Source organism: Methylobacterium sp. 1030 (assembly GCF_040544715.1).
GTDB lineage: Bacteria > Pseudomonadota > Alphaproteobacteria > Rhizobiales > Beijerinckiaceae > Methylobacterium.
In genome coordinates this window covers 1-53,585 of record NZ_JBEPKM010000007.1, presented here as the reverse complement: position 1 = coordinate 53,585, position 53,585 = coordinate 1, and the positions used below count along the sequence as shown (strand labels likewise).

Below are 53,585 nucleotides of genomic sequence, written 5' to 3'. Positions count from 1 at the left end.
CGCGGATGCCCTTCGTCAGGCAGAACCGGTAGAGGCGGTTGGCGATCTCGGCATTGCCGGTCAGCAGGTCGCTCTGCGCCGTCTCGAACTTGTCGGCGTCGTAGCGCTGCGCGGCGACGTTGATGACGATGGCGTCGGCGGGAACCGACAGCGCCTCCAGGGCATCGAAGCGCGCGGCCTCATGCGCCCCCGGCACCGCGCGGCCGGAGGGGCTGACCGCGATCAGCCGCGGCACGCGGTCGGCGAGATGCGCGACGAGGTTGCGGCCGACGAACCCGGTCGCACCGACGACGACGACGGTCTCGGGCAAGGAGGATCGGGAGACGGCAGCCACGCTCAGACCGCCTTCGGCAGGTCGGCGGCGGTGATCACCTTGAGTTCCGGCACCGGGACGATGAAGGCGCCGCCGTTCTCGAGGTAGCGGCGCTCGCGCGCCAGGAACTCGTCGATGAAGTTCCAGGCGAGCACCAGGTAGGCGTCGGGCGCGGGCACGCTGCCCTCCTCGACGATCGGGATGCGGGCACCGGGGATCAAGCGGCCGAACTTCAGCGGATTCTTCTCGGCCGCGTACTGGACCAGCCGCGGGCCGATGCCGAAGGCGTTGAGCAGGGTCGCGCCCTTGGCCGGGGCACCGTAGGCGTGGACCGTCTTCCCCTCGGCGTGCATGCGCTCCAGCAGGTCGAGCAGCGCCGCCTGCAGGCGCCGGACGTTCTCGGCGAAGCCGACATAGGTCTCGAACTTGCCGTAGCCGCGGGTCTCCTCGTCGGGGCGCATGCGCTTGACCGCGTCGCTGACCGGATGGGCGCCGGGGAAGCCGACATGCGCCTCGAGGGAGCCACCGTGGACCGGGACGACGCTGACGTCGAAGACTTCCAGGCCGTGGCGCGCGAACAGCTGCTCCAGGGAGCGGAGCGTGTAGTAGCACAGGTGCTCGTGGTAGATCTGATCGAAGGCGGTGTTCTCGATCATGCCGCCCAGGTAGATCGCCTGCACGACGAAGACGCCGTCCGGCTTGAGCAGCGCGACGATGCCTTTCACGACGCTGTGCAGTTCCTCCAGGTGGAAGAAGACGCCGGCGGCGGTGATCAGGCTCGCCGGCCCGTCCTGCGCGCGGACGATCTCGGCGGTCTCCGCGTTGAAGAAGCGGTTCAGCGTCGGCACGCCGGCGGCGCGGGCGAGTTCCACGACGTTGGAGGCGGGCTCGACGCCGCAGCGGCGCAGGCCGAAGGGCTCGTACTGCCGCAGCCACGTGCCGTCGTTGCTGCCGATATCGACGACGAGGTCCTGCGGTCCGAGGTCGTACCGCTCCACGAGTCGGGCCGCCGTCTGGCGGAAATGCTCCACCAGCGTCTTCGTCGTGCCCGAGACGTAGGGGTAGTCGCTGAACATGCTCTCCTTCGGGATCGTGTGATCGATCTGGACGAGCGTGCAGTCGTGGCAGAAGCCGGCGCGCAGGGGGAAATGCGGCTCGCGCCGGTCGGCGAGCTCCGGCGGGATCAGACGGTTGCAGTGCGGCTGATCGGTCAGGTCGAGGAACAGCTCGACATCGCGTCCATCGCAGACGCGGCATGCCATGGCGAGTTTCGTTCCCGTCATCGTAACCCCTATGGCGGCCTGCACTGAGGCACTTCCGACGGGGGGACGCTTACCGGTTGGGGTCCTGGGACGCAATCGAAGCCGCGCGGCCGGGCCGAAAAAGCGCCCGTCGGCGTCGAAGCGGGAGCCCCGCCGCACCCCGCGCGGCGGACGCTTGCCGACGCCGCGCCGGCGTTGGATGAAGCGCGCAGTTCCGAGCCCTGGAGACGCGCATGTCGGCACGCGAATGGACGGTCCGCGGATCCCGGCAGGTCCTGAAGGACCGATGGCTCGGGCTGCGCGCCGACGACTGCGTGACGCGGTCCGGCCACGCGGTCACGCCCTACTACGTCCTGGAAGCGCCCGACATCGCCCTCGTGCTGGCGGTCGACGCGGACGATCACGTCATCCTCGTGCGGCACTACCGGCACGCCTACGGCGGCATGAGCCTCGAGCTGCCGGGCGGCGTCATCGATGCCACCGACGCCGACATCCTGTCGGCCGCGGACCGCGAACTGCGCGAGGAAACCGGCTACCGCTGCGCCGATGCCCAACTCGTCGTCACCCTCAACGCGGATCCGGCCCGCTACGCCAACCGCATGCATCTCGTGCGCGGGCGGGCGGTGGCCGCCGGTCCGGCGCGCCCGGATCCCGGCGAGGATATCGAGGTCCTGCGCGTCTCGCGGGCCGAGGCCCTGCGACTGGCGCGATCGGGCGCCGTGATCGGCGCCGCCCACGCGGCCATGATCCTGATCGGTCTATCGGGCGCCGATTGATCGGGCTCGATTGAGATTCCTGTGCCGGCCCTGAACCGAAACTGTCTTTCCGCGTTGCCTTCGGCAGAGCGGGAGATGGTTTCGAGATGGCGAACTACGACATTAAACTTGTCGAACCGCGCGATCAGAAGGCGGCCGGACGCAAGGATGCGGCGACGCGGGAGCGCAAGCTGGACTGGGAGCGCGCGATGCGCGAGGCCGCGCAGGCCGAGCAGCTCGTCAAATCCGCCGACTGAGCGCGTCGACCGGACGTCACGAAGCCTCCACCGCACGCCGTTGCAGCGATTACGACCGTGCCCGGGCCGGGCGCGTCGCGGCTCGCCGTCGATCCGAGTTCCGGCGTCGTGTCAGGAGCGCGTCAGGTCAGGAGTCCGGCGTCGCGGACGAAGTCGAGGAGGTTCCCGGCGGAGAACCGGTGGGCCGGCAGGCCGGCCGCCTGTCCGGCCGCGATGTCGGTCTCCTGATCGCCGATGAGGAAGCTGCGATCCCGATCGACCGGCCACTTGTCCAGGAGGTCGAGGATCATGCCGGGCTTCGGCTTACGCCAGTCGTGGACCCTCCTGTAGGCCTCGACCGTCCCGTCCGGATGATAGGGACAGTAGCGCAGATCGTCGAAATGCGCCCCGACCCGGCGCAGATCCTCCTGCATCCAGGCCGTCAGGTGCGCGACGTCCGCCTCGGTGTAGAAGCCGCGCGCGACGCCGGCCTGATTCGTGATGACGAACACGAGAAATCCGGCCTCGTTCAGCGCGCGCACCGTCTCGCGCGCGCCGTCGACCCAGTCGAACCGGTCGACGGACCCGACATAGCCGTGATCGTGGTTGAGGACCCCATCGCGATCGAGGAAGGCGGCGGGCCTCCGGCACTGGGCCGGGATCTCGGTCTGGGCCCGGGCATAGCTCTCGGGCACGCCGATATCGAGGAAATAGCCCTCGTGCGCCACGCCCGCCACGCGCCCCTCGGCGACGAGGGCGGGCAGGACGTCCCGCTCGAGCGAGCAGGTCGCCGGCAGGCCTGCCAACGCGGCGCGGCGCACCAGATAGACGCCCGCATTGACGAGACCCGGGCCGGGCCCGGGCGGCCGCTCGAGGAACGCCGTGATCCGCGCGCCGTCGAGGATCGCGACGCCGTAGCGCGCGGCGTCCGGCACCCGCCGGAGCGACAGGACCATGGCGGCCTCCGGATGGCGCGCGGCCATCTCGGCGAGTGACAGCAGGTTGAAGTCGAACCAGGAATCGCCGTTCAGGAGCAGGAAGGTCTCGTCCGCCTCCGCGAGGGCGTGCACGACGGCGCCACCGGTCCCAGCCTGCTCGGGCTCGATCGAGACCCGCAGTTTCATGCCAAAACGGCGGGCGACCGGGTTGTCGGTCGCGTAGGCGCGGATCTTCTCGCTGACGAAAGAGGCCAGCAGCACCACGTCCGTGAAGCCGTGGCGGCCGAGCTCGAACAGCAGCACGTCCAGGAACGGCTCCTCGGCGACCGCCAGAAGCGGCTTCGGGGTTTCCGCCGTCAGCGCCCCGAGCCGGGTGCCGAAGCCCCCGCACAGGATCATGGCCTGCCGGACGGTGCCCCCGCCCGCCGCGCCGCTCACCGGACGGTCCTCAAGAGGCCGTCCCGCGCGGGAACAGGTTCTCCTCGACGAGGCCGCACACGATATGCGCGGCGGTGATGTGGACCTGCTGGATCAGCGGCGTGGCGTCCGACGGCGCGTGCAGGCAGACATCCGCCCGCTCGGGCATCGCCCCGCCCGTGGCGCCAGTGAAGGCGACGACCCGCAGACCCAGGCCGCGGGCCGCGTCCATCGCCTTCAGCACGCTCGGCGACCGCCCCGACGTGGAGAGGGCGAGCAGGACATCGCCCGGCCGCCCGAGGGCCAGAACCTGTCGCTCGAACACGTGCTCGTAGCCGTAATCGTTGCCGATCGCGGTGATCACCGAGGTGTCGGTGGTCAGCGCCACGGCCGCGGCCGGCGGGCGGTCGTAGTTGAGCCGCGAGACGAACTCGCCCGCGATGTGCTGCGCGTCGCCGGCGCTTCCGCCGTTGCCGATCGTCAGGAGCTTGCCACCGTCGCGCAGGGACGCGGTGACGAGATCGGCGATCTCGGCGAGGGTCGCGTGGAAGCCGGAATCGTCGAGGGCGGCCTGGAAGGTGTCGCGGGTCTGCGTGAGAAAATCGACGATCGCGCTCATGGTCACCTCGGTCCGTTCCCGCGCCGGCCGGCCTGTCGGGCCGCCCGGCGGGGCGATCGCTGCTGGGCCCTGGACATCCGGATCAGACGTTGGCGAACCGCGAGTTGCGGATCATCCGGAAGCCCTTGATCAGCTCCTTGATGCCCCGGTCGAGGTCGAAATCGGGGAACCAGCCGGTCGCCTCCAGCTTCTCGTTGGACACGATGTAGTCGCGCTTGTCGGGATCCTCGCCGATCGGGGCCTCGACGTAGACGAAGTTCGGAACGTGCGCCTTGATGCGCGCGCAGAGTTCCAGCTTCGACAGGTTGGCGCTCGACAGGCCGAGATTGTACGCCTCGCCGCGCATCCGGTCGAAATTGTCCATCGCGTGGATGAACCCTTTGGCGACGTCGCGGATGTGGATGTAGTTGCGCTTGAAGTGGCCCTCGAAGACCAGGAGCGCCCGGTCGGTCACGGCCCGGTGCGTGAAGTCGTTGACGAGGAGGTCGAGCCGCATGCGCGGCGCCATGCCGAACACCGTCGCGAGCCGCAGGCTGACGCCGCGCCCGGTGTCGAGCACGGCCTTCTCGGCCTCCACCTTGGTGGTGCCGTAGAGCGAGATCGGCCGCAGGGGCGATTCCTCGGTGCAGAACTTGCCGGCCTCGCCGACGCCGTAGCCCGAGTTGGTCGTCGGGTAGACGATTCTCTGCTCACCGCTCGCGCGCTGCGCCAGCGCGACCACGGCGTCGCGGTTCAGCGTCGTGGCGCCGATCGCATCCTCCTTGCACAGGGGCGCGCCGACCAGGGCCGCGAGGGGGATGAGCACGTCGTGCTTCGGGATCAGCTCGTCCAGGATGCGCGTGTCGCGCGCGTCGCCCTTGATGGGCTCGAACGTGTCGTACTGGCAGGCCGAGGAGAGGTCCGGCGTTCCGGACTTGAACGTGTCGAGCACCGTGACGTGGTGCCCGCGCTCCAGCAGCATCGGCACCAGAATCGTCCCGATGTAGCCCGCGCCGCCGGTGATCAGAATTCGCATGCCTGCATCTCGTCCAGGTGAGCCGGCGGCCTCGTAACAGCCGCGCCGGTCTGTGTGAAGCTACCGCTCAGCGGGTCTGGCGGTAGATGAGCGTCGAGCCGTCGACGTCGATGCCGATCGGGACGACCGAGAGGGGTGCGACCCGCTCGGTCAGGGCCGGGATCTTCTCCGGATCGATCAGCGCGAGGAAGAAGCCACCGCCGCCCGCGCCGCAGAGCTTCGCCCCGTAGGCCCCCGACGCCACGATGGTCTCGAACAGCTCGTCGAGCACGGTGTTGGAGACGTCGCGCGAGAGCGTGCGCTTGATCTTCCACGAGGCCGACAGCATCTCGCCGAGTTGCGTGAGCCAGCCCGTGGTGCCGCCCTCCAGCAGGGAGACGCACTCTTCCACGAGGCGGTAGAGTTCGGACAACTCCTTGTCGATCGCCCTGGCCCGCGTGACGGCGATCTGCGCGGCGACCGTCGTGGTCGCGCGGCGGGCGATGCCGGTATGAACGAGCACCATCGACGCGTTGAGCTGCTGCATCGCGGTGGAGCTCATCTGCAGCGGCGAGATCCGGATGGCCGAGCCGCTGAAATCGAAGCGGTTGATCCCCCCGAACGCCGCGTGGAGCTGGTCCTGGACGCCGACATTCTCGCGCAGGATCTCGCGCTCGACCTCGATGGCTTTCTTCGACAGCTCGATCTTGGTGGGCTTCTGCTCGCGCAGGGCATAGACCGTGCGCAGGAACCCGACCGTGAAGGCCGACGACGAGCCGAGACCGCTGCCCGCGGCCGGTAGGTCGGAGATGATGCTGATGTCCAGCCGGCGGTCAATCTCGAAATGCTTCAGCACTTCGCGCACCACCGGATGCTCGATCTCGGCGACGTTGTCACAGTGCTCAAGCTTCGAGTAGCTCAACCTATAATTATAATCCTGGCAGCCGATCAGGTCGAGGGCGGCGATGATGATATACTTATCGATCGCCATCCCGACCACGGCGCCAGGCGCGCGCTCGAAATATTCAGGATAATCCGTACCACCGCCAAACAGGCTGACCCGCAGCGGCGTCCGTGTAACCGTCAGCATTCAGTTGGTTCCAGATCTCGCATCTTCGCATTTCGATTGCAAAATATCGACCCGTACGCAACCGATGCATAGGGCTAAAGGTGCCGACATCGCGTCTTTAGCAGCCCACGAATGGATAAGCCAGTCGCGGCAGCAATGTGGCGCGCGAAGGTGCCTGGATCTGGACACCGACGAACGGGGTGATCACAATCGGAGTAGCTCGGCCTCCTCAGGGCGACAGCAAAATCCAGGGCCGAAAGAGCCGGCGGCCCGTCACAGAGCAGCGCCGACAGGATCTTACGCAACGCTCAGCGAGGCCCGGAACTCATCTGAAGTTATAACGGTGCCCAGCAGCTGCTTCCGTGTGATCTTGCCGGAATTCAGCTGCGCCGACCAGTGCCGCACGGCATCCTCTTCGGCCTCCCGCCCGAGAACGATACGGTAGAGGTCCATAACGAAGGGCATCGTGAGCTTTCCTGACTGTTGCTGGTCGAATGCACCAGACTGAATGTACTCGATCAGCAACAGTGAGCGGTCCCGTCCCTTCGGAGAGTTTGTGATCACGTTGCAGATCGCGCGACTCAGTTGCGGAGGCCACTCGGAAAGATGCAGGCGCAGGAACGAGGCAACATTACCGATCGTCTCGACTTCAGTATCAGCTACGGAACGCCCCTGACGCCACGTTTCGGCAACACGCTCCGACAAAGCTATAGTGAGGTTCACGACGTCGGAAAAATTGACATTGTGCCCATGCATGCTGGCTGCAGCCACGACTTGGAGACCAGGATCCTTACCACTTCCACTTGCATAAAGTATGGTTAACGGAGTGTAAACGACGGTGATTTAAGCAACCCTGACTGCGCAGCGGGCGCGTCGACAGAGCCGCATCAAAACGCATCCCGCGATCGCCGGCTGCCCACGTCTGCCCACGTCTGCCCACGTTTGCCGAGACGCTAGCCCGAACCGCATCGGTGATCCAGAACCGGCCACCGCGATCGGTCAAGATCGGCCAGGGCGCGAGCGCCCACTGAGCCTACGAACGTTCGACAATCAGGCAGCGTTGGCCGGGAACTGCCACTCCACTGCACCACGCGGCCCGCCGAACAGCGCGCGCAGCCGAAATGGACGGTCGGGTGCGGCCGGCCATCAGCACTTCGAAGGCCGCTCAGTCTGAGAGACTGCCGAGAGACGCCACCGATACGGGCCGCCGAGGGCGCGGGAAGAGAGCGAGGCAGGGCGCGCGAAACCCGATCGTTCGAGTTGGGCAACACCGGGGCACGCGATGCGGCGCGCACGAACAACCCCGGGATACTGTGATGCCTCGCACCTGCATAGCCGCCCAGCGTAGGCGGCAGGGACGAGACGCGTTGTGGCCGCCGTGCGCGGGCCGGAGGGGCGCGGGCCCGCTGAAGGGTGAAGGTCGTCGCAGGAATGTCGTCGCGGCTCGCGCGCCCGTCGAATGGCAGATTGTTACCGGGGCCAGTAGCCAACCACAGGTAGTCGAGTGTAAGCCAGGATCAAACCGCGGGTAGTTCGGCGAGCGTGCATGTCGGACTGCAGACCCAACAGCGGCCCGGATGCCGCCTCGGACAATCGACGCCGACCGAACAATCCCAGATGGCCCACGGGTCGCATGAGCTTAAAGCCGCAAATATCCTCTCACTCACCACATCGATCAATACCGAGAAAATCCAGATCCGTTAATCTGAGTCCTTCAAATGAGAAAAATTCGGCTGGCATTTGTCGGACATCACGGTCATTTTGTCGGTAATTGCAAATATCTGTTCCTATCGTCACTCAAAGACGATCGTTTTTCTTCTACATACATAACCAGTCGAGCAGATACTTTTAACGATTTATCTCGTAACGGATTACCTGTTAAAACTATAGACGACGCCCTCATAGACGATTTTTCGCTCGCTGATTTTATCGTCCTCGATGATGGAGTTACTGAAGACATAAAAGCCCGCTTCGGCACACGCCCACTGGTCCAGCTATGGCACGGCATAGGCCCCAAGATGGCCGGCCTCGCGCAAATCAGTGCCGGACACATAGATTTATCTACATGGCATGAAAATTTGATAAATACCATCTATACTGGGTACAATATGGTCTGCTCGACCAGCCAGCTGGGTCAATTTCTTTTCAAGAATTACTTTGACGCGATCGAGTTTCCGATCGTCGGCATGTGCCGGAATGATGTGCTCTTTCGCAACAACACCGAGCACGACCTGATTGGATCAGCCGACATAAATGTTGCCAAAAACAAGCTAACTACTTTATTCGCGCCCACATTCCGGGAGCATGGATCGGCCATGCACGATTTTCTCGGCGCGGACCTGCCGTCGATCCTGGGCCATGAAGGTATCGAACTAATCGTCAAACCTCATCCTTACGACAGAGCCGGCTCGGATCTCAGGAAAATCTCGACCGTAATCGATCCTTTATTGGACATTTATCCAATTCTCAAAGATATTGATCTTCTGATAACGGATTATTCTTCTCTCGCTTCCGATTTTTCCCTTCTCGACAAGCCCATAATTCACTTCGCACCGGATCGAGATGTATATGAGCGCACCTGCAGGGATATGTCGTACGATCCAGAAATATTCAAGCTCGGACCTTGGGTCAGTGACGCGAAAACTCTTATCAAAGAGATCATGAAAATAAGAGACAATGGTGATGAATACGTCCAGCAACGACGATCCGCCAGCGCGCTCCTGCACGACGTAAGGGACGGATCCGCGTGTACGAGGACGCTAGATCAGATCGCGCGCCGCTCTGACTTTGCCGAACCTGGGAAGGGGGTTGAGCCGAAGGCAGTAAGTTGGCAGAAGCGGCGACCCGACAGAAGCAACACAGGCCGGAAGATCGACGTGACCGCGATGGGTGACATCAAGGGCCCGGCCAACTACGAGCTATGCCTTGCCGTTCAGAACTCAGATTACAAAAGTGCGCGAGAGAAATTTGCAATTATAAACGGCATCGAGTCCATCGATTGTTGTGTAATTGGGGACAGTCACGTTTGGGGATATGCCGCTCCCTCGATTTTGCCGATATGGACCGGCCCCATCACGATGCACCGCTTCGGACGAGATGGAGGTGATGTATGTAAAATCTCAGAATTCAATCTTGATCGCGAGCGCATGAAACTGATTTTCAATTTCGGTGAAATAGATGCGCGATCTCATGTCGGCGCCCAGGCTGCGCGGCAGGGAAAATCGCAATTCGAGATATGCGACGTTTTGGTGCGCCGCTACATTGCCGCTATCCACAATATCACCCGGGGTTGGCCGGCGGAAGCTATCTGGATCGCCACGACGGTCCCGCCTCACGAAATTCCTCCCGATTCCCCGCACGCGTTTGTCAATGCCCCACCGCTGCTGGAGCGTATCGAGTCTTCTAGGATCCTCAACGCCTGTCTTATGAGGCACGTAGCCAATTCCCCGTACAAGCTCTTAGATGCCTACAACCTCCTTGCCGGACTGGATGGATCACTTTCTCCAGGACTGACCAACGACGACATACATATCTACACTGAGAAGGGACAATCCCTTCTAAGGTCATGCTGCGAGAAAACATTGGATTTGAACTATTCCAAAGACTGGAGAACCGCCCAGCGCTGGACGATCGACGGCCGGCCAATTTCTGTTGCGCAGATGTTGGAGGCCGAACGCCGCTACCGCACGCTAACTCCGGACGAAGAGCATTATCTAGGGCGGGCGCTCCTAGATCTTGGGCAGGCGCCAGAGGCCGTGTCGCTTCTTGAGAGCGCCCGTCATTACTGTTCTGAGATGCCGTGGGCGTCTTTCTACCTGGCAAAAGCGTTAAGAGCCGCCGGTCGAGGTAGAGATGCGGCGAGCCTCTTAGACGACTTAGCTTCCCAGCAGAGCTCTCACGCGTACCTGATGAGTCTGGTCTCTGAAGAGCGCACTCTTCTATCAAACGAAAGGGGGACCGACTGAGCTGACATCAAGCGCGGGGATGAAGACGCCTGGGCATCGGGGTCCGCCCATCGCGGAGGGACATCTCGTTCGGGTATCGGCCATCCGAGCGTCGGCTTCGCCCCTATCGCTTGTCTCCAGGCCGGCGAGCATGAGATATCGCCCGCACGCGAGCGATCGGTGAATGACCATCGCGTGGCGCCAGAGGGATAAATATGTCGTCTTGGGAAGTCGCTCGGCAGCTCTTCATCGAAGGTAAGCTCGCGGACGTCGTGCATCTTATCGAGCCGCGCGAGCGGAGCGGACACATCTCTGGCGATGAGGCACATTATTACGGGCGTGCCTTGTTAGGCCTGGGCCAGGCCGAACGCGCGATTCCTCTCTTGACCAGAGCGCGAAGCGAGTGCTCGGAGCCGCTCTGGGCCACTCTATTTCTCGGAAAAGCCTGCTTCGAATGCGGCAAATCGCAACAGGGCATGGAAGCATTAAATTCTGCACTGGACGGAGCGGGTCGGAGTTCCTTCTACACGGAGTCTCTATATCAGGAATTTGCAGGAATCCTGAGCAAATCTCAAGAACTCGCCGGTTGGTCCGCGAGTTGTATTTCTAGAATGCTCCTGGCCACAGTCGCGCAGCAGAATCTGGCTCAGTCCGTTGCTCCGCTCGATGTGAGCGCGTCGATCCGCGAGAAGATCGACAACGAGAGCCCGGTCACGTTCGCGTGCTTAGACGTTCTACGACCGGGCGATGTCGCGTTCGATGTCGGGACAAACGTCGGTGACATCGCGCTGATCATGTCGGAGATCGTTGGCAGTCGCGGCTCGGTGTTCGCCATAGAACCGAATCCGAACACTGCATCGATCGCTCTCCGAACGTTCAAAGATTTCAACTGCACGAACGTGACACTCGTGCAGCGCGCAGCTGCGGCTCTGTCGTTCCAGGATGCACATCTTTATCTCGGAAGCGGGGTCGACGATTCGCTCGTTCCGGATGCGAACTCGGAGCGCCAAAGTATATTGGTAAAGACTGTCGCACTGGATGATTTGATTGACTACTATCGCGTTCAACCTCGGCTCATTAAAATGGACGTTGAGGATTATGAATATGAAGTCCTTCAGGGCAGTGCGCGCTACATCGGGAATCACAAGCCGATACTGATCCTGGAGCAACGTGACAGCAATGGAAAATGCATCGATTGGCTGACCGATGCTGGGTATCATGTATATTGCGCGGCGAGCTACAGGCGTATCACCGGCCCGGCAGACTACACGCGTCCTGGCGAGGCGCATGTCCGGAATATCGTTGGCGTGCACCCGGCTGGGACGGCACACAGGGGAACCGCGATCGAGTCGTTCCATGGATTCGAGCGCCTGCATGTCGCGCACTTTCTCGAGGACCAGTTCCGCAAGAACGACGGCGTCCTCCAATCGCCGAGTTTCGCCCTCGAGCCCGGGCGGCATACCGTCGAGCTGCGGTTCGAGGTGACGGGCAATCCTGAACTCGAGGTCGGGATCCTAGATGCGAGCGGCAAGTTCATCGCCAGCTACGCTTCAGTCGCGTGGTGGGTCCGCGGTCTGCCGGACATGCCGTTCCACATCGACCAAGCTGGTACCTTCACGGTTGCCATCCGCGCGCGGGATGGCGGCCCGGCCGACGACGGGATCCGGCCGCTCGAATTCTCGGTGTTCCGTGTCGTCGGAATTCCGGAGTTCCGGTCGAATATGGCGCTTGTGCTGTAGGGCTCGACACGGCAGGGGCCGCCGCGGCGATCATCTGGGCCGGCTCACGCGTGTCACGATGAAAAAGTCGTAGTCGCTCGAGCGGCCCATCATCGCGGAGCATTCTCGTCGGGGTCTGCGCTGGCGGCGCGACGTCCCCGGCGCCGAGGGGCGCCAAGTCGGGTGTAGCGGCCGCGATGTCCCCGCGGTGTTGGGTCAGAGGTGCGTGCCCCCCACGGACCGGCGCCGCGACGAGCACGGTCCCAGCATCTCCGTACAGGCCGGACACCGATAAGCGTCGGGCCAAAGGCGGGTTGGCACGCGCCAGACTTTGTCGATGACGGCCGGCGCAGAAGCTCGTGCCGGACCCAGACCAGCGTGCGGAGGCGGCGCGAGGAGCGCGCGATGCCCGGCAAGCGGCGTGTCAGCCCGCTACTGCCGGAGGCTCAGCGCGCCGCTCCGCATGTTGTAGAAGAGCCCTCCCGACGGCACACCCTTCTTCGCCGCGTCCGCGTTTCCGTTGGCCGCGATGATCTGCGGAAAGGAGACGAAGCCGTCGGGGCTGATGACGATCGAGGCGTTGTTGTGGGCGCCGATCGCCACGCCCCGGACGCCTCGGATGCGCAGCGCATCCGAAGGAACACCCGTCAAAATTCCGTCCGTCCCGAAATAACCGACCGTCGCGCCCGCCGGATTGAGGAAGATGACGTCGAAATCGCCAGGCGATTTCCAGATTTGCTGATACGGATAGATCTTGCGGATGTGCCACTCACCGGTGGTTGAGACCCAGTCGAGGCTCGCGCCGCGCTCGATAACCGGGCTCGGTTCATTCGATCCCTGCGTGAAGCCGAAAATCACGTTGTTGTTGCTCGGAAGACCGTGGATGCCAGCGCGGGCGAAGGTGCCACTGGCGATGCTGGCGCCCAGTATCTTCAGGTCGCGCGCCGCCTGCGTCACGCCACCAGGGCCGATCGGGTTCGGCGACGCCGTGAAGACGAGACCCGGACCGGTTCGAACACCGCTGCCGTCGACAGGCCATTGAGCCTGGATATTTATGAATGTGTCGGTGTCGATATTGCCGAGCTTGATGCCTGTCCCGGCCTGATGCACGATCGAGATATTGCTCCAGACATTGTGGTGGCTATCGTTATAGGAATTGCCAGGGCCGAACACGAGGCCGTCAGCGTTCTTTGATTCCGGGTAATTCAGATCAATGTTTATATAGTCGGATCGATTTAGCTGGACGTCAGCACCGCCCCCCGAATAGATATCGATGTCGACGCCAGCATGGATGACGTGGCGGACCTTGATGCCCACGCGCGAATTATAGAGGCCCCGCACGTAGAGACCGGTACCGGCGAGACCATTCCCGTCCAGGGTGAGGCCCACAATCGACGAGGACGCGGTGAGAAATGGACGTGACGCCAACGGCGATCGCCAGTCCAGCATCACACCGCCGGGTGGTCCAATCCATTTCAGAACCGTGCCATCTTGGAAGTTGGTGTTCGTGCCTGCGCCGGTGCCGCCGCCCCAGCCGACGAGGTTGACGTTCGACCAGTCCGGCGTCTCAATCGTCGTGCCGATGGCGCAGGTGGCGTTCGGCAACTCCAGGGTCGGGTTGGGACGGCCTTGGAGGACGGCCAGGGCTCGTCGAAAATTCTGGGCGTCGTCCGTGATCCCGTCGCACTTCATGCCAAAATCGGCCGCCGTGAGCGGCAAATGCTGGACGCGGGTCGCCAGGGCGAGCGGGATCGAGCCGGGATCGGGCGAAGCCACGTCGACCCCGTCCACTGCGTTTCCGGGTCCGCGGCTGTGAACGATCATCGCGTCGACGTTCGGCTGGGGGAGGCCCGGCATTCGAGAGCGCCGAGCGAAGTTGGCATCGAAGGCGAAGGCGTGGGCAGCGACGAGCGACAGAAGTGCCGCCGTGAGCGTGCGGAAACGCATGGTCAGAGGCTCTGGTGATCACGGTCGAAAGCGTTGCGGCAGCATGTACCACCGATCGGCCGTTACGCGTTGGCGGCGGGTGTGACGAACCGTCGAAGCGTGAGGAAGACGGGCGCGACGTCGGCGCTCTCTCCAGCGCAACGCATTGACGGTCTCCGGTGATGCCGAGGACAGGCAGCCCTACCATCCGAGCGTGGATAGCGACTGTTCACATCGCTGGATCCGAGCAGCGACGCGCTCCGGCCCGGTTGGGGGTCGATCCGATCCGCCGGAGATCGCGATAGCCGACCTGTTTGACGCCTGCGAGATCGATCAAATACGTCCAACATGATCCGCGACCTGGAGCGCGAAAACGATGCTGTCCTTGAAATGTCGAGTGATGCATCAATATCCTAAAAGTGATCCCCATCAGAGCATCTGACGGCTCGCCATCGGTCTGTCGGTCGCGTGTTGTGGTCGAAAGCGATTCGCGGCATCACCACCGGTGAACGCATCACAGCGCCGGACTTTGGAACGATCGTGAGCAGCCTGAAATTCGGGACAAGTGGCCTGCGGGGCCTCGTGGTGGACCTCGTCGGCGACGCGAGCTTCGCCTACGCCAGCGCGTTCTTCCGGTCCGTGTCGGGCGACGGCCCCCGGGTGGTCGTGATCGGGCGGGATCTGCGCGACAGCAGCCCGGACATTGCCGCGACCGTGGCACGTGCCGCAGCGGCGAACGGCGTCACGGCGATCGAGTGCGGCGCCCTTCCGACCCCCGCACTCGCCCTCGAGGCGATGCGGCGCAGCGCCTGCGCGGTCATGGTCACGGGCAGCCATATTCCCGAGGATCGCAACGGCCTCAAATTCTACCGACCGGAGGGCGAAATCACCAAGACCGACGAGGTGGCCATTCTAGCCGCCCTGCAGGAGGGCGCGGACACCAGCGCGCCAGTAGACACGTCGCCTGCGACACCTGAACTCGACGCCCTCGAGCGGTACCAGCGGCGCTACACCGACGCCTTCCCGTCCGGGATCCTGGCGGGCCTGCGCGTCGCCGTCTACCAGCAGAGTTCCGTCGCCCGCGATCTCCTGGCTGACCTGCTCGCGGGTCTGGGGGCGCACGTCACGCCGATCGGGCGGTCGGCGACCTTCGTGCCCATCGACACCGAGGCGCATCGCCCCGAGGACGTCGCCTTCATCCGCGACGTGATGGCCTCCGGTGAGTTCGACGCGCTCGTGACTACCGACGGCGATGCCGACCGCCCCCTGGTCGCGGACGGCGCGGGCGGAATCGTCCGTGGCGACGTGCTCGGACTGATCACCGCGCGCTTTCTCGGCGCCGACACGGTCGTGGTGCCGGTGACCGCTGGGTCGGCGCTGGAGCAGTCAGGGGGCTTCCGCGAGGTTGTCCGCACCAAGGTGGGTTCGCCCTTCGTCATCGCCGGCATGGAACAGGCTAAGCGCGGCGAGGCGGCGACCGTCGTCGGATTCGAGGCGAATGGCGGTTTCCTCCTGGGATCGGACGTGGCCCTCGCGGGCGGGATCCTGCCGGCCCTGCCGACGCGCGACGCCATGCTGCCGATCCTGGCAACACTGGCCGCGATGCGCGCGGCCGGTACCTCGCTGGCCGACCTCGTGACGTCCCTCGATGCGGGGGAGATGGCGAGCGACCGGCTCCCCGACACGCCGTCCGAACGGAGCAGCGCCTTCCTTGGCCGCTTGCGCGAGGAGGCTTTCCGACTGCAGTTTCTCCGACCGATCGGAGCACCGGAATCCGTCGACGAGCAGGATGGGATCCGGATCGAGCTGGACGGCGGGCGGACGATTCACTTTCGGGCCTCGGGCAACGCGCCGGAACTGCGCTGCTACGCGGAGGCCAAGTCGGCGCGGGAGGCCCAGGAGCTCGTCCGGTGGGGCCTCGTGGCCGCAGCGGCCCACATGGCGGAGGCGAACTGAACCCACGTCACGGCCGATCGCCGGGGCATCCAGCGAGAGAAATGCGCGACGGGTCGGCTCGACCGCCGGCCCATTTGCCGAACCCGTTGCTGCATCGCGACACAAAAACACCTCGGTGTGGCCTACGCTGTGGGTCTCACGTGGGAGTCGCCCGCAGCATGGCCAACAAGCACTTCGTCCAAGCGTCCTGTCTGCCGATGGCGACAATCCGGCTCGGCGCCCGCACGATACCGTGCGCGATCCTGACATCCGACAGCACCACGGCGCACGTGCGCGTGACGCAGCCCGGCGGCATCTCCGACGCCGTGACTTTCGTACACGACGGTGAAGCCCGGCCCGCGCGGATCGCCCTCCGCAAGCAGGGTCCCTCAGGCCTAGACCTCTGGCTCGAACTTCAGCTGACGTCCGACGTGCGCACGGCCTAGGATCGCATGCGCGCTCAGCCGTCCCGGCATCGCCGGCCGCGCCCCGGACACTTTGGCTTCCCGGTCTCCAAGGCTGCCGCCCGATGACGACACGCGCGCACGACATCGACACCAAGTTCATCCGTCAGATCCAGCAGCAGCAGATCGAGCTGACTCTGCTGAGGGCCGAGCGGGACATGGCTCTCCACGACCGCGCCCTGGCCCAAGCGCGCTGCGAGGCGATGTCGAAACTGGTCGATGCGCTGCTGGCAAGCTTCCGCCCCTACGGCTTCAGCCGCAAGCGCTTCCAGTCCGCCGTGCGTCGGTCAGCGCAGACCGTTCCGGATCACGGGGCTGATTCGGCACAGCACAGCGTCCTGCACGACGGCTCCGAGCGGATCCTGCGGGCGCGGCCCGGTCATCTCGCGAATCTCTGATAGGCTCTTGTCCAATCCGTCACCGACGCGCGTCACAGAGGTGAAACAGAGAGCCATGGACGTTGAGCTCCTGACCGTCTTCAACGCCCTGATCAACCTCAGGGATAATTTGGACGCGCGGCCGCACATCTTCGGCTCCGAACTCGACTTCCTGTCATTCGCGACCCGGATGGCGCCTTACGCCAACGGGCAGCTGCTCCAGGACTTGTGGGTCCTGTACGAGTTGAAGGAGAAGCGGAACGGCTACTTCGTCGAGTTCGGCGCCTGCGACGGCGTCAGCCTCAGCAACACTCTGATCCTGGAGAAGACCTTCGGCTGGCAGGGCGCCCTCGCCGAGCCGGCCCGCGCTTGGCACGCGGCGCTGTATGGCAACCGGAACTGCTTCATCACCGATAAGTGCGTTTACAAAATCGACGGCGCCGAGGTCCTCTTCAACGAGGTCGATATCGGCGAACTGTCCGGCATGGACGATTTCGTCACCGGAGATTTCCACGCCCAGTTTCGACAGGAAGGGCGCCAATACGCGGTCCAGACGATCTCGCTGGGTCGCTTCCTGGCGGAGGCCCGCGCGCCCAGGCGGATCGATTACATGAGCATCGATGTCGAGGGCGGCGAGTTCGACGTCCTCCAGGCTTTCGACTTCTCGAGCCACGACGTCGCCCTGATCAGCGTCGAGCACAATTTCTCCGACAGTCGCGAGAAGATCCACCATCTCCTGACCGGGTTCGGGTACCGACGGCGGTTCAGGCAGCTGTCGCTGTTCGACGATTGGTACGCTCGCCCCGATCTCGTCGCAGAGCCGGCCTGAGGGATCCTCATGTCGGCACAGACCGCGATCGCGATCTTGGATTCGATGTTCGATCTGTTCAAGCAGATGGGCAGCGGCATCGCGCTCGACCTGCATTGGCTCGAGATCTGTCGACGCCTCCGGCGTGTTCGCGCGGAAGCCGTCTGGTCGGCCGATCTCGATCTCGTCGCCACGAAGCTGAAGGCACAGGCCGGTCATTACGCGATGACCTACCGGCCGCCCGGCAATTCCGATTGGATACGCCAATCGAATGCCGAGCGGCTCGACGAGGTGGTCACGTACTACTCGATCCTTCGGGCGCACCTCGAGCAACAATTGCCGCCTTAGGCAGTTCGGCAAAGCGACATCCCCGTGATGGCATCCCCGGCGCGTCAGGCGGCCCGCGTGCCGGCCATGTCCCGCCCGTGCGCCTGATCCATGATCTCGCCGATCCGCTCGCCCACGGCGACGGCGATCTCCACCGAGGCCGCCCCTTCCGAACCCTGCCGGCAGATCCGGGTGAGGACGTCGGTCACGCGCTGCTCCATGACGCCGAGGATCGCCGCGGCCGCCTGGGGCTGGGCGCCGCGCAGGACCGCCGCGAGGTCGCAATAGGCGTCGTGGAGCAGCTGGAGCGTCAGCCGCTCGACTGCCTGCTCATCCTCCGCCGACAAGGCCCGCATCACGCCCCTCTCAACGTCCCACCTCCGACGCCGCCGCCAGACTTGCCGCGACGCGTTAACGGAAGGTGAAGGCCGCAGGCGGCCCGAAAGGCCCGGCTAACCCTTGAGCCGGGCCTGAGGAGCGATCGCTCGGCCGCGGCCGCGCTGGAACTTGGCGGGCCCTGAGCGGGTCAATGCCGTAGGATCCCTCAGCGCGAGAGTCTTTCCATGCGCCTTCTGATCGCCACGCTCACCGCCGCGAGCCTCGGTCTGGCCGCGGCCGCCGCGACACCCGCCCTGGCCCAGGTGCAGCAGAACAATCCCAACGCCGCCAACCAATCCATGGAGACCAGCGGCCAGATGCGCGCTCTGCGACAGGAGCAGACGACCCAGAGCAATACGCTGCGAATGGACATGCAGCGGAACCAGGCCGCGACGCCCGCTCCGAATACCGGGCCGAACGCCATCGGCCCGACCGGGGGCACCGGCGTCATCGGCCGCTGATGAAAGCGGGCGGCGCCGGCCTACACGTCCGGCAGGGGCCGCCCCTTCACGACCACCCGCGGCCACCGCTCCAGGCCGATCGGCATCAGCACGGCGATCTGCGGCGGCACCGCGGTGCCGCCGAGCAGGCTCTCGAGGGAGATCCGGCAGGCCTCCTCGATCTCGCCGCGCGTGCGCGCGCCGGAGGTCTTGATGTCGGCGATCAGGAGCGCCGCGATCTCGTGGGCAAAGGCGTCGCCGTCCAACATGCCGGACTCCCGCTCCGTGTCAGTCCAGCATAGTCGCCCACGCATCGTCCGGGCATCAGCACAGAATTGCGTATCCACATACCGATTGCGGATACTTTGTCGCGTTCTCGGATCGCTCGCCGCGCGCCGCCGCGCTTCGGGCCCGTATCCCGGAGGTCGGCCGGGACCGGTCGACAGGCGGGTGCAGGCCGGCAACGGCGGGATCGACCGTCGGCAGCACCACCAGGGTGAGCGGGGTTGCGGAGACGAGGCCGCCGATCACCACGGCGCGGCCATCACGATCGCGGAGGCGGCGGCCGGCAACTGCCCGCGTCACGCAGCACGTCCCGCCGGCCGGCGCGGACCCGGAAGGCCGCGCGGCGCGATCGACGCGGTCTCTTGGATCGTGGACAGAGCCGCAGGGATGTGAGACCGGCCCGCCGCCGTGAAAGCGGCGGTTAAGGCTCGGCGTGCCAGAGCGCGGCAACGAAGCGCCGTCCGCGGGGGGCCGATGAACGTCTGGCGACGCGTCGCCCCGTGGCTCGGCTCGGCCCGCACCTGGATCGTCCTCGGGATCCTGGCCCCGCTGGGCATGGTCGTGACGTCCGGTCTCATGCTGGCCGACCTGCGCCGCGACGCCTGGACCAGCGCGGAGCAGACCTCCTGGAACCTCCTGCAGGTCCTCGAGCGCGACATCGCGCGCAACATCGAGATGTACGATCTCTCGATTCACGCGGCGGTCGACAACCTGAAGGTGCCGGGCCTGGCCCAGGCCGACCCGCACCTGCGCCAGCTCATCCTGTTCGACCGCGCCGCGACCGCCCGCGACATGGGCGTGATGCTGATCCTGGACGAGCGGGGCGACGCCGTCGGCGACATCGCGGCCGTGCCGCCGCGCCCGGGCAACTACGCGGACCGCGAGTACTTCCAGGTCCACCGGGCGAGCACCGGGCTCGGCCTCCATGTCGGGCGCCCGATCGTGTCGCGGCTCAACGGAGAGCGGATGCTCCCGTTCAGCCGCCGCATCGACCGGTCCGACGGCAGCTTCGGCGGCGTGGTCCTGGGCACCGTGAAGCTGTCCTACTTCACGCACCTGTTCAGCGAGATCGATCTCGGACCGGGCGGGGCCATCAACCTGTACCTGACCGACGGCACCCGCCTGATGCGCTACCCCTACGTGGAGGCCGATCTCGGGGCGAATATCGGGCAGACCGCGATCTTCAAACGGTTCCTGCGCGAGGGACGCGGCAACTTCGTCAGCACCTCCGTGCGCGACGGCGTCGAGCGGAACTACACGTTCACGCGGATCGGAACCCTGCCGCTGATCCTGAACGTCGCCCTGTCCACCAAGGACGTGGAGGCGGAGTGGGCCGCGAAGGCGACGATCATCGGCGGCATCGTGCTGGCGCTGTGCGGCCTCACGATCGCGCTGTCGCTCCTGTTCGGGCGGGAGCTGCGCCGCCGCGAGGCGCTGCGGGCCGAGATGGCGGCGCTGTCGCGCACCGACGCCCTGACCGGCCTGCCGAACCGCCGCTGCTTCGAGGACGCCCTCCGGCGGAACCTGGACGCGGCCCGGCGCGACGGCCACCCCCTGTCGCTGCTCATCGTCGACGCGGACCATTTCAAGCGCTTCAACGATCGCTACGGGCACCCGGTGGGCGACCAGATCCTGCAGGGCTTGGCCCGCTGCCTCGCGGCGAGCGTGCACCGCCCCCAGGATCTCGTCAGCCGCATCGGCGGCGAGGAGTTCACGCTGCTCCTGCCCGAGACGGACGAGGCCGGCGCCCTGCGCGTCGCCGACACGGTCCACGCCGAGGTGGCCAAGCTGACCGTCCCGTCGGCCGGGATCGGGGCCGGCGCCGTGACGGTGAGCATCGGGCTCGCGGCCGTCCGGCCGGGCGCCGACCGGAGCACGCCGCTGCCGGACCCCTACCGCCTGGCGGACGGTGCCCTGTACGAGGCCAAGAACGGCGGTCGCAACCAGACCCGCAGCGTCGCGCCGCCGCCCCCACGGGGCGCCCTGCAGCTCGTGCGGACGTCCTGACCGGCGCGCCGCCGCGCTTTCGCGGAGCGCCTTGACGGAATCGACACGAACGCCGTGGTCTCCTGGGCGCGATGGCGGACGGCCCGGATCGGGCCCGACGGCGTCGCGTCGGGACGGGGCAGGCGGGATCGATCATCCGTGCCCCGGGCCGGCGGAGCGCGCGCGGATCCGGAGGGATCCGGCCCGCAACCATAGGGTAACGAGGATGGACGACAGACGCGCCGCGCCCCGCAGACGGACCCTGCTCGAGGGCCATATCGAACTCACCGGCGGCGGCGTGATCGACTGCACGATCCGCAACATGTCGGACGGGGGCGCCCGCCTGAAGGTCGTCAGCGTGATCGGCGTGCCCGACGCCTTCGTGCTGGCCTACGGGGTCGGCGGCCGGCGCCGGCCGGCGCGCGTCACGTGGCGCCAGGAGACCGAGCTCGGGGTCGCGTTCGGCGACGCCTGACGGGCGGCGGCCGAGGCTTCCACGCCCACCCGTGTTGAGGGGCGGATCGGATGGGCGTGGAAGGCCAGCGTCCGGCTGGTGACCCACCGATGCGACGACAGCGTTAACGCTTCGTTACCGCGCCGCGGGGTCCGCGCGCCGGGCCTGGAGCGTCTCGGCGATCACCACGCCGGTCCGCAGCACGTGGCGATGGGCGACGACCCCGGCCGCGGCGGCGTCCCGCGCGGCGAGGGCCGCGAACAGATCCCGGTGCTCGCGGGCCGATTCCTCCCAGCGACTGCCGCTGGAGAGCGCGCGCAGGCGCGCCCACTGGGCCCGGGCCTGGAGCGCCGCGTGGGCCTCCGCCAGCGGGCGGTTCCGGGCGGCCTCGACGATCGTCCGGTGGATCTCCTGGTTCAGGGCGAAATAGGCGTCGAGCACTTGGTCCCGGTGCATCCGATCGAGCTGCGCCTGCTTGCCGCGCAGCGCGTCCATCAGGGCTTCGGAGATCCGCGGCGCCGCGAGTTCCGCGGTCAGCCGCTCGATCCCGGCCAGGGCCTCGAACAGTTCGAGGATTTCCTCCGGCGTCCAGTCCGGGACGCGGGCGCTGCGGTTCTGGTGCAGCTCGACCAGCCCCTCCGCAGCCAGGAGCTTGAGCGCTTCCCGCAACGGTGTCCGGCTGACCCCGAGGGCCACAGAGAGGTCCGTCTCCACGAGGGACGCGCCGGCCGGCAACACGCCGCGCACGATCATGTCCCTGAGCCGGCCCGCCGCATGCTCGTGCAGGCCGGTCCGCGGCACCTGCGCGGCCGGGACGACCGGCGCCTTGCGGGGCCGGCCCCGGCGGCGTGCGACGACGTCCATCGATCCTCCCCTTCTCTCGCGCCAGCCTAGCGCGTCCGGCCGCCCGATCGATGACCCATTTTTCGGCCGCTTGCGGCGTCATATCATGCATTTGCGCAAATTGCATGCAGCATGCAGAAAATGCCTTGTCGCCCGTCCCGGCCTGTCGGATGCTTCACGGATCGGGGATGGATGCGATGGATCGAGCGAACGGCACGACGCGTCTGGGCATGCTGACGCCCTCGTCGAACAGCGTCCTCGAACCGGCCACGGCGCATCTGCTGGCCGGCGTCGCGGGCGTGAGCGCCCACTTCGCCCGCTTCCGCGTGACGGAGATCGGCCTGTCGGCGGCGGCCCTGGACCAGTTCGACCCCGAGCCGATCCTGGCGGCGGCCGAACTGCTCGCCGATGCCCGCGTCGCCGCGATCCTGTGGAACGGGACCTCCGGCGCGTGGCTCGGCTTCGACGCGGACGAGCGCCTGAGCGCCGCGATCACCGACCGGACCGGGTGCCCGGCCTCCACCGCCGCGCTCGCCTTCCGCGACCTGTTCCGCTGTCGGGATTTCCGGCGGATCGGCCTCGTCACGCCCTATACCGGCGACGTGCAGCGCCGGATCCAGGCCAACTGGGGCGCGACCGGCTTCGACTGCGCCGCCGAGCGCCACCTCGGCCTGTCGGAGAACTTCGCCTTCGCCGAGACCGGCCCGGAGGCCATCGCCGGCATGGTCCGGGCGGTGGCGGCCGAGGGCGTCGACGCAGTGGCGATCGTGTGCACGAACCTCGCGGGCGCCGCGCTCGCCCCGGCCCTGGAGGCCGAACTCGGCGTGCCGGTGATCGATTCGGTGGCCGTCACCCTGTGGAAGGGCCTGGAGCTGGCGGGCTGCCCGACGGCGCATCTCGCCGCGCACGGCCGCGCCTTCGCGGCGGGCGGGGAGGGCCGCCCGTGAGCGCCGGGACCACCCTGATCCTCGACGGGATCACCCAGCGCTACGGGTCGGCGCTCGCGGTCGACACCGTGACCCTCGACATCAGGGGCGGGGAGCTCGTCGCGCTGCTCGGGCCCTCGGGCTGCGGCAAGACCACCCTGCTGCGCGCGGTGGCGGGCTTCCTGAAGCCCACGGAGGGGCGCGTCATCATCGGCGGTCAGGCCGTCGACCACCTGCCGCCGAACCGGCGCACCGTCGGCATCGTGTTCCAGAATTACGCCCTGTTTCCGCACATGAGCGTCGCCGACAACGTCGCCTACGGCCTCGCGGCCCGGGGTGTCGGGCGGGCCGAGCAGAGGGCGCGGGTCACCGAGATGCTGGCGCTGGTGCGCCTGGAGCACCTCGCCGGGCGCTTCCCGCGGGAGATGTCGGGCGGCCAGCAGCAGCGGGTGGCGCTGGCCCGGGCGCTGGCCGTGCGCCCCTCGATCCTGCTCCTCGACGAGCCCTTCGCGGCCCTCGACAAGAACCTGCGCCTCGACATGCAGATCGAGATCAAGCGCATCCAGCGCAGCGCCGGCACCACCACGCTGATCGTCACGCACGACCAGGAGGAGGCGCTGTCGATGGCCGACCGGGTCGCCGTGCTCAATGCCGGCCGCCTGGAGCAGTTCGCCCCCCCGACCGACGTCTACGACCGCCCCGAGACGCTGTTCGTCAACACCTTCGTGGGCACGGCCAACGTCCTGCACGGGCGGCTCGCGACGGAGCCAAGCGGCGCCCGCGTGGTGGCCCTGGAGGCGGGCGGCCTGCTCCCCGCCGCCACGTCCCTGCCGGACGGGACCCGGGTCGCCGCCTGCCTGCGGCCCGAGCACGTCGCCTTCGCGGAGGAGGGACCGAGGGCAGGGGCCGCGGACGGCCTCGACGGCGCGGTCGAGGTCGGCCTGCCGCTGGGCGCCACCCTGGTCCACGAGATCCGCCTCGACGGCGGCGCCCGTCTCAAGACCGCCGAGCCGCGCGCGGCGGGCGCCCGGCCCCGGCCGCCCGGCACCCGCGTGCGCCTGCGCCCGACAGCACCCGAGCGGGTCGGCGTCTTTCCCGATCCGCGACACTGAGGCCGAGCCGCCCGACACCGAGCCAGGAGAACCGACCATGCCCCTGCACCGCCGCAGCCTCCTCGCCGGCGCCCTGACCCTCGGGGCCGCGCAGGCCTTCCCGGGCCTGTCCCGCGCGCAGGCGCGCAAGCTCGTCTTCGCGACCTTCACGGGCAGCTGGGAGGAGGCGCACCGGGCCGTGCTGGTGCCGGCCTTCCGCAAGAGCTCGGGCGGCGACGTGATCCTCGATCCGATGCTCTCGGTCGACCAGATCGCCAAGGTCCAAGCGGCCCGCGCCAACCCGCCGATCGACGTGATGCTGCACGATCCGGGGCCAGCCCTCACGGCCATCGCCCAGGACCTCGTCGAGCCCTACCCGGTGGCCCAGTCCGCCCATTACGGCAACCTGATCGCCGACGCGCAGGAGCCGATGGGTCCGGCGCCGTTCTTCCAGATCGTCGGGCTGACCTACAATCCCGAGAAGGTGAAGACCCCGCCGACCTCCTGGGCGGACCTGTGGAAGCCCGAATTCAAGGGCCGGGTCGGCATCACCAACCTCAACTCGACGCTGGGCACCGGCTTCCTCGTGGAGATCGCCCGGATGCACGGCGGCTCGGAGACCGACGTCGAGCCGGGCTTCAAGGCGCTGGAGGCGCTCAAGCCGAACCTCGCCGCCGTCGCGGCCAACCCGGGCGCCCTGGCGGCCCTCTACCAGCAGGAGCAGGTCGACATCGGGCCGGGCAATTTCAACGCGATCCAGATCCTGAAGGCCCGGGGCGTGCCGGTGGAGTTCGCGGCGCCGAAGGAAGGCATCATCGCCTTCAAGACGACGATCCACATCGTCAAGAACACGCCGTCGAAGGAGCTGGCCTTCAAGCTGATCGAGGCCGCGCTGTCGCCGGAGGTGCAGGCCAAGCTGATGCAGAGCCCCTACCTGATCGTGCCGACCAACCGGAAGGTCGCCATCGAGGGCGAGGTCGCGAAGGTCCTGGCGAAGGACGCGGACGAGCTGAAGCGCAAGTCGGTGTTCCAGGACTGGGCCGCGATCAACCGCGGCCGGCCGGCCTGGATCGAGCGCTTCAACCGCGAGATCCGGGTGTGAGCGCCGGCCCGGCCACGGCGGGCCCGGTCGCGGCGCCCCTCCGCCCGGGCCGCGCCTGGACGGCGGCCTACGACATCCGCCTCGCGCTGCCGCTCGGGGCGTTCTTCCTCGTCTTCTTCCTGGCGCCGCTGGCGCTGCTGCTGCTCGTGAGCTTTTACGCCGATCCGGCCATGACCCGGTTCGGCCTCGACCAGTACGCCCGGTTCCTGCTCGACCCGTTCTCCCTGCGGGTGCTCGGCGCGACCCTGTGGCTCGGCGTCGAGGTCACGGCGCTGACCCTCCTGCTCGGCCTGCCGCTGGCGCTGCTCCTGACCTCGGCGCCCGGCCGGCTGCGCGGCCTGCTGACCCTGATCGTGCTGCTGCCGCTGCTCACGAGCGTGGTGGTCCGGACCTTCGCGTGGATCGTGATCCTCGGGCGCCAGGGCATCGTCAACGCCGCGCTCCTCGGCCTCGGCCTCACCGACGCGCCCCTGAAGCTGCTCTACACCGAGGGCGGTCTCGTCCTGGCGCTGGCGCAGGTGCAACTGCCGCTGATGGTCCTGCCCCTGGTCACCGCCCTGTCGCGGATCGACCCGAACCTCGCCGACGCCTCGGCGGCGCTCGGGGCGGGGGCGTGGCGCACCTTCCTCCGGGTGACGCTGCCGCTCTGCCTGCCCGGCATCGTGGCGGGCTGCCTGCTGACCTTCGCGGCGGCGATCACCGCCTTCATCACCCAGTCGCTGATCGGCGGCGGGCAGATGCTGTTCATGCCCATGTACCTGTACCAGCAGGCCTCCTCGCTCAACAACTGGCCGTTCGCGGCGGCGATCGCGATCGTCTTCCTCGTGGCGGTGCTCGCCTGCGTCACGCTCCTCAACCTCGCGGGCCGCCTGTCGGGCGGCCGCGCGCGCGCTTGAAGCCACCGGGAGTCACCATGCGGACGAGCCTGCGGCGCGATCTCGACTGGTTCAGCTTCCACGGCGCGGTGCTTCTGCTGGCCGGGCTCTGCCTCGTCCTGCTGGCGGCGCCCACCGTGATCGTCGTGGTGGTGTCGTTCACCAGTGGCTTCTCCCTGCGCTTCCCGCCGCCGGGCTACTCGCTGCGCTGGTACGCGGCGCTCGCGGAGGCCGAGCAGCTCCGGGCCGCCGCCTGGAACAGCCTCGTGGTGGCGGGCTGGACGACCCTGCTGTCGGTGGTTCTGGGCACCGCCGCGGCGCTCGCCATCGCCCGGTCGCGGCGGCTCTCCGCGCGGCTCCTCGACAGCCTGTTCCTGTCGCCGCTGGTCCTGCCGGCCCTGGCCTTCGGGCTCGCGGCGCTGATGCTGTTCAGCCTCGCCGGCATCCCGGTCTCGCCGCTGACCCTCGTCCTCGGCCACACCGTGGTCTGCGTGCCCTACGTGGTCCGCACCACCGTGGCGGCCCTGTCGCAGATGGATCCGGTGCTCCTCGAGAGCTCGACCTCGCTCGGCGCCTCGCGCCTCTACACGTTCCGCCGGGTGACCCTGCCGCTGATCCGGCCCGGGATCCTGGCCGGGGGCTTCATCGCCTTCATGGCGAGCTTCGACAACGTCCCGGTCTCGCTGTTCCTGCGCGACGCCGCCACCGACATGCTGCCGATCCGCATGTGGCAGGACCTGGAGGGCCGCCTCGACGTCACGGTGGCGGCGGCCTCCAGCCTGCTGATCCTCGTGACCGTGGTGCTCGCCGCCGTGATGGAGCGGGCCGCCGGCCTGTCCCGCCGGATGGCGGGCTGAAGCGCCCGGAGCCCTCGCATGCGCATCCTGCTCCTCAATCCCAACACCTCGGCGGCGATGACCGCGCGCATGGCGCGGGCCGCCGAGGCGGCGCTCGCGCCCGACGCGCACGTCACCGCGCTCACCGCCACGTCCGGCTTGCCCTACATCGCCAGCCGGGCCGAGGCGCAGCTCGCCGGCGCGGCCGTGCTGGAGACGCTCGCCGCCCACCATTCCCGCCACGACGCCGCGGTGATCGCCGCCTACGGCGATCCCGGGCTGGTCGCCGCGCGGGAACTGTTCGACCTGCCGGTGGTCGGCATGGCCGAGGCCGCGATGCTGACCGCCTGCCAGCTCGGGGCGCGGTTCGCGGTCGTCACCTTCGCGCCCGCCCTGCTGCCCTGGTACGAGGACGCGGTGGCGCTGGCCGGGCTGTCGGCGCGCTGCGCCGGCCTCCACGCGGTGCGCCGGCCGTTCCAGGCCGTGACCGAGGTGCAGGACGAGCTGCGGCCCGAGATCCTGGCCCTGGCCGAGCGGGCGGTGGGGGAGGGGGCCGACGTCGTGATCCTGGCCGGCGCGCCGCTCGCCGGCCTCGCCACGGCCCTGCGGGACGCGGTGCCGGTGCCGCTCGTCGACCCGCTGGCGGCCGCCCTGGGCCAGGCGCAGGCCCTGGTGCGGCTCGGGACGCGCCCGCCCCGGGCCGGCCGCTTCGCCCGGCCGCCCGCGAAGCCGGCCACGGGCCTCGCCGGGCCGCTCGCCCGCTGGATCGCCCATCGCGAGGAGGAGTCATGACCCGGATCGACGCGGACGGCCCGCTCTGGACCCTCTCGGCCGCCGCCCTGGGGCGCCGCTACGCTGCCGGGACGGTGAGCCCGGTCGCGGCCGCCCGCGCCTGCCTGGAGCGGGCCGAGGCCGTGAACCCGGTGCTCAACGCCCTCGTCGCCGTCGATCCCGAGGGCGCGGAGCGCGCCGCCGCGGCGAGCGCCGCGCGCTGGCGGGCGGGGCGGCCGCTCGGGCCCCTCGACGGCGTGCCGCTGACCGTCAAGGACAGCCTGAATGTCGCCGGGTTCGCGACCGGCTGGGGCAGCCGGCTCTACGCGGGGGAGGGGGCCGGGCAGGCCATCGAGCGCGACGAGACGCCGGTGGCGCGCCTGCGCGCGGCCGGGGCGGTGATCCTGGGCAAGACCAACGTCCCCGAGCTGACCGTCCAGGGCTACACCGGCAACCCGGTCCACGGGGTTACCCGGAACCCGTGGGATCCGGCGCTGACGCCGGGGGGCTCCAGCGGCGGCGCCGTGGCGGCCGTGGCGGCCGGGATCGGGCCCCTGGCGCTCGGGACCGACGCGGGCGGCTCGATCCGCCGCCCCGCCTCGCATACCGGCCTCGTTGGCCTGAAGCCGACGGCCGGTCGGGTGCCGCGGACCGGCGGGCTGCCGCCGATCATGCTCGACCTCGAGGTGGTCGGGCCGATGGCGCGCACCGTTGACGACCTCGCGGCGACGATGCGGGTTCTCGGGGCTGCCGACCCCGGTTTTGTCGCGCCGCACGGCTTCGGCCCGTTCGGGAGCGCCGTCATGCCGGAGCGCCCGCTGCGGATCCTGCACGTCCCGGCCTTCGGGACGGCCCCGGTGGATCCGGAGATCGCCGACAGCGTCGCCGAGGCGGCCGTGCGCCTCGCCGGCCTCGGCCACCGGGTCGAGACCGGCCGCTTCGACGCGGCGACGGCCATCACGGAGGCGTGGCCGGTCCTCGGCCAGGCGGGCATTGCGTGGCTGATGCGCGCGCATCCCGGCCGGCTCGGCGATCTGGGCTCCGACATCCGCGCCCTGACGGAGGCCGGGGCGGCCCTGTCGGCAGCCGACCTGTTCGACGTGCAGCGGATGGCCCTGGCGCTGCGCCGGGACCTCGCCGCCCTGTTCGCCGGCCACGACCTGCTCATGACGCCCGCGGCGGCGGCGCTGCCCTGGCGAGCTGAGGACACCCATCCGCCGCGCATCGCCGGGGTACCGGTGGGCCCCCGCGGCTCGGCGACCTTCACGGGCTTCGTCAACGCCGCCGGCTGCCCGGGGATCTCGATCCCCTGCCGACCCTCGGGCGCCGGGCTTCCGATCGGGTTCCAGCTCGTGGCGCCCTGGGGCGGCGACGAGACCCTGGTGGCGATGGCGGCCGCCTACGAGGCGGCCCATCCCTGGCGGATGGTCTGGGAGGACTCGGCTCCGTGACCGGCCTGTCGCTCCACGCCGTCGACGCCGCCACGGGCCGGCCGGCCGAGGGGATGCGCGTGCGCGTCCTGAGCGCTGGAGGAAAGCGGCGGGTGATCGCCGAGGGCCGCCTCGGGGCGGACGGGACCCTCGACCATCCGGTCGTGCGGACGCGGCTCGCCGCCGGCCTCTACGAGGTCGTGTTCGTCATCGGGGACTTCGTCGGGGCCGCGGGGGAGGGATTCCTGGAGGAGGCCGCGATCCGCTTCCGGATCGACGACCCCGACCGCCACTGCCACCTGCCGCTGAAATTCACCGCCTTCGGGGTGGCGCTGTTCCGCGGCTGTTGAGCCGCACGCGCCGCCCTCGGACCCGGCCCGCGACGGCGCAGCCCGGCCGCCCTCCCCCGCGAGGTGACCGGGGCCTCGGGAGAGCCTAGACTCGCCCCCGATCGCGGCGCGCGCAGGAGGAAGCCGATGCGGGTTCAGGCGATGACGATCCCGGCGGCGGCCGGGGCCGCGACGCGCGGCGCCCCACGGGCGCGCCTGCTGCTCGCCGCGCTGACGATCCTCGCGCTTCCGCTGGTCTTCGTCGCGGCCGCGCGGGTCCCCGCGGCGCCCGTCGATCCCGACCTCGTGCGGGTGATCCGCTTCATGGCACTGCTCAAGGGCGGCTTCGCCCTGGCGGCGCTGGCCGGCTGCTTCTGGCGTCTCGGCCGGCCCGCCGGGTGGCGGAGCGCCGTCTACGTGGCCGGACCGCCGCTCATGGCGCTCGGGGCGGCCGGCCTGTGGTCCCTGCGCGATCCCGGGCTGGCGGCGCTCGGCCTGCATCTCGGCCTGTTCGCGGTCCTGGCGGCGGCGCTGACCGACCGCGAGGCCCTGCCCGACCGGCTCCGCGCCGGGCGCCGTCAGATCGTCTCGTAGGCGAACAGGACCGAGATCAGCGTCAGGCCGATCAGCCCGATGACGAAGCAGATGTCGGCGCAGCGCTCCAGGGTGACCGAGAGATCGCCGCCGTCGTCCAGGCGGATCGACAGGTAGGACGCGATCGCGCTGACCAGGAACAGGATCGCCGTCAGGGCGGCGGCCTCGTCGACGTGGCTCGGCCCGATCCAGCCCTCGGCGATCTTCACGAGGCCGATCAGCGTGGTGCAGACGCCGACCATCGTGCCGGCATTGGGGAGGATGTGGCGCGACAGGCTATCCTCGCCGGACCCGGTGCCCTTCCGCCTTTCGGCCATGCGCTCCTCGTACAGCTCCGCTCCGGCCGATGGCCCCCTGATACCGCGCCCGTGGAGGTTCGTCATGAAGCGCCCACTCACCACCAACTTCTCCGCACCGCCGCCGGAGCGTGCCCACCCGCCCGAGCCGGCGCCCGCGGCGGCCTCGTGGCGCGACGTCGCCCCGTTCGCGGCCGCCCTGATCGCCACCCTGGAGGCGATCGAGGCCGGGCAGAAGGCCGGGCCGGCGATGCGGGCGCACCGCTCCGCCATGCGCCGCCAGGGCGAGGCGGCCGCCGCGCTCGGCGGATCCGAGGCGCTGGAGGCCGTGCTCAACCAAGTCGCGGACGCGGACGCGGCCCGGGCCGAGCGGCGCCTCGCGCTCGTCCGCGAAGCCTGGGCGGGGCTGTCCGGGGGAGGAGCGTGACGCGTCCTGCCGGCTCACCGGATCGGGCTGGCGGCAGATCCGGGACGGCGTTGCGCGGTCGGGCAGCGCGCCGACGCGTCACGATCCGAATTCGGGTCGCCGCGTAAAGATTTGATACAGGATCTCGGATAAATTCGGCGCCGGCCACACCGCGTCAGCTCGAGATCGCTCGTCGGGAATTTGTGATGGACGACCAGGACAAGCAATTTATCACGCAGCAGATCCTCGACGTCGGCCGCCAGCTCTATGCCGCCCTCGACAGCAAGATCATGACGGCTCACGCGCAGCAGCTGGCGCAGATGCAAGATGTCCGGCGCCTCGCCGTGGTTCAGCTCGCGCCGAAGAACGATTTCTGCCTCGTGACGGATCATCCGATCGCCTACGAGAGCAACGATCACACGGTTCCGCGCGGCACAAAGGATGACAATACGCGCAATCAGCGGTTCTGCCACGCGATCGAGAGCCATTTCGGCCGAAAGGTCAGGGCCCTGGACCTCGGCTGCGCGGGGGGCGGCCTCGTCTTCGATTTCCTCATCCGAGGCAACGCGGCTTTCGGGATCGAGGGGAGCGATTACTCCCTTCGCGCGCAGCGCGCCGAGTGGTCCATCATCCCGGACTATCTGAAGACCTGCGATATCACCAAGCCCTTCTCCCTGATGGATCAGAGGTCAGGGACGAAAGCGAAATTTGACGTCATCACGATGTGGGAGGTCCTCGAGCACATCGAGGAATCGCTGCTTCCTCAGCTGTTCGCGAACGTGAAATCCCACTTGGCGGACGGCGGTCTCTTCGTGGGCTCCGCCGCGACATACGACGATGTCGCCAACGGCGTGAGCTACCACCCGACGGTCAAGCCGGAGACGTGGTGGCGCGAGCTTGTCCGGCAGCACGGGCTGGAATTTGTCCCGATGACCATGTTTCAGTTCAAGGATTTCTGCAGAGGCTCCGGCAACGAGAACGCGTTCTACGACGCCGATTTCAGCAAGAATCCCGAGCTCGGCTTCCACTTCGTGATGAAGCACCGCCCCGCTTGAGGCGGGGCTTCTGGACTCGACTGGTCGGGCGCCGCAGGCTTGAGCGGTCCGCCCGCGCGCCCCACATGGACGGGAGCGACAGCGCGGGGCCGACCATGTACGACCTCATCCACACACTCCGCCTCTGGCTCTGGCGCCGCCGAGTGCGGGCCATGGCGCGGGAATGCCGGGTGTCCGGGACCAGCGACGGTGACTGGATCGCCGCCACCGTCGCGGCCTCCGCGACGAGTTCGGGTCCAGGCGCGCCGGTCTCGTACGTGAGCGGCACCGGCCTGTAGCGGATACCGCTCGGCCGGGCGCGGTCAGCCTTCCGGAGACGGCTCGGCGGCGGCGGCACCCGGCTCGGGCGCCGGGCCGGTGTCGAGGGTGCCGCTGTGGACCAGAGCGCCGGCCCAGGCGCCCGCGATGATCCGGACCTGCTCGATGGCCTCGGCGCGGGTGAAGGGCCTGTCACCACCTCCCGAACGGCTCTCGTCCCAGTAGACGTAGCCGGTGCGCCGGCCGCCGGCATCCTCGACGCAGGCGGCGTTCTCGAGGACGCAGATCCGGAGCGGGAGCTTGAGACCGAGTGTGGGCATAGGGCCCATATAGGGCGCCGATCCCGCGGGAAGTCGGCGCGCCCGCCGCGTGACGGTCGGTCTCAGGTGTCTCAGGTGGGTTTCGCCGCGTCGAGCGCCTGCTCCAGGTGCGTCACGACCTCGTCGCCCTCGGGCGGCGGCTCGGCCTCCTCGACCCGTCGGGCGACTTCCATGACGAGGTAGGTCACCGACGGCGGCCAAGCCACGCCGTTATCCAGGAGCATCCGGGCGGCGCTTACCAGCATCCGGAACTGGTCCGGCGGGATCGTGGTCCCGGCCTCGTGCTGCGCGAGGATGTGATCGGCGATCGCGGCCGCAAGGCCGGCAACTTCGGCCATCTTGTTGGGCGGATCACCAGCCGTCATGTCAGGTCGCGCTCCGTCTGCGAAAGCACGGTGCGGAGCATCCGTCGCCTCTTCGGGGTCTCAGGCCGACACGGTTCCACAAGCAACCCTGGCGAGCAAGCCGTGCGACCGCGGCACGCCTGCGTGGCCGTGGACACCGCGGATTTTGCCGGCCTGCGCGCACGGTCCGGGCGTTTCGCGACCTGCGGTCCCGCGACGGCGGACGAGGTCCGCGGCAGCAGCGGCGTCGGGACCGGCCCGGGGCGTCTACGCGGATGCCGGACGGTGGCGGGGCGCGGTCACGCCGAAGACGGAGCCCCGGTCGCGCCGGGATCGCACGGCGACCGGGTGATCGAGCGCCGCGGCGGTCTGCCGGACGATGTGAAGGCCGAGCCCGAGACCGGCCCCGTCCCGGCGTCCGGCGCGGTCGAAGGCGTCGAAGATGCCCGCCAGCCGTTCGGGCGCGATGCCGGGACCGCCGTCGTGCACCTCGATCGCGACGCGCCCCTGCCGGCGGCGGCATCCGACGACGACGCGGCCGCCCGGGCCCGCATACTTCACGGCGTTCCCGACGAGATTGCGCAGGATGGTCGTCAGCATGGCGACCTCGCTCGTGACCGTCAGCGCCGTGGCGCAGACCCGGACACGCACCCCGACGGCGTCGGCGTAGGGCCCCCACTCGGCCGCCACCGCCTCCAGGAGCGGGGCGACCGCGACGGGACCGAGCCGGGGCGCCACGCTGCCGGCCTGGGAGGAGCGGGCCAGATCGTCGAGCTCGCGGCCGAGCCGCACCAGCGCGTCGCTGGCGAGGCCGAGCCGGGCCGCGGCCCGGGGACCGACGCCGTCCGAGACCGCGCGGTCGATGGCCATGAGGGCCACCTGCAGGGGTTGCTTCAGGTCGTGTCCGGCCACGGCGAGCAGCCGGGCCATGGCGCTGCGGGCGGTCTCCGCGCGCAGCAGGGCCTCGTCGGGCGCCGCACCCGGGCTCGCCATCGTCAGTCCCATCCCCGCCTCCTCGTCCGGCCCGCCGACGGCGCGCCGCTTCCATGGCGCGACCTTGGACCGTGGCCGTTCGCGCCGGAATCATACGGAGGTTTGATGTCCTAACCGGACCGGCCTCGGATCGGCGTGCCAGCGGCGCACGCGCGCGATGCCGGTCCGGAGCCGGCCGGCGATCCCGTCACGGATGGAAAGGCCCTGGAGTCAGGCACTGGAGTCAGGCCCTGGCGTCAGGCCCCGATCGTCTCTTCCAGGCAGCGGATCAGTTCGTCGGCCACGAGCGGCTTGCGCAGGAGATCGCGGGCGCCGCCGGCGAGGGCCCGGCGCCGGAGTGCGTCGTCGGTCAGCGCGGTCATCATGATGACCGGCAGGGCAGGGCGCTGCTCCCGGACGCGGTCCTGCAATTCGATGCCGCTGATCCCCGGCATGTTCACGTCCGTCAGCAGGCACGACACGTCGCTGCCGGCCATCGCGGCCAGGAAGGCCTCGCCCGAGTTGAAGGCCCGCGCGTCGTAGCCCAACGCCTCGAGGAAGCTGGACGTCGCGTCCAGAACCGCCTCGTCGTCGTCCACGACCGCGACCGCTTTCTTCCCGACCGGCACGAATCTCCCTCCGGAGCCTCTCGAAGGCGCATCGATCCCACCTCTGTGGGCCGGCGGCGGCTTCGACGAAATTATACGATGGTTTGATGCGCGCGGCGGACTCACATCCCGATGAACCGAGTCCTGCCACAGCAACGCAGGACCCGGGGCGCCACGACGCGACCCGGTAGACATGGATTTCACGAATTGAGGCAGGACTTCTTCGCCGATCCCCGATCCGATCGCCGCGACGAATCTGTCCAGTGCGGGTGCCAACGCGGCGATGTCCGGCATCGTTCCGCGCCGATCGGCCCGGGCCGGATCTGCGGAAGCGACGCGGAGATGGGCCGGCTCAGACGGAGGCCCGGGCCTTGAGCAGCTCGGTCTTGCGCACGAGGTCGGCCACGGAGCCGGCCGCCATCTTCCGCATGACGTTGCCACGGTGGATCTTGACCGTGATCTCGCTGATTCCGAGGGCGTGGGCGATCTGCTTGTTGAGCAGCCCCTTGACGACCTGTGCCATCACCTCGGCCTCCCGCGCCGTCAGGGTCGCGGCCAGCGCCTCGAGCTCGGCGACTCCCGCGCTCGACGCCCGCCGGGTCCTGTCCCGCTCGATCGCGACCGCGATGGCGTCGAGCATGTCCTGATCGCGGAACGGCTTGGTCAGGAAATCGAGCGCGCCCGCCTTCATGGCCTGGACGGTCATGGGGATGTCGCCGTGGCCGGTCATGAAGATGATCGGCATGCGGTTGCCCATCGCGGCGAGCTTCGCCTGCAGGTCGAGGCCGCTGGATCCGGGCAGCCGCACATCGAGGATCAGGCAGCCCGGGCGGTCCGGCAGCGTCGCCGCGAGGAGGTCGCGCGTCGCGCCGTAGGCGAGGGTGTCGAGCCCGACGGAGTGCAGGAGGTCCTGCAGACCTTCGCGGACGCCCTCGTCATCCTCGACGATGACCACCAGCGGTGAGGCCGTGTCGGCGCCGGGCTTCGCCGCGCCACCCCGGACGTTGCCTGACATCGTGATCGACGAGTCCCCGCGCGCCTCTGACAGGCTGCCCGCACGGGCAGTGCTTACAGGTTGTATCCGCGCCCGATCAAGCCGACCGTCTGTGGACGGCGCGGACCGCCGGCACGGGTCGCCGGCACGGGTCGCCCCGAATGGCCGCTCGCCGGACCGCTCCCGACCCGCCTATCGACTCGCGGCCAAGCTTGTGGCTATGAGAGGTTGCACTGTCCCCGGGACTGGCTCAACCTCCGGCGAGGTCAGCGCCTCCCGGCCCAGGATTCGCGGCCGCCCGCCTCCTCCGGCCGCGCCCGTCCGACAGGCTGTGCAGCGAGGCGCGGAGATGAGTGTGGTGGGCGACGCGCGTCCCAGGCAGACGACGGCGCGGGTCCTCCTCGCGAGCCTGATCGGCACGACGGTCGAGTTCTACGACTTCTACATCTACGCCACGGCGGCGAGCCTGATCTTCGGGCCGCTGTTCTTCCCGGCGGCGCTGCAATCGGCGGAGCTGATCAGCGCCCACGCGAGCTTCGGCCTCGCCTTCGTGGCCCGGCCGATCGGCGGCGCGGTGTTCGGGCATTTCGGCGACCGGATCGGGCGCAAGGCGACGCTGGTCGCCTCGCTCCTGCTGATGGGGCTCACGACCTCGGCCATCGGGCTGCTGCCCACCTTCGCGCTGGCCGGCTGGCTCGCCCCCGTCCTGCTCTGCCTCCTCCGGTTCGGGCAGGGCCTGGCGCTCGGCGGCGAGTGGAGCGGGGCCGCGCTGCTGGCGCTGGAGAACGCCCCGCCGGGCTGGCGCGCCCGCTACGCGATGTTCGCGCCGCTCGGAGCGCCCCTCGGCTTCTTCGTGGCCAACGGCCTGTTCCTCGTCCTGACCCTGACCCTCAGCGCGGAGCAGTTCGCGGACTGGGGCTGGCGGGTGCCCTTCCTGCTCAGCGTGCCCCTGGTCTGGCTCGGGCTCTGGGTCCGCACCAATCTCGGCGAGACCGAGGAGTTCGCCGCCGCCGTGAAGGAGGCGCAGCCCCCGCGCGTCCCCCTCGTCGCCCTGATGCGCGACCATGCCGGGCAGGTCGTCGCCGGGATGTTCGGCGTCGTCGCGTGCTTCTCCCTGTTCTGGACCGCCACCGCCTTCGCGCTCGGCTACGGCACGACGACGCTCGGCTACTCCCGGGCCTCGTTCCTGACGGTCGAGCTCGGCGCGATCCTGTTCATGGCCGCCGCCATCGTCGTCGCGAGCTGGCTGTCGGACCGGCTCGACCCGGCCCGGGTCCTGATCGTCGGCTGCGCCGGGACCATCGTGTCGGGGATCCTGCTGGCGCCGATGCTCGGCAGCGGCTCCCTCGCGACGATCTTCGCCTTCCTGGCCTTCGCCCTGTGGGTGATGGGCTTCGTCAACGGGCCGCTCGGCGCGTGGCTGCCGAGCCTGTTCCCGCCGCAGGTGCGGTACACGGGCACCTCCGTGGCGTTCAACGTCGGTGGCATCATCGGCGGCGCCTTCTCGCCGATGATCGCCCAGGCGCTGGCCGCGCAGAGCGGCCTGACCGCGGTCGGCTTCTACCTCGCGCTGACCGGCGGGATCAGCCTCATCGCCTTCGACACGAGCGCCCGGCGGCGGGCGCTGGACGCGCTCGCACGGAGCGAGCGCCGCTACCGCGCGCTGTTCGAGCAGAGCCACGTCGCGCTGTGCGAGGTCGATCTCTCCGAGGCGCAGGCCCACCTCGCCGAGGCGCGGGCCGCCGGCGCCCTCGGGCCCGACCTCCGCGGGCAGGCCGACGCCGCGCTCGTCGCCGCCTGCGCCCGGCGGATCGCGCTGGTCGACGTCAACGACGCGACGGTGCGGCTCCTCGGCTGCGGCTCCCGCGAGGCGGTGCTCGGCTCGATGAGCCGCTTCCTCCCGCCGGGCAACGACCTCGTCCTGCCGCTCCTGCAGCGGATCGACCGGGCGGGCGGCCGCTTCGAGGCCCAGGGCCGCCTGATCCGCGCCGACGGGCGGGAGGTGACCGCGATCCTCGTCGTGGCGCTGCCGGACGACGAGGCGGCCCTCGACCGGGTTGCCTGCGCGATGATCGACGTGACCGAGCGGGAGCGCGCCAAGGAAGCCCTGCTCGCGGCCCAGGCCGAGCTCGCCCGCGCGGGCCGGGTCTCGACCGTCGGGGCGATCTCCGCCTCCATCGCCCACGAGGTCAACCAGCCGATCGGCGCCATGGTGATGAGCGCCGAGGCCTGCCTGCGCTGGCTGCGGCGCGAGACGCCGGACCTCGAGGCGGCCGCGCGGGCGGCCGAGCGCGCCGTCCGCGACGGCATGCGGGCGAGCCGGATCGTGCAGCGGACGCGCGAGCAGCTCCGCAGCGACCGCAGCCAGCCCGAGATCCTCGACCTGGGCTCCCTCCTGGCGGAGGTCGCGACCCTCCTCGACCGGGAGATCCTGGCGGCCGGGGCGACGGTGCGGACGGTGATCGCCGCGACCGAGGCGCGCGTCCTGGCCGACCGCGTCGAGCTGCAGCAGGTCGTGGTCAATCTCGTGACGAATGGCCTGCACGCCGTGCGCGACCTGCCCGAGACCCGCCGCGCGCTGCGGATCGCGCTGACCGCCCCCGCGCCGGGCCGGCTGCGGATCGCGGTCGTCGACAGCGGCACCGGCATCGATCCGGAGCAGCTGCCCAGGCTATTCAGCCCGTTCTTCACCACGAAGCGCGACGGGATGGGCATCGGCCTCGCGATCTGCCGGACCATCGTCGAGTCCCATGGCGGGACGCTGACCGGCGGGAACAACGACGGGCCGGGCGCGACCTTCGCGGTCGAGCTGCCGGCGGCCGAGCCGGGCGCGGCGGGCCGCGCCGCGGCCGAGCCCGCCGCCGCCGGCGCCGGCGGCTGAGCCTCAGCGGGCGGGGACGGCCGCGAACAGGCTGTTCAGCCCCTCCGCGGTGGTCGGATGGGCGAGGATCGCGTCGCGCAACGCCGTGTAGGGCAGGCCGGCGAGCATCGCGACCTGGACCGCGGCCATGACCTCGCCGGCCTCCGCGCCGAGCATCGTGAAGCCGAGGATGCGGTCGTCCGGACCGATGACGGCCTTCATGAAGCCCTCGGTCTGCCCGGTCGTCCGCGTGCGCAGCACGGCCGCCATCGGCAGCCGCGCCACCCGGACGGCGTGACCGTCGGCCCGCGCCTCCGTCTCGGTCGACCCGACCCGCGCCAGCGGCGGGTCGGTGAACAGGCAGGACGGCATCAGACGGCCCGCGGTCGAGCGCGGGATCCCCGCCAGCGTGTCGCGGATCACGCGGAAATCGTCCGCCGAGGCGTGGGTGAAGGCCGGGCTGCCCGCGCACTCGCCGATGGCCCAGACGCCCGGCGCGCTCGTCCGGAGGTGGTCGTCGACCTCGATGACGCCCCGCTCGGTGAGCGCCACGCCCGCGCGGTCGAGACCGATGCCGTCGGTGTTCGGCGCGCGCCCCGCCGCGACGAGGATGTGGCTCGCGGCGATGACCGCCTCACCGGCGTCGCCGCGCACCGTGATCTCCACGGCCTCGCCCGAGCGGCCGCGCACGCGCACCACCTCCGTGCCGGTGCGGATCGCCAACCCCTCGGCCTCGAGGAGCTGCGCGAGGGCGGACGCCACGTCCGGATCCTCGCGGCCCGCGATCCGGGGCCCGTGCTCGATCACCGTCACCGCGCTGCCGAACCGGCGGTAGGCCTGGGCCAGTTCGAGGCCCACGTAGCCGCCGCCGAGGACGACGAGGTGGGCTGGCACGGCGTCGAGTTCGAGCGCCTCGATATGGGTGAGCGGCCCGGCCTCGCGCAGGCCCGGGACGTCCGGGATGGTCGCGCGGGTGCCGAGATTCAGGAAGATCTGATCGGCCGTCAGCGCGCGCGAGCCGCCCGCGTTCAGCGCGACCGTGAGCGCTCTGGGGCCCGTGAAGCGGGCCGTTCCCATGACGAGTTCCGCGCCGCTCTCCCGGTAGCGGTCGAGGTGCATGTCGATGAGGTCGCGGACCATCGCCCGCTTGCGCGCGACCACCCGGCCCATATCCACCGCGACCGGGCCGGTCTCGACGCCGTACCGGTCGGCCTGCCGGGCGCGGTGGGCGATCTCGGCGCTCCAGATCTCGTTCTTGCTCGGCAGGCAGTTGGTGTTGGGGCACGAGCCCCCGATCCAGCGGCGCTCGATCACCGCGACCCTCTGGCCGGCCTTGGCGAGGTGCCACGCCAGGAACTTGCCGCCCTCGCCGCTGCCGATCACGAGGGCATCGTAGTGGTCGTCCATGGTATTTCCTCCGCGATCCCGAGATCTGCGGAAAACGTAGAGGCCTCACGACCGAACGGATATCATGCGTCGGTATGATAGACCGGTCCCGACCGCCCGGCGCGCAGGTTTCGTGCGCATCGAGTCTCGGAGGATCCGACTCAAACCTCGGCCTGACCGAGCCGGATCGGCCCATCGCCGCAGTTCCGTCCATCGCTGACGGGCGATCACCCGTTCCGGTCGGCGCTTCAGCCGGCCGGCCTGCCGCAATCCCGCGCCCTCCGCTTCGAAGGCTCGGATCCCTGAACACGCAGGTTCGCCGCGGCCGCGGCCCGGGCGCGTGACCGGCCGCCCGCGCGCCGCAGCGCGAAGCCTTCAGGGCCGAGACCCCGGGCGATGGACTGTCCTCGGCCGGCCCTGATCCCGGGGGCGGGCCGCGGAAGGGCACCGTTTCGGGTGACGACCCCTAACCTTCGTATGATTCCGCGCGGCCGGGGGCGGCGGTACCTCTCGCGACACGGCACACGATCCGGACCGCGCCTTCGGCCGTCCCCGAAGACACGTCGCCCGGCCGGTTCGCACGCCGAGACACGTCGCGGCGTCCCCATCCCACGAGGTCGAACGATGGTCCAGCTCACGATCAATGCGCGTCGCTACACGGTGGACGCGGAACCGGACACGCCGCTGCTGTTCGTCCTGCGCGACAGCCTCGGGCTGACCGGCACGAAGTACGGCTGCGGCATCGGGCAGTGCGGCGCCTGCACGGTGCTGCTCGACGGCGCGGCGACCCGCTCCTGCCAGATCCCCCTGGAGAGCGTCGGCGACCAAGCCATCACGACGATCGAGGCGATCGAGCAGGACCCGGTCGGTGCCCGGGTCGTGGCCGCCTGGGTCGGCATCGAGGTGCCCCAGTGCGGCTACTGCCAGTCCGGGCAGGTCATGGCCGCCACGAGCCTGCTCAAGCAGACCCCGAAGCCGACCGAGGCCGACATCGCCGGCGCGATGACCAACCTGTGCCGGTGCGGAACCTACAACGCCATCGCCGCCGCCGTGCGGCAGGCCGCGGCCTGAGGAGGCGCACGATGACCGACCGCTCGCCCCCCGCCCGCCCGGATCGCCGCGAACCGGTGCGCAACCTCTCCCGCCGCGGCTTCCTGGGGGCCGCCTCGGGCGCGCTGTTCCTCGGAATCGGCCTCCGGCTCGCGCCGGCCGCCGCCCAGACCCGCGCCGAAGGCCCGGCGGCCGTCGCGCCGAAACCCGGGACCCGCGTGACGGCCTTCCTGGAGATCCGCCCCGACGACACCGTGCGGCTGCTCAGCCCCTTCGTGGAGGGCGGCCAGGGCATCAACACCGGCCTCGCCCAGACGATCGGCGAGGAGCTCGACCTCGACCCGGCGCGCTTCGCGGTGGAATGCGCCCCGCCCGGCCCCGACTACGCGGTCGTCAACGGCCTGCGGATGACCGGCGGGTCGTTCTCGACACGCTCCAGCTTCGAGGCCATGCGCCGCCTCGGCGCCACCGCCCGCGAGATGCTCCTGCGGGCTGCGGCCGCCGAGCTCGCCGTGCCGCAGGCCAGCCTGACCACCGAGAACGGGCGCGTCATCCACGCCGCCTCCGGCCGGAGCCTCGGCTACGGCGCCCTGGCCGCCGCGGCGCTGGCGCTGCAGCCGCGGGACGACGTCGCCCTGAAAGATCCCAAAGATTTCCGCTGGATCGGCAAGCCGGTGGCGCGCCTCGACATGCGCGACAAGTCCACCGGCCGGGCCGTCTACAGCATCGATATCCGGCTCGACGGCATGGTCCAGGCCGCGATCCGGCACGCGCCGCATCTCGGCACCGAGCCGGAGGCGATCGCCAACGCCGCGGAGGTCCGGGCGATGCCGGGCGTCCAGGCGGTCGAGCGCCTGCCGGGCGCGGTGGCGGTGGTGGCCGACACGTGGTGGCGGGCCCGCAGGGCCGTCGAGGCCCTGCAGGTGACCTGGACCCGGCCGGCGCCCGACGGCGTCGCCACCGTCTCGGCGGGCTTCTCCTCGGCGGCGATGCTGGCCGCCCTCCGGGACGCGGCGGGCCCCGGCGTCCCGGCCGAGCAGGCCGGCGACCCGGACGCCGCCTTCGCGGGCGCGGCCAAGGTGGTGGAGGCGGCGTACGACGCCCCCTACCTCGCCCACGCGCAGCTCGAGCCGCCCTCGGCGGTGGCGCGCTTCGCCCCCGACGGCAGCCTCGACCTCTGGGTGCCGAACCAGATGCCGGAGCTGTTCCAGCAGGTCGCCGCCAAGACGGCCGGGCTGCAGCCGGATCAGGTCCGGATCCACTCGCCGATGCTCGGCGGCTTCTTCGGGCGCCACTTCCACTACGGGCCGGCGAGCCCGTTCCCGCAGGCGATCCTGCTCGCCAAGGCGGCGGGCAAGCCGGTGCGGGTGCTGTGGTCGCGGGAGGAGGAGTTCGGCATGGACGCCGTCCGCCCCCTGAGCTTCGCCCGGTTCAGGGCGGCGCTCGGTCCGGACGGGATGCCGGTGGCGCTGGAGACCACGGCGGTGGGGGAGGGCCCGATCGGGCGCTGGTTCGGCGCGCTGTTCAAGGGGCCGGTGGATTCCTCGGTGGTGGAGGGCCTCGACCGGAAGCCCTACGCGATCCCGAACCGGCGGCTCACCTACGTGAAGGTGCCGCACCCGGTGACGATCGCGTTCTGGCGCTCGGTCGGGCACTCGATGAACGATTACTTCTACGAGAGCTTCCTCGACGAGATCGCGCAGGCCGGCGGCCAGGACCCGTTCGCCCTCCGGATGACGCTCCTGAGGGACAGCGCCCGCCACCGCACCCTGCTGCAGGCGGTGGCCGACCTCGCGGGCGGCTGGACGCGCGGGCCGTTCCGGGCACAGGACGGCACGCGGCGGGCGCGGGGCGTGTCGATGGCCTCGCCGTTCGGCTCGGAGACGGCGACGATCGCCGAGGTGTCGCTCGAGAACGGCGAGGCCCGGGTGCACGATCTCTGGATCGCCATCGATCCGGGCCGCGTGGTCAACCCGGCGATCGTGAAGCGCCAGGTCGAGAGCGCAGCGGCGCTCGGCCTCTCGTCGACGCTGCTGGAGCAGGTCGTCTACGAGAACGGGGAGCGGCAGGCCCGGAACTTCGACGCCTACCCGATCCTCGACCGGGAGCGGATGCCGCGGGTGCACGTGGCGATCGTCGAGAGCGGGGCGCCGATGGGCGGCATCGGCGAGCCCGGCCTGCCCGGCGTGCCGCCGGCGGTGGTCAACGCGGTCGCGGCGCTGACCGGCCGACGCCTGCGCAGCCTGCCCCTGGCCAAGGAGACCCTCTCGGGGACCTGACGCCGATCAATAACCTGGGCGATAACCCAGGGCGACGCCCCCCGGGTCAGCCCCCGAAAGTCCCGCGTCCCGACTGGAAGCGGGATTTTCGGATGCCGTATAGCGGGGGCGCGGCGGGCCTGAATCGGGGCCGGCCCCGGGAACCGCCGACATGAGCAACGGTCTGACGCCGACGGCCGACCGGATCGTCGTGGCCAGCGAGGCCGACTGGAACGACGCGTGGTACCTCGTCTGCATGAAGGTCTCGACGATCGGCTTCGTCGTCGTCGATGCCCGCGAGCGGGTCGCCACCCTCGACGCGCTGCGGGCGGCCGGAATCACCGACATCGCCGCCCACCTCGACGCCCATCCGGACGTGGCCGACCGCCTGCGGCACGGGATGATCATCCTCGACGTCAACGAGGCGGCGGTGCGGATGTTCGGCGCGGGCGGCCGCGCGGACATGATCGGGCAGCGCACGCAGCGCTTCTTCGACCCGCTCTGCACCGCCCAGGTCAATTCCGCCCGGGCCTTCGCGGCGGGCGCGACCTCGTTCCAGCAGCAGGCGCACAGCGTCCGGCTCGACGGATCGCGCTTCGAGACGCTGTTCTGCGTGGTCCCGCGGGCGGACGGCGCCACCTCCGGCCTGTGGCTCGCCTCCTTCGTGGACATCACCGAGCACGTCGCGCGGCAGATGTCGCTGGAGGTGCTGCGCGACGAGCTGGCCCACGTCTCCCGGATCTCGACGCTGGGCGAGCTCTCGGCGTCGATCGCGCACGAGCTCGGGCAGCCCCTGTCGTCGATCGGCATGACCGCCGGGGCGATGCTGCGCCTGCTCGATCGCGCGGACCTCGACCGCGATCTGCTCCGGCGTCAATGCCAGCGCATCGTCGATCAGGTCACGCGGGCCGGGGAAATCATCGATCGCACCCGCCGCATGGCCGCCAAGCGGGACAGCGTCCGCGCGCCCGTCTCCGTGGCGGAGGTCCTGGCCGAGGCCGCGCGGTTCGTGGCGCACGATCTGAACCGCACCGAGATCAGGCTCACCGTCGCCCCGGCGGACGCGGCCGCGCAGGTCATCGCGGACCGGATCCAGCTGCAGCAGGTCTTCGTCAACCTGCTGATGAACGCCATCCAGATCCATCGGCAGGCGCGGACCCCCGGGCCCGAGATCGCGGTCGAGACCGTCTGCCGGGACGGGTCGATCACGGTCGACGTCGTCGATAACGGGCCGGGCCTCGATCCCGGCACCGTCGACCGGCTGTTCGACGGCTTCTTCACGACGCGGGCCGAGGGGCTCGGCCTCGGTCTCCGGATCTGCCGGACCATCGTGGCGGCCCATGGCGGCTCGATCGACGCGAGGCCCCGCGACGGGGCGCCGGGCGCCCGCTTCTCGGTGTGCCTGCCGCTCGCCCGATCCTGACCGGGCGGCCGCGGGAAGCGGGCAGGGAGCGGGCAGGGGCGCCCCGGCCGGGACGCCCCCCGAGGGCCTCAGGCGGCGTCGGCGCGCGCGGTCCGGTACCGGCTCGCCGGCGTCGCCGCGCCGAGCTGGGCGGCGAGTTCGAGGCGCGCGGCGTCCAGCGCGGACCAGGCGGCACCGTTCTCCAGGGGCGGGATCGTGACGACCTCGCCGGCATCGAACCCCGCGAGCGCGGCCGCGACCAGGTCGGACGGCGTCATGACGATGCTGGCCGGGAGGTTCCGGTGGCCGCCGACGCCGGCCACGGTCCAGAACTCGGTGGCCGTCGCGCCGGGCAGGACCGCCTGGATCCGGACGCCCCTGGGGGCGAGTTCGTGCTGCAGCGCCTGCGTGAAGGCGAGAACGTAGGCCTTGCTCGCCCCGTAGACGCCGTTGAGCAGTTCGGGATTGAGGGCGACGGTCGAGGCGACGTTGATGATCGCCCCGTGCCCCCGCGCGACGAAGGCCGGCGCCGCCGCGTAGGCGAGGCGCGTCACGGCCGTGACGTTCACGCCGATCATGCGCTCCATCTCGTCCGGATCCGCCTGGAGCAGCGGGGCCGCGGAGCCGAAGCCGGCGTTGTTGACCAGGAGGGTGATCGCCGGGTCGCTCCGCAGCCGGTCCTCGACGCGCCGGAGACCGGCACGGTCGTTGACGTCCGCCGCGAGCGCCTCGACGATGCGGCCCGAGGCCCCGCGCACCGTCTCGGCGACCGCCTCCAGGCGATCCGCGTTCCGGGCGGTCAGGATGAGATCGTGGCCGCGCGCGGCGAGCTGTTCGGCATAGATCGCGCCGATCCCGCCCGAAGCGCCGGTGATCAGAACAGTTCCCTTGGTACGTTCCATCACGATAACTCTCCGTCTGTGCTGCTGAATGACGGAAAGTGTAGCGATCGCGACGGAGGCTTACATTTATACGGATGCGGGGCGACGCCATACCTTGGTATGACCCGGCCGGCATGCCCAAAGGCCGTCGGGCAGGCGCGGGGAAGCCGGTGCGGCGGCGGCCCGCTGACGGAATCGGCGCCCGAGATCCGCCGCGCGTCGATCCGGGAGAGGTGCACCCGCGGCCTCGCCATGCTAGAACGAAAGCGGAACAGATCATACGGGCGGGCCGGGCACAATCTGCGGGCGAGACTTTTCTTCCGGCCCCGTGGACGCGTGTGGATACGGCTCGAAAACTCCTGTCGTGGCGCGCCCTTGGGCGGCCCGTGCGGTCTGTGGAGAACCTGTGACGAACCGGGGTGCAGGACGACGATGGCGATGAGGACGGCGTTCGTGGTGCAGCCCTTCGAGCTGCACCGGAAGCGGTTGCGGCCGGCCCGGCAGGAGCCTGCGCAGACCGAGAGCGGGGCGGTGAAGAAGGCCGAGAACATGGCCAGGCGAATGCCGGGCGCGGCGGCGCTGAAGGTGGTGGCCGACGACGAGACCGGCGAGCTGGAGGGCGTCACGATCCTCGGCCAGTGGGGCGAGATCCCCGACGACTTCGCCGAGAGCCTGCAGGGCGCCTAGGCCACAGATCACCAGCGGGGCGGGAGAGCGCCATGTCGGCGGTTCGGCGGGTCGGGAACTTCCTCCAGGTGCAGGACGGCGACGGCTGCCGGCACCTGCTGCGCGTGACGAGCGTCCAGGCGCTGAGCGACACGGACCTGATGCGCAACGAGACGTTCATCACCGCGGCGGGGCGAACGATCCGGGTGACGCAGCCGCTCGACGAGATCGTGGACCTCGTGGCGCCGGGCGAGCGGACGGCGCCGGGACCGCAGGAGGAGCCGTGGCCGTTCTAGCCGCGGGAGATCATCCCGCGCGCCATCTGCAGCAGCAAGCGGTGGTCCGACAGGGTGAGCGCGTGCCAGACGCGCAGCAATTCCCCCGTCATGTCGATCGCGGCGAGCGCCTCGGATTCGTCGAGGAAAGCGTCTTCGGGCACGCCGAGGGCGTGCGCGATCTGCCGGAGCATCGATCTCTTGCCGTTCGGCCCGAACTTTCCACCCTCGAATTCCGGATCCGCCAAATCAATCTCCGACGGACGCGCGGCGGCGTCGCTTTAAATCTACAGTATCTTTATAACGTGAGAGTGCGAACACCGCATCGATGAATCGGAAATAAATTTTACCGGTACGTTGATACCAATTACTTGGTCGCCGATCATTATCTTAGATTAAAAGCAGAACCTGAATTAGACACAGCGATCGAAATTTGATGGCCCGCAACAGACTTGCTCGGCATCTGAATTGAACGCGGCGCGGGATCATCCCTCCCCGGCGACGGGCGGTCCCGGGCCGCGGGTCAACGGTGCGATGGTCCCGTGCCCGCGCGCCGCCGCCCGCCGCGTCGGGATGCCGGCGGTGGGACGGTCCACCTGTCCCGCCCCGATCCGGCACGGGGCGGGACGGATCCTCTGGACGGGGTCCGGCGATCAGCTGCCGCCGCTGCCATCCCCGCTCCCCTTGCCGACCTGGGGTACGCCGCGCTCCGGCTGGCCGGCATTCCCGCCGGCGGCCGAATCCGTCGTGATGGTCGTCGCCCCCGTCCCGGTGGGCGCGACGACGGCGGTGCTGCCCGGACCGCTATTCTGGCTGCCGCCGGGAACGACGACGGTTCCGGCCGGGGTGCCCGGCGTCACCGGCTGGGCTGGTCCGGGTTGCCGGATCGGTGCGGGACCGGTGCTGGTCTGCGCCGAACCGGGCGACGCCGCGACCAGCGCGAAGATGGCGAAGAGGGCATGACGCATCATGTGCTCCTTGGCATCTCGGCCCGACTGTGCCTCACGCACGGGCCTCCGTGCCCGAACGCGGGAGCGCGGACCCGGTTTCCGACACACGTCGCCGTCGTGCGCCGCCGATCGTCGTGCCCGGCCGCGCCCGGCGCGCAGGGTCTCGCCCGGGAGCGGCGCGCCAACCCTCCGGATCGGCGCACGAAAAGGCCCCGCGCGGCGCTGCCGGCGGGGCCGAAGGTGGGTCTGCCTTGGGAGGATGCAGAGGCAGATGCTTAGCCGGCGTTGCGCCGCCGCTGCACCGGCGACACGACATGCCGGCCCCGCAGGGACCGCCGGTCACGGCGGCGTCAGGCTTGCATGCCGAGCCGGCCCCGCCCCGTGCGGTGGACGGCCGGGACCGCGGCGCGGCGCCGAAGGTCCGGCCATCCTTGGATAACCATGTCGACCGCCGGCTTGTGGACGCCGCGGCAGCGTCGTCGACAGCGTCATCGACAGCGTCCCGCCGCTGTGGTGCTGATCGGCGGCGAGGAGTCCCATGAAGCACATCATCGTTCTGGCCATCGCGGCCACGGCCCTGACGGCCTGCAACGCGGCGAACCGGCCCGGCCGCGGCGAGCTCTTCATGAGCGAGGCCGACGTCGCCGCGAAGGACGACGCGATCTGCCGGGGCTACGGCGCCGAGCCGGGAACGCCGGAATACGTGCAGTGTCGGGGAACCCAGGACCAGCGGCGCGACGCGGCCCAGGCGCCCCGCCGCAGCGGCTGAGTGCGGCGGCCGCGAGGGCGCGGCCCCCGGGACCAACGGCCCGCTCGCGCGTTGTCCGCGCGGACCGCTTTCCCTGGAGCGCGTGATGCTCGCCCGATCCGCCCTGATCTTCATCGTCCTGACGTCGGGGGCCCAGGCCGCCGCCTTCGACGACCTGAAAGGCTATCTGGCGTCCTGCCTGCGGTTCGAGATGGCCGGCGCCCCAGCGGAACGCGGCGGGCCGCTGTCGTCCAAGGTCCGCCGCGCCCTGGACCGGTGCTCCGACGACGTCGCGCGCCTCGACCGGGCGGACGGGCGCCGGCTGCGCGGTGACGGTGGGATCAGCCCGTCGACCAAGGAGGTCATCCGGAGCGTCGTGAGCGGCGGGGCCGGCGGCGTCCGCACGGTCCGGTACTGACCGCCGGCGGTTCGCCCGGCGCATCGATCGGGTGGCGCCGATCACCGGGCGTTAACCTTCCGGCCGCACCTCCCGGGGCCCGCTCGCGAGGAGATGCCGATGCCGAAGCGCTTGACCATCACCGTCCCGCACGACCTCGGGACAGCCGAGGTTCGCCGCCGCATCGACCTGCACATGGACTGGGCTTTCCGTCGCCTGGAGGCGGAGAAGATCCGCGTCGAGGCCGAGGACTGGCTGGGTAATCGCCGCTCCTTCTCGGGCAGCGGCTACGGGCAGTCGGCGCGCGTCGCCATCCAGGTGGCGGATGACGCGCTGGAGGTCGAGGCGCTGGTGCCCTGGATGGCCAGCCTGTTCGCGCCCGTCATCGAGTCGGTCGGGCGCCACTACGTCGGGCGCCTCCTGTCCGACGAGGCCGCCTGACGCGCGCGGCCCGGGGCGGCGATCGGTCCGGGGTGCCCGCGGGGCGGTTGTGGCCCGGTCGTGCCGGGGCTAAACGCGCCGGCTCGGTGGCGGCGCAGGGGCCCGGATGAGCGACGACGTGGCGGCCCTGCTCCTCGCGCTCGCGACCGAGAACGCCGAGCTGCGCCAGCAGCTCGCCACCGCGCAGGACATGCTGATGGAGACCGCCATCGACGCCGGCCACCTCCACGCCCGCATCGAGGCACTTCAGGCCGAGCGCGACGCGTGGCAGGCGGAGGCCGAGCGCTTGGCGCGCCGGCCCCCGCGTTCCCTGTGAGCGCTCGCAGCACCCGGCGCGCCGAACCTGCGGGCGGGCGCGACCGGGGAGGGCGCGCTCGGGCTCCGTGGCGCATCGGCGGGAGCCCGCGCAGGGGCGGACTCGCGCCGTTCCTCACGCCTTCCCGGGTTGGGGGCGGGGCACGCGCACGTCGACCGTCTGGCCGGTGAGGGGATTGAGGATCAGCATGGCGGCGGTCTCCGGTGTGTGTGACGGTAGAACGCCGTCCGCGGGCGCCGGGATCACGCTGCGGCGTGCCGTGGCGCACAGGCGGCGACGGGGTCGCCGAACCCGGATCCGTGTCGGAAACGGCCTCCGGCGAGGCCCGCGAAGCTCGCCACGGTCGGGATGCCGCCTTACCTCAGGGCCCGGCGCCCTGGCGGCCGCCAGGGGCAGAACACCTGGAGGATCGATATGGCCATCGATAGATCCGGTGAGCGTGCCGCGCTCGATACCGAGGTAGAGGATACCCAGGACACCATCGCGAAGCTTCGCGAGGCTGCCGACGGAACGCCGCCCGGACACAGTTCGCGCGTGGCGCTGAAGAAGGCCGAGGAGAAGCTGGCCGAGCTGGTCAAGCACATCACCCGGCGCGACCGGACGGGTTAGCGCGGCCCCGGACGCGGGGACCGCCGGACAGGTCCCCGCGCGCCGTCCGCCGGCTCGGCGCCACCCGCCGGCGCCGAAGCGCCGGCTCTCGATCCCATGTTACCGCCGGGCGGATCCGGCGCGGGCGGCGCCAGGATCGTCCGCGGCGCACCCGCAGCGACGACAAACCCTCCCCGCGCGGGCGGCCGGCAGCGCCGCACTCGGACATGTCGGCGCGTCGCCCCCTGGCCGCGCGGCCGCGCCGCGGACCGATGCACGCGCCCCGGGCGCAGGCCCCGAGCACACCGCCATAACTTCATCAGTATTAAACAGATCTATCCAGAGTTAATCTGCCATTTACTATGTTTTTTCCGACGCGGCGAGCCTGTGTGTCCATAAAACTACAGCTATTCTGCTCAGAGCTTGGTAGTCTTATCACCAGATCGAAACCCGGATCGCCCTCATGACCAAGCTCATCGCCTCCCTGACCGCCTTCACTGCGCTGACCGCCGCGGCGTCCGCCGCCGACCTTCCGCGCCGCGCCGCGCCGCCGCCGGTGTTCACGCCGGTGCCGGTGTTCACCTGGACCGGCTTCTACATCGGTGTGAACGCCGGCTACGGCTTCGACGCCAACAGCCGCAACACCACCAGCTACGCCCTGCCCGGCGGCTCGCTGATCAACTCCCCCGGCACCGCCGGCGTCGTCAGCGTCAACAACCGCAACAACAACGACGGCTTCTCGGGCGGCGCCCAGATCGGCTACAACTACCAGTTCACCCCGGGCTCCGGCATCGTGATCGGCTTCGAGGCCGACGCCCAGTACGTCGACTTCGCCCGCCGCGCCAACGCCACCCAGAACTACAGCTTCCTCGGCTTCCCCGGCGTCGCCTTCTCCAACCCGCCCGCCTTCGTCGCCACCAGCGGCAACGGGCTGGACTACTTCGGCACCGTGCGCGGCCGCCTCGGCTACGCCTTCGACCGCACCCTCGTGTACGGCACCGGCGGCTTCGCCTACGGCTCGGGCCAGGACGACCAGAACTTCTCCGGCAACCGCTTCCGCGACAGCTTCCGCACCGGCTGGGCCGCCGGCGGTGGCGTCGAGTACGCCCTGCCCACCGACTCGTTCCTGAACTTCTTCCGCTCCTCGGCCGTCACGCTGAAGGTCGAAGGCCTCTACGTCAGCCTCGACCGCCAGAAGAACTCGGCCGGCGGCGTGTTCTACGGCAACCTCCTGCCCCCGAACGGCACCGCCTACCTCAACGGCGCCGCCGCCAAGACCGAGTTCGCCGTCGTCCGCGCCGGCCTGAACTACAAGTTCGGCTCCTACTGAGATCGGGTCGCGCCGCTCCCGGCCTCCGTGCCGGGAGACGCGGCGGCGGGCGAGGGGGGCAGGTCCGCCTCATCGCCCTCCGCCGCCGAAGAGCAGCCTTCCGGTTGGCCTTCGCATCCCCAGCCCGATCAAACTGGCCGCGAGGTCGGCAACACCCTGGGAGCGCACGCTCCCAGGGTGTTCCTGCGTTCCGTCACGGTGCGCCACGGCGGTCAGCCGATCGCCCCGAACAGCGGGAGCGCCGCTACCAGTACCGGTTCGGCCAGCAGCGCCGCCCGCCGCGACCGAGGTGGAAGCCGCGCGGACAGGCCCGACCGACATAGCCGCCCCACTGGCCGCCGGCGCGGCACCCGCCATAAGGGCCGCGATGGCCATAGGGCCCGCAGCCGCCGTAGACGTGCTGGATCAGCCCGTCCTGCGCGGCGGGGAGCGGAGAACCCGCGACGGGCAGCGCCGAGGCCGGCGCGGCGAAGCCGACGGCGAGCAGCGTCGCGGCGGCGAGGGACTTGAGCATCAACCGATCTCCAGGTCTTGGCTGAGCCGATCTCCGTCGGCACTGACCGAATACCTGCCCTCGGCTGAAGGCCGGGTGTCACGGACCGTCTCGATTGCCCGCATCGCTGGAGCTTTTCTTTAAGCGCTGTCTCGATACTGGCGCTCCACCCGCCCAAGCGTCCGCCTCGACCAAGACGACAGTGTCCGCCCGACCTGCGGCCCGGATCACCCGCTCACGTCGGGAGAGCCGTCGCCGATCCGTCGCTCTGCTGCGGGGCAGTATGCGGCCGGCTGCCGGCCTGCCAGATCCAGTTGCCCGCGATGGACCCCGCAGAGACGCGTTCCACGACGGCGAGCGCGATCACCAGGGGCTTTGAGGTCGCGCTTTTCCACTTCCCCGGATCCGTCCACACGGTCTCCCATTCGGCTTGCGGCGAGCGGTCCGCGTGCCGGCCTGGATCGGCCCGCGCCCGTCTCTCCAGAGTCAATCCGCCGAACGGCGCGACGGGTCCGAGGCGTTGCGGCCGCAACGCGGCCATTCGTCGGCCATCCGGCACATTCGGCTCTCGGAGAGCGCGGTTGAAATGCCCGAATGTCTCAGCTGCGATTGTGCGGCGGCTCGACTGCCGCGCGTTGGGGTTCGATGCAGAGGATGAGAACTCGGCATCTCGAACAGGCGGCGGCGTCGCGCACGTCGACGACCCGCACTCCGCTCGTCTGCGGGCCGAGGATCTGCAGCCCGATCGTTGCAAGGGTCGATCTTATTCCCGACACCCTCATGCATGCGCCGCATATCTGGCGTGAGGCATGTGGCATACCAAGAAATCGCGTGCAGTGCGATATAGTTTCTCACGCACCGCACAAAAGGACGCCGCCGATGACCCTCCTCACTGCCCTCGCCCTTCTCCCCTTCGCCGCCATCGCCAACTTCGCCTTCGTGGTAGCGCTGGCCAATCACTTCGACGCCGACAAGCCGGCCACGGGCTTCACCGGCCCGGTTCCGACGCTGGCCTGAGCCAAGTCGGAGCCGTTCTCACCCGGCCGCGATCGAGGATCCCCTGATCTCGGTCGGGCCGGGAGGTGAGCTCCGGGTCCCACTCGGCGGCCAGTTGGAGCAACGCCAAGGCGAAGACCTGGGGCGTCAGCCACTCCCCAGGGCCGTGTGAGGACGGCACTGGTTGTACTCGCCGCCTTCACGTCTCGATCCTGCTCCTCGTCTCGGCGAGGGACAAGGCCCCAGTTGCGTTCAGGCGCAGGCCGTCGTTGAATGCCTCGACCAGCGCGTTGTCGGTCGGCATGCCAAACCGCGGAACGTCCGGAGTGATGCCGTTCTCGTAGGCCCAGCAGACCGGCTCCATCGAGACGCACTAAGGTCCGCTGTCGACCTTCATCGGACCCGATGTCCGGCGCAGAAGTGCCGATCGGGCGACCATGCCGGCCACCCACTCACCCTCGTTGTCTTGGCGACCTCGGTCGCCGACGCCTCACGAGCGCCGCCTCGGCGAACACTTCAGAACTGCAGTTCAGACTGGCGCGGGCGTATCCGTCAGCGCGCGACCGCGTCGTCGCGGAAGCCGCGGGCATTGAAGATCCGCCGGACGACGCCGGTGCGCTTCGCCTCATCCATCCACGCCGTTACGCAGGCGAGGGCGACCGGTCGGCCCTTTGGGACGGCGACGGCGACCTGCGTCTGCTGGAAGCCGCCCGCCACGATGCGGGAGCCGGGGACCTGCAGGAGCACCGGCCGCAACGTGTCGCGCGAGAGGGCGAAGGCGTCCGCCTGCCCGGCGCGCATGCGCGCGACGGCCTCGGCCACGGACGGGACGGGGCGGGGCTGCGTCCGGGTC

At 69.7% G+C, this 53,585-nt stretch carries 62 protein-coding genes (1 of these 62 running past the window's edge); 37 read left to right on the top strand and 25 right to left on the bottom strand.

The features are described 5' to 3' along the window. Together ABIC30_RS11565 and ABIC30_RS11560 are read right to left on the bottom strand one after the other, a co-directional pair. Window positions 1-310, bottom strand: partial view of an NAD-dependent epimerase/dehydratase family protein gene (locus ABIC30_RS11565; protein WP_354455048.1) — the beginning only. The gene continues 644 nt to the left of window position 1, outside the view; the window shows 310 of its 954 coding nt (coding positions 1-310); the start codon lies at window positions 308-310; its stop codon lies beyond the left edge, outside the window. 26 nt (window positions 311-336) lie between these two features. Continuing rightward, on the bottom strand, window positions 337-1,575 hold the full coding sequence (locus ABIC30_RS11560; RefSeq protein WP_354455046.1) for a class I SAM-dependent methyltransferase: 1,239 nt from the start codon (window positions 1,573-1,575) through the stop codon (window positions 337-339). 233 nt (window positions 1,576-1,808) lie between these two features. On the opposite strand from ABIC30_RS11560, the gene ABIC30_RS11555 reads away from it, so the two are divergent. Both ABIC30_RS11555 and ABIC30_RS11550 read left to right on the top strand, forming a co-directional pair. After that, window positions 1,809-2,351 carry an NUDIX hydrolase gene (locus ABIC30_RS11555; RefSeq protein ID WP_354455044.1) on the top strand — a complete coding sequence of 181 codons (543 nt, stop codon included), beginning with the start codon at window positions 1,809-1,811 and terminating at the stop codon, window positions 2,349-2,351. Window positions 2,352-2,437: 86 nt separating this feature from the next. Next, on the top strand, window positions 2,438-2,587 hold the full coding sequence (locus ABIC30_RS11550; protein WP_182179728.1) for a hypothetical protein: 150 nt from the start codon (window positions 2,438-2,440) through the stop codon (window positions 2,585-2,587). A 122-nt stretch (window positions 2,588-2,709) separates the two neighbouring features. Here the strand turns inward: ABIC30_RS11550 and ABIC30_RS11545 are convergent, their stop codons facing one another. The 5 genes from ABIC30_RS11545 to ABIC30_RS11525 all read right to left on the bottom strand — a co-directional run bounded on the left by ABIC30_RS11545 (window position 2,710) and on the right by ABIC30_RS11525 (window position 7,374). After that, window positions 2,710-3,942: an HAD-IIIA family hydrolase gene (locus ABIC30_RS11545; RefSeq protein WP_354455042.1), complete on the bottom strand. Its 1,233-nt coding sequence runs from the start codon at window positions 3,940-3,942 to the stop codon at window positions 2,710-2,712. 10 nt (window positions 3,943-3,952) lie between these two features. Next, window positions 3,953-4,540 (bottom strand): D-sedoheptulose 7-phosphate isomerase, encoded by a 588-nt coding sequence (locus ABIC30_RS11540; RefSeq protein WP_354455040.1) that lies wholly within the window; start codon window positions 4,538-4,540, stop codon window positions 3,953-3,955. A gap of 82 nt (window positions 4,541-4,622) precedes the next feature. Continuing rightward, a complete protein-coding gene (locus tag ABIC30_RS11535) occupies window positions 4,623-5,555 on the bottom strand; it encodes an NAD-dependent epimerase/dehydratase family protein (protein ID WP_354455038.1) in 933 nt (310 codons plus the stop codon). A 67-nt stretch (window positions 5,556-5,622) separates the two neighbouring features. Beyond that, window positions 5,623-6,624, bottom strand: coding sequence for a GHMP family kinase ATP-binding protein (locus ABIC30_RS11530; RefSeq protein ID WP_354455036.1), 1,002 nt, complete (start codon window positions 6,622-6,624; stop codon window positions 5,623-5,625). A 276-nt stretch (window positions 6,625-6,900) separates the two neighbouring features. Then, window positions 6,901-7,374 carry a DUF4214 domain-containing protein gene (locus ABIC30_RS11525; RefSeq protein WP_354455034.1) on the bottom strand — a complete coding sequence of 158 codons (474 nt, stop codon included), beginning with the start codon at window positions 7,372-7,374 and terminating at the stop codon, window positions 6,901-6,903. Between the two features lie 947 nt (window positions 7,375-8,321). On the opposite strand from ABIC30_RS11525, the gene ABIC30_RS11520 reads away from it, so the two are divergent. Both ABIC30_RS11520 and ABIC30_RS11515 read left to right on the top strand, forming a co-directional pair. After that, window positions 8,322-10,568, top strand: coding sequence for a CDP-glycerol glycerophosphotransferase family protein (locus tag ABIC30_RS11520; protein ID WP_354455032.1), 2,247 nt, complete (start codon window positions 8,322-8,324; stop codon window positions 10,566-10,568). Window positions 10,569-10,762: 194 nt separating this feature from the next. Continuing rightward, a complete protein-coding gene (locus ABIC30_RS11515; RefSeq protein ID WP_354455030.1) occupies window positions 10,763-12,286 on the top strand; it encodes an FkbM family methyltransferase in 1,524 nt (507 codons plus the stop codon). 411 nt (window positions 12,287-12,697) lie between these two features. Here the strand turns inward: ABIC30_RS11515 and ABIC30_RS11510 are convergent, their stop codons facing one another. Further along, window positions 12,698-14,212, bottom strand: coding sequence for a hypothetical protein (locus ABIC30_RS11510; RefSeq protein WP_354455028.1), 1,515 nt, complete (start codon window positions 14,210-14,212; stop codon window positions 12,698-12,700). A 519-nt stretch (window positions 14,213-14,731) separates the two neighbouring features. On the opposite strand from ABIC30_RS11510, the gene ABIC30_RS11505 reads away from it, so the two are divergent. The 5 genes from ABIC30_RS11505 to ABIC30_RS11485 all read left to right on the top strand — a co-directional run bounded on the left by ABIC30_RS11505 (window position 14,732) and on the right by ABIC30_RS11485 (window position 18,123). Then, window positions 14,732-16,147 carry a phosphohexomutase domain-containing protein gene (locus ABIC30_RS11505; RefSeq protein ID WP_354455026.1) on the top strand — a complete coding sequence of 472 codons (1,416 nt, stop codon included), beginning with the start codon at window positions 14,732-14,734 and terminating at the stop codon, window positions 16,145-16,147. 158 nt (window positions 16,148-16,305) lie between these two features. Further along, window positions 16,306-16,572 carry a hypothetical protein gene (locus ABIC30_RS11500; protein ID WP_354455024.1) on the top strand — a complete coding sequence of 89 codons (267 nt, stop codon included), beginning with the start codon at window positions 16,306-16,308 and terminating at the stop codon, window positions 16,570-16,572. Window positions 16,573-16,655: 83 nt separating this feature from the next. After that, window positions 16,656-16,988: a hypothetical protein gene (locus ABIC30_RS11495; RefSeq protein WP_354455022.1), complete on the top strand. Its 333-nt coding sequence runs from the start codon at window positions 16,656-16,658 to the stop codon at window positions 16,986-16,988. Window positions 16,989-17,043: 55 nt separating this feature from the next. Further along, window positions 17,044-17,796, top strand: coding sequence for an FkbM family methyltransferase (locus ABIC30_RS11490; RefSeq protein ID WP_354455020.1), 753 nt, complete (start codon window positions 17,044-17,046; stop codon window positions 17,794-17,796). A 9-nt stretch (window positions 17,797-17,805) separates the two neighbouring features. Next, window positions 17,806-18,123, top strand: coding sequence for a hypothetical protein (locus ABIC30_RS11485; protein WP_354455018.1), 318 nt, complete (start codon window positions 17,806-17,808; stop codon window positions 18,121-18,123). A 44-nt stretch (window positions 18,124-18,167) separates the two neighbouring features. Here ABIC30_RS11485 and ABIC30_RS11480 read toward each other — a convergent pair whose 3' ends face one another. Continuing rightward, complete coding sequence (locus ABIC30_RS11480; RefSeq protein WP_354455016.1) at window positions 18,168-18,458, bottom strand: hypothetical protein; 291 nt, start codon at window positions 18,456-18,458, stop codon at window positions 18,168-18,170. Window positions 18,459-18,665: 207 nt separating this feature from the next. On the opposite strand from ABIC30_RS11480, the gene ABIC30_RS11475 reads away from it, so the two are divergent. After that, window positions 18,666-18,941, top strand: a complete 276-nt coding sequence (locus ABIC30_RS11475; RefSeq protein WP_354455014.1) for a hypothetical protein — start codon at window positions 18,666-18,668, stop codon at window positions 18,939-18,941. Window positions 18,942-18,961: 20 nt separating this feature from the next. Here the strand turns inward: ABIC30_RS11475 and ABIC30_RS11470 are convergent, their stop codons facing one another. Continuing rightward, entirely contained in the window at window positions 18,962-19,189 is a 228-nt protein-coding gene (locus ABIC30_RS11470) for a hypothetical protein (RefSeq protein WP_042675635.1), read from the bottom strand. A 490-nt stretch (window positions 19,190-19,679) separates the two neighbouring features. On the opposite strand from ABIC30_RS11470, the gene ABIC30_RS11465 reads away from it, so the two are divergent. Together ABIC30_RS11465 and ABIC30_RS11460 are read left to right on the top strand one after the other, a co-directional pair. After that, on the top strand, window positions 19,680-21,212 hold the full coding sequence (locus tag ABIC30_RS11465; RefSeq protein WP_354455012.1) for a GGDEF domain-containing protein: 1,533 nt from the start codon (window positions 19,680-19,682) through the stop codon (window positions 21,210-21,212). 205 nt (window positions 21,213-21,417) lie between these two features. After that, window positions 21,418-21,666: a PilZ domain-containing protein gene (locus tag ABIC30_RS11460; RefSeq protein ID WP_354455010.1), complete on the top strand. Its 249-nt coding sequence runs from the start codon at window positions 21,418-21,420 to the stop codon at window positions 21,664-21,666. A gap of 114 nt (window positions 21,667-21,780) precedes the next feature. On the opposite strand, the gene ABIC30_RS11455 is transcribed toward ABIC30_RS11460, so the two are convergent. Further along, window positions 21,781-22,509, bottom strand: coding sequence for a GntR family transcriptional regulator (locus ABIC30_RS11455; RefSeq protein WP_354455008.1), 729 nt, complete (start codon window positions 22,507-22,509; stop codon window positions 21,781-21,783). Window positions 22,510-22,685: 176 nt separating this feature from the next. Between ABIC30_RS11455 and ABIC30_RS11450 the strand changes: the two genes are divergently transcribed. The 9 genes from ABIC30_RS11450 to ABIC30_RS11410 all read left to right on the top strand — a co-directional run bounded on the left by ABIC30_RS11450 (window position 22,686) and on the right by ABIC30_RS11410 (window position 30,442). After that, the gene (locus ABIC30_RS11450; protein ID WP_502915838.1) at window positions 22,686-23,435 is read left to right on the top strand and encodes a maleate cis-trans isomerase family protein; all 750 of its coding nucleotides are present in this window, start codon (window positions 22,686-22,688) and stop codon (window positions 23,433-23,435) included. Further along, entirely contained in the window at window positions 23,432-24,526 is a 1,095-nt protein-coding gene (locus tag ABIC30_RS11445; RefSeq protein ID WP_354455004.1) for an ABC transporter ATP-binding protein, read from the top strand. Before ABIC30_RS11450 ends, ABIC30_RS11445 begins: the two co-directional genes overlap by 4 nt. Window positions 24,527-24,563: 37 nt before the next feature. After that, window positions 24,564-25,607, top strand: a complete 1,044-nt coding sequence (locus ABIC30_RS11440; RefSeq protein ID WP_354455002.1) for an ABC transporter substrate-binding protein — start codon at window positions 24,564-24,566, stop codon at window positions 25,605-25,607. Beyond that, window positions 25,604-26,503 carry an ABC transporter permease gene (locus ABIC30_RS11435; protein WP_354455000.1) on the top strand — a complete coding sequence of 300 codons (900 nt, stop codon included), beginning with the start codon at window positions 25,604-25,606 and terminating at the stop codon, window positions 26,501-26,503. The genes ABIC30_RS11440 and ABIC30_RS11435 overlap by 4 nt, the downstream gene beginning before the upstream one ends. Window positions 26,504-26,520: 17 nt before the next feature. Continuing rightward, window positions 26,521-27,339, top strand: coding sequence for an ABC transporter permease (locus ABIC30_RS11430; RefSeq protein WP_100253025.1), 819 nt, complete (start codon window positions 26,521-26,523; stop codon window positions 27,337-27,339). Window positions 27,340-27,357: 18 nt separating this feature from the next. Beyond that, a complete protein-coding gene (locus tag ABIC30_RS11425) occupies window positions 27,358-28,110 on the top strand; it encodes an aspartate/glutamate racemase family protein (RefSeq protein WP_354454998.1) in 753 nt (250 codons plus the stop codon). Continuing rightward, complete coding sequence (locus ABIC30_RS11420) at window positions 28,107-29,540, top strand: amidase (RefSeq protein ID WP_354454996.1); 1,434 nt, start codon at window positions 28,107-28,109, stop codon at window positions 29,538-29,540. Before ABIC30_RS11425 ends, ABIC30_RS11420 begins: the two co-directional genes overlap by 4 nt. Continuing rightward, the gene (locus ABIC30_RS11415; protein WP_354454994.1) at window positions 29,537-29,869 is read left to right on the top strand and encodes a hydroxyisourate hydrolase; all 333 of its coding nucleotides are present in this window, start codon (window positions 29,537-29,539) and stop codon (window positions 29,867-29,869) included. The genes ABIC30_RS11420 and ABIC30_RS11415 overlap by 4 nt, the downstream gene beginning before the upstream one ends. Before the next feature lie 126 nt (window positions 29,870-29,995). Further along, entirely contained in the window at window positions 29,996-30,442 is a 447-nt protein-coding gene (locus ABIC30_RS11410) for a hypothetical protein (protein ID WP_354454992.1), read from the top strand. Here the strand turns inward: ABIC30_RS11410 and ABIC30_RS11405 are convergent. After that, window positions 30,427-30,759 carry a hypothetical protein gene (locus ABIC30_RS11405; RefSeq protein ID WP_056526737.1) on the bottom strand — a complete coding sequence of 111 codons (333 nt, stop codon included), beginning with the start codon at window positions 30,757-30,759 and terminating at the stop codon, window positions 30,427-30,429. The two genes, ABIC30_RS11410 and ABIC30_RS11405, sit on opposite strands and share 16 nt — an antisense overlap. A 64-nt stretch (window positions 30,760-30,823) precedes the next feature. Between ABIC30_RS11405 and ABIC30_RS11400 the strand changes: the two genes are divergently transcribed. From ABIC30_RS11400 to ABIC30_RS11390, 3 genes are all read left to right on the top strand, one after another. Continuing rightward, window positions 30,824-31,165: a hypothetical protein gene (locus ABIC30_RS11400; protein WP_354454989.1), complete on the top strand. Its 342-nt coding sequence runs from the start codon at window positions 30,824-30,826 to the stop codon at window positions 31,163-31,165. A 185-nt stretch (window positions 31,166-31,350) separates the two neighbouring features. Beyond that, window positions 31,351-32,199 (top strand): methyltransferase domain-containing protein, encoded by an 849-nt coding sequence (locus tag ABIC30_RS11395; RefSeq protein ID WP_354454987.1) that lies wholly within the window; start codon window positions 31,351-31,353, stop codon window positions 32,197-32,199. A 65-nt stretch (window positions 32,200-32,264) separates the two neighbouring features. Next, window positions 32,265-32,477, top strand: coding sequence for a hypothetical protein (locus ABIC30_RS11390; RefSeq protein ID WP_091981372.1), 213 nt, complete (start codon window positions 32,265-32,267; stop codon window positions 32,475-32,477). Window positions 32,478-32,501: 24 nt separating this feature from the next. On the opposite strand, the gene ABIC30_RS11385 is transcribed toward ABIC30_RS11390, so the two are convergent. The 5 genes from ABIC30_RS11385 to ABIC30_RS11365 form a co-directional block, all read right to left on the bottom strand. Beyond that, window positions 32,502-32,777 (bottom strand): hypothetical protein, encoded by a 276-nt coding sequence (locus tag ABIC30_RS11385; RefSeq protein ID WP_091928394.1) that lies wholly within the window; start codon window positions 32,775-32,777, stop codon window positions 32,502-32,504. Between the two features lie 71 nt (window positions 32,778-32,848). Next, window positions 32,849-33,142 (bottom strand): hypothetical protein, encoded by a 294-nt coding sequence (locus ABIC30_RS11380; protein WP_091981369.1) that lies wholly within the window; start codon window positions 33,140-33,142, stop codon window positions 32,849-32,851. 246 nt (window positions 33,143-33,388) lie between these two features. Continuing rightward, complete coding sequence (locus tag ABIC30_RS11375) at window positions 33,389-34,126, bottom strand: sensor histidine kinase (protein ID WP_056526636.1); 738 nt, start codon at window positions 34,124-34,126, stop codon at window positions 33,389-33,391. A 224-nt stretch (window positions 34,127-34,350) separates the two neighbouring features. After that, window positions 34,351-34,692, bottom strand: coding sequence for a response regulator transcription factor (locus ABIC30_RS11370; RefSeq protein ID WP_244540898.1), 342 nt, complete (start codon window positions 34,690-34,692; stop codon window positions 34,351-34,353). Between the two features lie 361 nt (window positions 34,693-35,053). Continuing rightward, window positions 35,054-35,716, bottom strand: coding sequence for a response regulator transcription factor (locus ABIC30_RS11365; protein WP_354454984.1), 663 nt, complete (start codon window positions 35,714-35,716; stop codon window positions 35,054-35,056). A gap of 337 nt (window positions 35,717-36,053) precedes the next feature. On the opposite strand from ABIC30_RS11365, the gene ABIC30_RS11360 reads away from it, so the two are divergent. Then, window positions 36,054-38,576 carry an MFS transporter gene (locus ABIC30_RS11360; RefSeq protein WP_502915837.1) on the top strand — a complete coding sequence of 841 codons (2,523 nt, stop codon included), beginning with the start codon at window positions 36,054-36,056 and terminating at the stop codon, window positions 38,574-38,576. 3 nt (window positions 38,577-38,579) lie between these two features. Here ABIC30_RS11360 and ABIC30_RS11355 read toward each other — a convergent pair whose 3' ends face one another. Beyond that, window positions 38,580-39,962: a mercuric reductase gene (locus ABIC30_RS11355; RefSeq protein WP_354454980.1), complete on the bottom strand. Its 1,383-nt coding sequence runs from the start codon at window positions 39,960-39,962 to the stop codon at window positions 38,580-38,582. 603 nt (window positions 39,963-40,565) lie between these two features. Here ABIC30_RS11355 and ABIC30_RS11350 point away from each other — a divergent pair. The 3 genes from ABIC30_RS11350 to ABIC30_RS11340 all read left to right on the top strand — a co-directional run bounded on the left by ABIC30_RS11350 (window position 40,566) and on the right by ABIC30_RS11340 (window position 44,672). After that, window positions 40,566-41,012, top strand: a complete 447-nt coding sequence (locus tag ABIC30_RS11350) for a (2Fe-2S)-binding protein (RefSeq protein ID WP_020094719.1) — start codon at window positions 40,566-40,568, stop codon at window positions 41,010-41,012. 11 nt (window positions 41,013-41,023) lie between these two features. Further along, window positions 41,024-43,270 (top strand): xanthine dehydrogenase family protein molybdopterin-binding subunit, encoded by a 2,247-nt coding sequence (locus ABIC30_RS11345; protein ID WP_354454978.1) that lies wholly within the window; start codon window positions 41,024-41,026, stop codon window positions 43,268-43,270. 151 nt (window positions 43,271-43,421) lie between these two features. Further along, complete coding sequence (locus tag ABIC30_RS11340; protein ID WP_354454976.1) at window positions 43,422-44,672, top strand: sensor histidine kinase; 1,251 nt, start codon at window positions 43,422-43,424, stop codon at window positions 44,670-44,672. A gap of 68 nt (window positions 44,673-44,740) precedes the next feature. On the opposite strand, the gene ABIC30_RS11335 is transcribed toward ABIC30_RS11340, so the two are convergent. Continuing rightward, window positions 44,741-45,553, bottom strand: coding sequence for an SDR family NAD(P)-dependent oxidoreductase (locus ABIC30_RS11335; RefSeq protein WP_502915836.1), 813 nt, complete (start codon window positions 45,551-45,553; stop codon window positions 44,741-44,743). A 411-nt stretch (window positions 45,554-45,964) separates the two neighbouring features. On the opposite strand from ABIC30_RS11335, the gene ABIC30_RS11330 reads away from it, so the two are divergent. Together ABIC30_RS11330 and ABIC30_RS11325 are read left to right on the top strand one after the other, a co-directional pair. Then, complete coding sequence (locus ABIC30_RS11330) at window positions 45,965-46,219, top strand: hypothetical protein (protein WP_020094723.1); 255 nt, start codon at window positions 45,965-45,967, stop codon at window positions 46,217-46,219. A gap of 32 nt (window positions 46,220-46,251) precedes the next feature. After that, window positions 46,252-46,494, top strand: a complete 243-nt coding sequence (locus ABIC30_RS11325) for a hypothetical protein (RefSeq protein WP_020094724.1) — start codon at window positions 46,252-46,254, stop codon at window positions 46,492-46,494. Here ABIC30_RS11325 and ABIC30_RS11320 read toward each other — a convergent pair. Continuing rightward, window positions 46,491-46,667, bottom strand: coding sequence for a hypothetical protein (locus tag ABIC30_RS11320; protein WP_354454972.1), 177 nt, complete (start codon window positions 46,665-46,667; stop codon window positions 46,491-46,493). The genes ABIC30_RS11325 and ABIC30_RS11320 overlap by 4 nt on opposite strands. Before the next feature lie 459 nt (window positions 46,668-47,126). Then, window positions 47,127-47,444 (bottom strand): hypothetical protein, encoded by a 318-nt coding sequence (locus tag ABIC30_RS11315; protein ID WP_091928387.1) that lies wholly within the window; start codon window positions 47,442-47,444, stop codon window positions 47,127-47,129. A gap of 517 nt (window positions 47,445-47,961) precedes the next feature. On the opposite strand from ABIC30_RS11315, the gene ABIC30_RS11310 reads away from it, so the two are divergent. The 6 genes from ABIC30_RS11310 (at window position 47,962) to ABIC30_RS11285 (ending at window position 51,243) form a co-directional block, all read left to right on the top strand. Continuing rightward, window positions 47,962-48,192 (top strand): hypothetical protein, encoded by a 231-nt coding sequence (locus ABIC30_RS11310; RefSeq protein ID WP_020094727.1) that lies wholly within the window; start codon window positions 47,962-47,964, stop codon window positions 48,190-48,192. Between the two features lie 85 nt (window positions 48,193-48,277). Then, window positions 48,278-48,589: a hypothetical protein gene (locus ABIC30_RS11305; protein ID WP_020094728.1), complete on the top strand. Its 312-nt coding sequence runs from the start codon at window positions 48,278-48,280 to the stop codon at window positions 48,587-48,589. Between the two features lie 99 nt (window positions 48,590-48,688). Beyond that, entirely contained in the window at window positions 48,689-49,009 is a 321-nt protein-coding gene (locus ABIC30_RS11300; RefSeq protein WP_056526667.1) for a polyhydroxyalkanoic acid system family protein, read from the top strand. 106 nt (window positions 49,010-49,115) lie between these two features. Beyond that, window positions 49,116-49,325 (top strand): hypothetical protein, encoded by a 210-nt coding sequence (locus ABIC30_RS11295; RefSeq protein ID WP_026605187.1) that lies wholly within the window; start codon window positions 49,116-49,118, stop codon window positions 49,323-49,325. Between the two features lie 414 nt (window positions 49,326-49,739). Continuing rightward, entirely contained in the window at window positions 49,740-49,934 is a 195-nt protein-coding gene (locus ABIC30_RS11290) for a hypothetical protein (protein ID WP_020094731.1), read from the top strand. A gap of 442 nt (window positions 49,935-50,376) precedes the next feature. After that, on the top strand, window positions 50,377-51,243 hold the full coding sequence (locus tag ABIC30_RS11285) for an outer membrane protein (RefSeq protein ID WP_354454968.1): 867 nt from the start codon (window positions 50,377-50,379) through the stop codon (window positions 51,241-51,243). Between the two features lie 244 nt (window positions 51,244-51,487). On the opposite strand, the gene ABIC30_RS11280 is transcribed toward ABIC30_RS11285, so the two are convergent. Next, window positions 51,488-51,757, bottom strand: coding sequence for a GCG_CRPN prefix-to-repeats domain-containing protein (locus ABIC30_RS11280; protein WP_354454966.1), 270 nt, complete (start codon window positions 51,755-51,757; stop codon window positions 51,488-51,490). A gap of 214 nt (window positions 51,758-51,971) precedes the next feature. Next, window positions 51,972-52,277, bottom strand: coding sequence for a hypothetical protein (locus tag ABIC30_RS11275; RefSeq protein ID WP_354454964.1), 306 nt, complete (start codon window positions 52,275-52,277; stop codon window positions 51,972-51,974). 338 nt (window positions 52,278-52,615) lie between these two features. On the opposite strand from ABIC30_RS11275, the gene ABIC30_RS11270 reads away from it, so the two are divergent. Beyond that, a complete protein-coding gene (locus ABIC30_RS11270; RefSeq protein ID WP_170863024.1) occupies window positions 52,616-52,753 on the top strand; it encodes a hypothetical protein in 138 nt (45 codons plus the stop codon). A gap of 178 nt (window positions 52,754-52,931) precedes the next feature. On the opposite strand, the gene ABIC30_RS31795 is transcribed toward ABIC30_RS11270, so the two are convergent. Both ABIC30_RS31795 and ABIC30_RS11260 read right to left on the bottom strand, forming a co-directional pair. After that, window positions 52,932-53,096 (bottom strand): integrase core domain-containing protein, encoded by a 165-nt coding sequence (locus ABIC30_RS31795; RefSeq protein ID WP_502915835.1) that lies wholly within the window; start codon window positions 53,094-53,096, stop codon window positions 52,932-52,934. A gap of 188 nt (window positions 53,097-53,284) precedes the next feature. After that, on the bottom strand, window positions 53,285-53,585 hold a 301-nt coding region (locus ABIC30_RS11260), incomplete at its 5' end, for a type 2 periplasmic-binding domain-containing protein (protein ID WP_354454963.1).

Coding starts and splice junctions, on each gene's coding strand:
- ABIC30_RS11560 (WP_354455046.1), bottom strand. CDS start 1,575: ATGGCATGCCGCGTCTGCGATGGACGCGATGTCGAGCTGTTCCTCGAC.
- ABIC30_RS11555 (WP_354455044.1), top strand. CDS start 1,809: ATGTCGGCACGCGAATGGACGGTCCGCGGATCCCGGCAGGTCCTGAAG.
- ABIC30_RS11550 (WP_182179728.1), top strand. CDS start 2,438: ATGGCGAACTACGACATTAAACTTGTCGAACCGCGCGATCAGAAGGCG.
- ABIC30_RS11540 (WP_354455040.1), bottom strand. CDS start 4,540: ATGAGCGCGATCGTCGATTTTCTCACGCAGACCCGCGACACCTTCCAG.
- ABIC30_RS11535 (WP_354455038.1), bottom strand. CDS start 5,555: ATGCGAATTCTGATCACCGGCGGCGCGGGCTACATCGGGACGATTCTG.
- ABIC30_RS11530 (WP_354455036.1), bottom strand. CDS start 6,624: ATGCTGACGGTTACACGGACGCCGCTGCGGGTCAGCCTGTTTGGCGGT.
- ABIC30_RS11520 (WP_354455032.1), top strand. CDS start 8,322: ATGAGAAAAATTCGGCTGGCATTTGTCGGACATCACGGTCATTTTGTC.
- ABIC30_RS11515 (WP_354455030.1), top strand. CDS start 10,763: ATGTCGTCTTGGGAAGTCGCTCGGCAGCTCTTCATCGAAGGTAAGCTC.
- ABIC30_RS11510 (WP_354455028.1), bottom strand. CDS start 14,212: ATGCGTTTCCGCACGCTCACGGCGGCACTTCTGTCGCTCGTCGCTGCC.
- ABIC30_RS11500 (WP_354455024.1), top strand. CDS start 16,306: ATGGCCAACAAGCACTTCGTCCAAGCGTCCTGTCTGCCGATGGCGACA.
- ABIC30_RS11495 (WP_354455022.1), top strand. CDS start 16,656: ATGACGACACGCGCGCACGACATCGACACCAAGTTCATCCGTCAGATC.
- ABIC30_RS11490 (WP_354455020.1), top strand. CDS start 17,044: ATGGACGTTGAGCTCCTGACCGTCTTCAACGCCCTGATCAACCTCAGG.
- ABIC30_RS11485 (WP_354455018.1), top strand. CDS start 17,806: ATGTCGGCACAGACCGCGATCGCGATCTTGGATTCGATGTTCGATCTG.
- ABIC30_RS11480 (WP_354455016.1), bottom strand. CDS start 18,458: ATGCGGGCCTTGTCGGCGGAGGATGAGCAGGCAGTCGAGCGGCTGACG.
- ABIC30_RS11475 (WP_354455014.1), top strand. CDS start 18,666: ATGCGCCTTCTGATCGCCACGCTCACCGCCGCGAGCCTCGGTCTGGCC.
- ABIC30_RS11470 (WP_042675635.1), bottom strand. CDS start 19,189: ATGTTGGACGGCGACGCCTTTGCCCACGAGATCGCGGCGCTCCTGATC.
- ABIC30_RS11465 (WP_354455012.1), top strand. CDS start 19,680: ATGAACGTCTGGCGACGCGTCGCCCCGTGGCTCGGCTCGGCCCGCACC.
- ABIC30_RS11460 (WP_354455010.1), top strand. CDS start 21,418: ATGGACGACAGACGCGCCGCGCCCCGCAGACGGACCCTGCTCGAGGGC.
- ABIC30_RS11455 (WP_354455008.1), bottom strand. CDS start 22,509: ATGGACGTCGTCGCACGCCGCCGGGGCCGGCCCCGCAAGGCGCCGGTC.
- ABIC30_RS11450 (WP_502915838.1), top strand. CDS start 22,686: ATGGATCGAGCGAACGGCACGACGCGTCTGGGCATGCTGACGCCCTCG.
- ABIC30_RS11440 (WP_354455002.1), top strand. CDS start 24,564: ATGCCCCTGCACCGCCGCAGCCTCCTCGCCGGCGCCCTGACCCTCGGG.
- ABIC30_RS11430 (WP_100253025.1), top strand. CDS start 26,521: ATGCGGACGAGCCTGCGGCGCGATCTCGACTGGTTCAGCTTCCACGGC.
- ABIC30_RS11425 (WP_354454998.1), top strand. CDS start 27,358: ATGCGCATCCTGCTCCTCAATCCCAACACCTCGGCGGCGATGACCGCG.
- ABIC30_RS11420 (WP_354454996.1), top strand. CDS start 28,107: ATGACCCGGATCGACGCGGACGGCCCGCTCTGGACCCTCTCGGCCGCC.
- ABIC30_RS11410 (WP_354454992.1), top strand. CDS start 29,996: ATGCGGGTTCAGGCGATGACGATCCCGGCGGCGGCCGGGGCCGCGACG.
- ABIC30_RS11405 (WP_056526737.1), bottom strand. CDS start 30,759: ATGGCCGAAAGGCGGAAGGGCACCGGGTCCGGCGAGGATAGCCTGTCG.
- ABIC30_RS11400 (WP_354454989.1), top strand. CDS start 30,824: ATGAAGCGCCCACTCACCACCAACTTCTCCGCACCGCCGCCGGAGCGT.
- ABIC30_RS11395 (WP_354454987.1), top strand. CDS start 31,351: ATGGACGACCAGGACAAGCAATTTATCACGCAGCAGATCCTCGACGTC.
- ABIC30_RS11390 (WP_091981372.1), top strand. CDS start 32,265: ATGGACGGGAGCGACAGCGCGGGGCCGACCATGTACGACCTCATCCAC.
- ABIC30_RS11385 (WP_091928394.1), bottom strand. CDS start 32,777: ATGCCCACACTCGGTCTCAAGCTCCCGCTCCGGATCTGCGTCCTCGAG.
- ABIC30_RS11380 (WP_091981369.1), bottom strand. CDS start 33,142: ATGACGGCTGGTGATCCGCCCAACAAGATGGCCGAAGTTGCCGGCCTT.
- ABIC30_RS11375 (WP_056526636.1), bottom strand. CDS start 34,126: ATGGGACTGACGATGGCGAGCCCGGGTGCGGCGCCCGACGAGGCCCTG.
- ABIC30_RS11365 (WP_354454984.1), bottom strand. CDS start 35,716: ATGTCAGGCAACGTCCGGGGTGGCGCGGCGAAGCCCGGCGCCGACACG.
- ABIC30_RS11355 (WP_354454980.1), bottom strand. CDS start 39,962: ATGGACGACCACTACGATGCCCTCGTGATCGGCAGCGGCGAGGGCGGC.
- ABIC30_RS11350 (WP_020094719.1), top strand. CDS start 40,566: ATGGTCCAGCTCACGATCAATGCGCGTCGCTACACGGTGGACGCGGAA.
- ABIC30_RS11345 (WP_354454978.1), top strand. CDS start 41,024: ATGACCGACCGCTCGCCCCCCGCCCGCCCGGATCGCCGCGAACCGGTG.
- ABIC30_RS11340 (WP_354454976.1), top strand. CDS start 43,422: ATGAGCAACGGTCTGACGCCGACGGCCGACCGGATCGTCGTGGCCAGC.
- ABIC30_RS11335 (WP_502915836.1), bottom strand. CDS start 45,553: ATGGAACGTACCAAGGGAACTGTTCTGATCACCGGCGCTTCGGGCGGG.
- ABIC30_RS11330 (WP_020094723.1), top strand. CDS start 45,965: ATGGCGATGAGGACGGCGTTCGTGGTGCAGCCCTTCGAGCTGCACCGG.
- ABIC30_RS11325 (WP_020094724.1), top strand. CDS start 46,252: ATGTCGGCGGTTCGGCGGGTCGGGAACTTCCTCCAGGTGCAGGACGGC.
- ABIC30_RS11320 (WP_354454972.1), bottom strand. CDS start 46,667: ATGCTCCGGCAGATCGCGCACGCCCTCGGCGTGCCCGAAGACGCTTTC.
- ABIC30_RS11315 (WP_091928387.1), bottom strand. CDS start 47,444: ATGATGCGTCATGCCCTCTTCGCCATCTTCGCGCTGGTCGCGGCGTCG.
- ABIC30_RS11310 (WP_020094727.1), top strand. CDS start 47,962: ATGAAGCACATCATCGTTCTGGCCATCGCGGCCACGGCCCTGACGGCC.
- ABIC30_RS11305 (WP_020094728.1), top strand. CDS start 48,278: ATGCTCGCCCGATCCGCCCTGATCTTCATCGTCCTGACGTCGGGGGCC.
- ABIC30_RS11300 (WP_056526667.1), top strand. CDS start 48,689: ATGCCGAAGCGCTTGACCATCACCGTCCCGCACGACCTCGGGACAGCC.
- ABIC30_RS11295 (WP_026605187.1), top strand. CDS start 49,116: ATGAGCGACGACGTGGCGGCCCTGCTCCTCGCGCTCGCGACCGAGAAC.
- ABIC30_RS11290 (WP_020094731.1), top strand. CDS start 49,740: ATGGCCATCGATAGATCCGGTGAGCGTGCCGCGCTCGATACCGAGGTA.
- ABIC30_RS11285 (WP_354454968.1), top strand. CDS start 50,377: ATGACCAAGCTCATCGCCTCCCTGACCGCCTTCACTGCGCTGACCGCC.
- ABIC30_RS11280 (WP_354454966.1), bottom strand. CDS start 51,757: ATGCTCAAGTCCCTCGCCGCCGCGACGCTGCTCGCCGTCGGCTTCGCC.
- ABIC30_RS11275 (WP_354454964.1), bottom strand. CDS start 52,277: ATGGCCGCGTTGCGGCCGCAACGCCTCGGACCCGTCGCGCCGTTCGGC.
- ABIC30_RS11270 (WP_170863024.1), top strand. CDS start 52,616: ATGACCCTCCTCACTGCCCTCGCCCTTCTCCCCTTCGCCGCCATCGCC.
- ABIC30_RS31795 (WP_502915835.1), bottom strand. CDS start 53,096: ATGGAGCCGGTCTGCTGGGCCTACGAGAACGGCATCACTCCGGACGTT.